Source organism: Emticicia sp. 21SJ11W-3 (assembly GCF_024138715.1).
GTDB lineage: Bacteria > Bacteroidota > Bacteroidia > Cytophagales > Spirosomataceae > Emticicia > Emticicia fluvialis.
Window position 1 is genome coordinate 2017720 of the sequence record NZ_CP092074.1, and the last position, 57671, is coordinate 2075390.

The window sequence follows — 57671 nt, forward strand, 5'->3', positions numbered from 1 at the left end:
TGTATCGCCTTTTCGTTCTGGAATCATCAGGATAAAATTGTAAAAGAAAGATTATATGGGCTTGCTGGTTCAGAGGGGAATCACGGAGAGGATGTTAAAGAACTCTATTACTACCTGGACAGCACCCCCACGCACTCATATATGAAGATGCTCTACAAGTATCCTCATAATGAGTTTCCATACAAACGCATTATTGAAGAAAACCAGCGCAGATCCAGAAAAGACCCTGAGTTTGAGATTTTAGAAACCGGTATTTTTGACAACGACGAGTACTTTGATATTTTTATTGAATACGCCAAAGCTGATGAAACCGATGTGCTGGTTAAATTAACAGCCCATAATCGTGGGGCAAAGGCGGCCAGGTTAACTATTCTGCCAACTATCTGGTTCAGAAATACATGGTCGTGGGGCTACGAGAATTTTAAGCAAAAGCCGATGCTTACCGGAATTGCCAATTCTCAGATAGAGGCCAATCACCACATGGTAGGTAAATACAAATTGTATCTGGACGAAGCCGACGAGCTGCTTTTCTGCGAAAACGAAACCAATATGGAACGTGTTTTCGGAAAGCCCAACAATACCATGTACGTAAAAGACGGAATCAGCAATTATGTCATTACCGGAAAAGATAAGTATGTTAATCCGAACAAGATAGGTTCTAAGGCAGCCGCCAGATATACCCGTACCATAGAAGGTGGCGACTCATTTACGGTCAGGCTAAGGTTCAGCCAGAACAAGCTGAATAAACCGTTTCAGGATTTTGATGATATTTTTGAGTCAAGAATCCAGGATGCAGAAGATTTTTATGCTGAGGTACAGAAAAACGTTAATTCAGAAGAACTGCGCCGAATCCAGCGGCAGGCATTTGCCGGTATGATGTGGAACAAGCAGTTTTATTACTATAATATAAACGAGTGGACCAACGGCGACCCTAAAATGCCGTTTGAGTTTAAAGGCAGGGCGTACCAGCGTAATCATACCTGGAAACACGCCTATATGGCAAATATATTGTCAATGCCTGATAAATGGGAGTATCCGTGGTTTGCAGCCTGGGACCTGGCCTTTCATACCCTTACACTAGCCCGAATTGACCCCGACTTTGCCAAACGGCAGCTGGCAGTTATCCTGCGCGAATACTACATGCACCCTAACGGGCAGCTACCTGCCTATGAATGGAACTTCTCTGACGTAAACCCTCCGGTACACGCCTGGGCAACCTGGAAAGTTTATGAAATTGACAAAAAAAATAATGGAAAAGGCGATATTTTGTTTCTTGAGAAAGTCTTTCACAAACTGTTAATGAACTTTACGTGGTGGGTAAACCAGAAAGACGAAGAGGGTAATAATATTTTTGGTGGTGGTTTTCTTGGGCTGGATAACATTGGTGTATTTGACCGCAACACCCAGATACCCGGCGTAAGGCTGGAGCAGGCCGATGCCACAGGCTGGATGGCCATGTATACCCTGAATATGCTTCGAATTGCCTGTGAAATTGCCCTTGAACGGCCCGTTTATCAGGATATGGCCTCTAAATTTTTTGAGCATTTTCTGCACATCGCCGGGGCCATTAACAGACCCATAAAAGGTAATGACCTGGGGCTGTGGGATGAAAGCGACCAGTTTTATTATGATAAACTGCATGCCCCGAATGGCGAAACGATATTTATGAAAATCCGCTCTTACGTAGGGCTAATTCCATTGTGTGCAGTAGAAGTTTTAGATGAAGATATGCTCGACAAGCTGCCAGACTTTAAACGCAGGGTAGAGTGGGTTTTAAATAACAGGCCAGACCTGGCTTCATTAATTTCGAGATGGCATGAACCGGGCAAGGGGGCAACCCATTTGCTTGCCTTGTTGCGCGGGCACCGGATGAAAATGGTAGTAAAACGGATGTTCGACGAAGCCGAGTTTCTGTCTGACTACGGCTTAAGGTCATTATCCAAATCGCATCACGAAAATCCATATAAATTTAATATGCATGGCGAGATTCTGAGTGTGCAGTACACACCGGCAGAATCTGATTTGAGTATTATGGGCGGAAATTCTAACTGGCGTGGACCTATCTGGTTTCCAATCAATTTCCTGATTATTGATTCAATGCTTAAATTTTATGAGTATTACGGAGATGATTTTGAGATTGAGTACCCAACCAATTCGGGCAATATTATGTCAATCAAAGAAGCTACCATGATGGTAGCCCAAAGGCTAATTAATATTTTTATGGCCGGAAAAGATAACAAGCGCCCGGCCATGAATGGACATAGCAAATTTGACGACGATGTTCATTTTAAAGATTTATATCTGTTCTACGAATATTTTAACGGCGATACCGGAGCTGGTCTGGGAGCTGCCCACCAATGTGGCTGGACAGGCCTGGTGGCAGATTTAATTGCTGCCGTAAGCGACAAAGAAGCTGCTAAAATCCAGTAAACGCTTATTTGACTGATATTTGAATTTTGTTCAGCCTCATTCCGTTAAAACGGGTGAGGCTGTTTTTTTAGACGTTACAAAAGATTTTAATTTAAAAAACGTTTCAAATATTAGTTCCGGGCCAATATTATTAAAATAAGCAATTTGTATATTTGCCGGCTAACTCAACAAACAAAACCTGCAATGAAAAAAGTCTTAAAAGCACTGGGTATAAAATCAGTAAATGAAGGCGTAAGCACCGGAGTTGCGTCGTGGGCCGGAGCCGGAAAGGTTCTCAGCTCGTTTTCGCCGGTTGAAGGCGCCCTTATAGGTAAGGTTCGTCAGGCAACACATGCCGATTATGAAAAAGTAATGATAAAGGCAGGAGAAGCCTTCAGTATCTGGCGGAATGTGCCGGCTCCGAAAAGAGGAGAAATAGTGAGGCAGATGGGAGATGCCCTGCGTGCAAATAAAGATAATCTGGGCAGGCTGGTAAGCTATGAAATGGGCAAAAGTTTGCAGGAAGGCTGGGGAGAAGTGCAGGAAATGATAGATATCTGTGATTTTGCAGTCGGGTTATCCAGACAATTGTATGGGCTAAGTATGCATTCAGAACGCCTGCAACACCGCATGTATGAGCAATGGCATCCGCTTGGGGTGGTTGGTATTATATCAGCCTTTAATTTTCCGGTGGCTGTCTGGTCATGGAATGCCATGCTGGCATGGGTTTGCGGCGACGTATGTGTATGGAAACCCTCTGAAAAAACACCGCTTTCGGCCATTGCCTGTCAGAATATAATTTGTGATGTATTGAAGAAAAATGATATTCCTGAGGGTGTTTCATGCCTCATTATAGGTGATAGAAAAGTAGGAGAGTGGCTGGCCACCGATACCCGGATTCCGTTGGTCTCTGCCACAGGGTCTACCCTGATGGGCAAGGCAGTGGGTAGCGCAGTGGCCAATCGACTGGGCAGGAGTTTGTTAGAACTAGGCGGCAATAATGCTATAATTGTAACTGAAAATGCCGATTTGAAACTGGTTATTCCGGCTGTTGTTTTCGGCGCTGTTGGTACAGCAGGCCAAAGATGCACCACCACCAGACGACTGATTTTGCACGAAAGTGTTTACGAAGAAGTAAAAAATAGTCTGGTGAAGGCCTATTCACAACTTCGGATAGGTGATCCGCTCGACATCAATAATCACGTCGGCCCTTTGATTGACACAGCTGCGGTAAAAAACTATTTGTCTGCCATAGAAACCGCACTGGAAGAGGGTGGCAAATTACTTACCGGCAGCGGAATTTTAACAGGAGCAGGCTATGAGTCGGGCTGTTATGTAAAGCCAGTTATTATTGAAGTTGAAGAGCAATCGCCTATGGTATGCCACGAAACTTTTGCTCCTATTTTATATGTAATCAAATACAGAACCATTGAACAGGCAATTGAGATTCAGAACGCCGTTCCTCAGGGTCTTTCTTCAGCCATTTTTACATTAAATGTGAGAGAGGCTGAGCGCTTTTTATCTGCCAATGGGTCAGACTGCGGAATCGCCAACGTAAATATTGGTACTTCGGGTGCCGAGATTGGTGGGGCTTTTGGTGGCGAAAAAGAAACAGGAGGTGGCCGGGAGAGTGGCTCTGATGCCTGGAAAAACTACATGCGCAGGCAGACAAACACTATTAATTATGGTACTCATTTGCCCTTGGCACAGGGTATAAAGTTTGATATTTAAAACGACCGTAAAATAAAATATTTGCCAAAATTGGTACCGTTTAATAATTTTAATTGTACAATTACCGCGTTTTGTTGACTTATTTATTGTTTCGGGAGTAGTTATTTTTGCCAGAAAACGCGTTTTCTGGCATTTTTTCGTCGGTTGAAAATAGTCGTTATACCCTTTTTTTCTTCCAATTATCGAAAAACCATTTATAGCTTTTTATTAATGTAAAAATTTGTGTCAACCAGTTTGCAATAAACTACCGAGACACAAATATCATTAATTTTTAAAGCAATGAAAAGAAGCCTTAGTTTCCTGACCATCGTTATCGCTGTGTTACTGAGTTCCTGTATGCCTCAGTTCGGAGAGGATACCCCAACTCCCACCACACCTGCCGATAACTCAACAGCCGCCATTGATAAACTCAATATCCCTGCCGGTTTTGAATTTAATACCACAGCAGATGTTAAGTTTGAGATTGGTACTTTTGATAACAACGACGGCCCAATCAGAGGAATAGTTGTTTCAGTTTACAGCTCTCCTGAAAACGAGCTTCTTTTCAAAGGTATTACAGGTACCAATGGGTTACTGACCATGACCCAGAAAATACCAACTTATGTAAAAAAGGTTTCATTGCAATTGAGTTTCATCGGTCTGCCTTCTGAAATTGTTACTGACGTTAAGAATAATACGGTTAATGTTACGTTTGGTGGTAAAAACCCTAAAACTTACGGCAGCATTGACCAAACCAACCAGGAGCCTTTTGTTGGCGCCAGAGTAAGTGCTCAGGATTACCCGCCTTTTGATTACCTGGGTACCTGGAACAACGCAGGTGTACCTAACTACCTTGACCCTCAAAAAGATATTGTAACTTCTGAGTTTCTTAAAACTGTTAATCAGACCCTGCCTGAAAGTAAATCTTATGCAGCCAAACACCCAGAAAACCTGGTTGGTAGCAACAGAAACTACTTGTATGTAAAAGAACTGGCAGATGTCTGGATTACTTTTGTACACGAAGGTGCAAGTTACCTGAACGCACTGGGTTATTATACTTTTGACCCGAACAACCCGCCTACAAAAATTAAAGATATCAGCAAGATTAATATCATTTTCCCGAATGTTTCTTATGCCGGAAGTGGCGGTGGACTTGCTTTGGGCGACAGGGTAAAAATCGGTAGATTCCCAGGCGGTACTGCCATTGGTTTTGTGCTATTGGCCAATGCTTTTGACGCCAACACTAAAACTGTAGGTAAAGGTTTGAATGCAATTTATGGCCATGATGATTTTAACGTTGAGTCTGACCCACTAAAAAGACGTCACTTTATTGTCTTGAACGACCCAGCCACCAATCGTTTCATTCTTTCTTTTGAAGACAGAAACCGTGAACAAAACAGTGATGAAGACTTCAACGATGCTATTTTCTATGCGATGTCGAATCCCGTTAAAGCATTTGATGCCAATGGTATTCCGCTTGTTGATAACGTTTCAGATAAAGACGGAGACGGCGTAAATGATTATGACGATGAGTATCCTGAGGATGCAACCAAAGCAATTAACAATTATACGCCAACTAAGAATACTTTCAGTACGCTGGCTTATGAAGACTTATGGCCATACAAGGGCGACTATGACATGAACGACCTTGTGGTTAACTATCAATTCAAAGAGGTGTTAAATGGCAGGAACCAGGTAGTTGAGATGGACCTTAAAGCTTATGTAAAAGCCATAGGGGCAACATTTGCCTGCGGCTGGGGATTCCAGATGCCTATTGCACCATCTGATGTTAAGTCTGTAACGGGTCATTCGCTTAAAGATGGTGTAGTGTCTCTTGCCGCAAATGGCCTTGAAGCCGGCCAGTCTTTAGCAACCGTAATAGCATTTGATAATTCATTTAAACAAATGAAGTCTGCCAGTGGTTTTGCAAATACGCTTCCCGGAAGCGCCTACATTGAGCCTACTGATACACTAAGAATGCATATAGCTTTTAATGCGCCGGTTGAAAAAAGTATACTTGGCTCGGCACCTTATAATGCCTTTATTTTCAAAACATCGGAAAGAGGAAAAGAAATTCACCTGATTAATCAGGCGCCTACAAGCAAGGCAAATCCGGCATTGCTGGGTACGGGCCATGACAAATCGTCGACAAGTGAAGGCAAATATTATAAAACTGCCAATGGTATGCCTTGGGCGTTGAATATCTACTCTGAATTCAGATATCCATTCGAAACCAAGCCTATTACAGATGCCTACAATTTCTTCTCAACATGGTCAGAAAGCGCAGGCGCTAATTATCCTGACTGGTATCTGAAAAAGGCCGGTTATACAAATGAAGACAAGATTTATAAACCGAATAGATAATTGACGATCAGATAATAATAAATGGGGCTGTTGATTTTCAGCCCCATTTTTTTTATTTTTTTGTATCAATTAAATCGGCAGGTCTTACCTGATTACTCAATAACCATCTGAACACTTCCCAACGTTTAGCCGGGTTATCGGCCGTGCCGCCTTTAGATTCAATATAGGTTTTAATAATATCTTGCCCGTAGTTATAGTTAATTACGTAACTTCTATACTTATTAATAAAGGCTACATCCTTTTTAGACAAGTTGTCTTCTCTTAATCCGTATGTTTTCAGCCATTTGGTTTGCTCTGCCGAGTTAAAAGTACCGTCAACAATACCACGTGCTACTTCATTACGTGCATAGGCCAACCGCGATTTCAGCGCCAGTGCCTCCATATACAAATCGGTATTTTCAGTTTTAAGGCCAGCCAGCGGTAATAGTACTTCTTTCAGAAACTTATTTTTTTCACTACCCGGAAAAGCCACCTCTATACCATAATTGGCGCTGCCTTCAGCAATTAATGATTGCGGGCTAAACAACGGATACAAAGCAATTTCTACCTGATGTTTATCTTTATACAAGCTCTTTTCAAGCAGCATATTATATACGTGGTGCCCCGGATACCCCTCATGGCAGGCAAGGTCTATGGCGCGTTCAATAAAAATAGGCATATCTATACTTATCTGAATTTTGCTCTGGTAATTACCCTGATACCAGTTATAGCCAGACCACGGTTTTCCGGTTACGTATTCAATCGTGAAATTCTCATTGGCAGGTAGCTCATAATGCGCCAGGGTGCGTTTGCGTGCCTCGGCAATGGCAGTTTTAAACACAGTATCTACTTTTACTTTCGGAATAACAAACTGGCTGGCAAGTTTTTCAAAGCGGCTCGTAACACTGCCAGACCCCGGTAAAAGACTGTCTAGCCTGGCCAATAACTGCTGGTAATGGCTTTCAGGATAAGTGGGCGCAACCACCCCAAACAAATCTTTCGATTCCTGATCAAAGCTCTGGTATTTTCCCGAGTAAATGTTAATTCTTCTTCCAAATGCTATCAGCTGGCTGTTCATCCATTTGGCCCGTTTGGCCAGGGTGTCATTTGTTACCGTTGAATTGAACTCAATTAATTGCCCGATAAGACCATTTACCTGACGCAAAAGGCTGTCTTTTGGAAATGCAGTTTTAGGTAACCCGGTAGGTTTAAGCGAATCTGGTCCGTAATAGGCGTCAACAAAGTCGGCATCGTATTGTCCGATTGTAAGGCCGAGCCTTATGTACTTTTCGGCAAGTAGATTTAGTCTTTGAGCCGAATTATCAGTATCAGGATGGTCTTTGCAGGCTATTGTGCAAATAATTAAGAAATGCAGGAATAATTTTTTCATGAAATAAAAGATTTTTCAAGCGATTACAGGTGTAGTTAAACTATCAGTAAATGGGTGCAAAGAAATGAAAAAATAAATAATTAGTATAGTTATTCATAATGGCCGCAAGCATATTACTATAAAAAGTAATATTTTGAGAATATACAGGCCATATTTAAGAACCAAATTTGCAAAAAACGAAATATTTCTTTATCTTTGCGTTAGAATTGTGAAAAAGGAGGAGCGAAGCCCTCCTTTTTTCGTTGGTTACAAGTAAGAACTATTTTGGCTGAAGAAGGGCGAAGAATTGAATAAATGAGCACAGATTATAAACAGAAAATAGAGGAGCTTCTGCAACCGTTACTAGAAAACGATAAGTTTTTTGTGGTGGATATCAAGGTTTCTATGTCCAGAATCAATAGTAAAGTGACAGTTTTGCTAGATTCTGATGAGGGAATTATGATTGACCAATGCAGCGAAATAAGCCGTAAACTGGGCAAAGACTTGGACGAAATTATGCCAGATAAATATACCCTTGAGGTGTCGTCGCCGGGCATTGATTTCCCCTTAAAAAGTGAAAGGATGTACCTTAAAAACGTAGGCCGCACATTAAAAGTTGTACTAAATGACGGAAAAGAAATGAAAGGTAAACTGGAGGGTCTTGCTAACCGGGAGATTACCATCATTGAAGATAAAAAGCGTACAGGCAAAGCTAAAAATGAACCTGTAGAACCAGTAATTATTTCATTAGATAATATCAAAGAAGCACAAGTAGTTATTTCCTTTAAATAAAAATAAAAAATTAAGAAATTTGATTTAATGAGTTTTGATGAATGAAGCGAATCATTCACTAAATCAACAAAATCGCTAACTCATGAACAGAATATGCACAGCGGAGAGTTAATTGCATCGTTTTCAGAATTTGCCCGTGAAAAAAACATTGACCGTCCAACCATGATTAAAGTTCTGGAGGATGTGTTCCGGACAATGATTCGTAAAAAATTCGGTACTGACCATAATTTTGATGTTATCATCAATGCCGACAGCGGCGACCTTGAAATGTGGCGGACACGTGAAATTGTGGATGACAACTCTGAAGATATCTGGGATCCTGACAAAATTATGTTGTCTGAAGCCCGCAAGATTCAGCCCGACTTTGAAATTGGTGAAGAAGTAGCTGATGAAGTAAAACTGGAAGATTTCGGGCGACGTGTAGTACAAACTGCACGCCAGACGTTAATCCAGAAAATTAAGGACCTTGAGAAAGAAATGCTTTATGCCAAATATAAAGATTTGGTTGGTGAGCTGATAATAGTTGAAGTTTATCAGATTCTTGGCAAAGAACTGGTTTGTTTAGATGCTGAAAGTAATGAACTGGTATTGCCGAAATCAGAGCAGATTCCGAAAGACCGCCCAAGAAAAGGAACCAGTATTAAGGCAGTTGTTCATAAAGTAGAAATGAATAACGGAACGCCCCGCATTACTTTGTCGCGCACGTCGCCGGTTTTCCTTGAGCGTTTATTCGAGCAGGAGATTCCTGAAATTCTTGATGGCCTTATATCAGTACGCAAAATTGTTCGCGAGCCGGGTGAAAGAGCCAAAGTGGCTGTGGAGTCTTATGACGACCGCATTGACCCCGTAGGTGCCTGTGTAGGTATGAAGGGTTCTCGTATTCACACAATTGTACGTGAACTCGAAAATGAGAATATTGATGTTATACAATGGACTGACAATCTGAATCTTTTGATTTCAAGAGCGCTTAGCCCGGCAAAAATCAGCAGTATTCAGGTAGATAATGAAAAGAAAAGAGTTGCTGTTTATCTGAAACCAGACCAGGTTTCTTTAGCCATCGGTAAAGGTGGTATGAATATCAAACTGGCAGGTAAACTTGTGAATATGGAGCTTGATGTATTCCGTGACCTTGAAGGAGAAGAAGAGGAAGAAGACGTTGACCTGTCTGAGTTCTCTGACGAGATTGAGGAGTGGATTCTTGATGAGTTCCGTAAGATTGGTCTCGACACAGCGAAATCAGTTCTGGCGCTTTCAAAAGAGGATATCGCTCGTCGTACCGAACTTGAAGAAGAAACAATTGCCGAAGTATTTGAAATTTTGAGTAGAGAATTTGAATAAGACTAAGGAACAGCAGACCATTAAATGGTGTTATCTGATTGGTATAGGTCTTTAAAATTCTTTCTTAGATAAATCCGGCAACTCAAAATAACTCAACAGATTTTAAATTTAATTTATGATAGAACAAAAAGAAATGCGAATAAGCCTTGCGGCCAAAAAACTTAACGTTGGTATTGCCACCATCGTAGAGAAACTGGCTAATAAGGGGCATCGTATTGATAACAATCCTAACGCCAAACTTAACTTTGAGCAATTGAATATCTTGTCGAAAGAATTCAGTAATTCTTCTTTGCTTGAAGAAAGTGTGGCTGCAAAACCTGTGGAGGATTCTAAACCTGCATCAGGCAATACGGATATTCTTTATTTTAGAGACCAACCAAAAGGTGACGAGAAAAAAGCAGATAATACCCCTGAACCTGCTCCTGTTAAAGAGGTGGAAACGATTCGTGCAGAACAAAAACTGCAGGGGCCGGTTATTTTAGGGAAAATTGATCTGGACAGAAAACCATCTGCACCAGTAACACCAGAACCTCAAAAGACTGAACCTGCCGCGGAAGAAAAACCCAAAGCAGAGGTAGTGCCTGTTGCAGAGACTAAAGAGGTTGCCGAAAAGCCTGCTGCTGCACCACCAAAAGTAGAGGATAAACCCGTGCAGGCGCCGGAAGCGAAGGAAGAATCGCCGAAGGCTGTTGAACTGCCAAAAGCCGAGGCCAGACCAGCCGAAGTAGCTAAAGAACCAACTCCTGCACCGCAAGATGTGCAGAACAAAGATAATCAGCCCAAAAGAGAATATCCTCAAGGCCGTAATAACCCTCAGGATAGAGATAACACTCATGGGCGTCCTAATCAGGACAGACCCGGTCAAGAACGACCCGGTCAGGACAGACCTGCTCAGGACCGTTCAGGTCAGGACAGACCAGGAAACTGGAACCAAAACAGACCCGGTCAGGAACGACCCGGTCAGGACAGACCCGGTCAGGATCGACCCGGTCAGGATCGACAAGGCCAGGGGAACAGAGACCAGAATCGTGGGCCAAGGCCTCAGCAGTCTGGTCAGGGCGGTTACCAACAAAACAGGCCTGCCGCTGAACAAAGACCGCAACAAGGCCAGCCGCTTAACAAGAAGCCTGCTGCTGCTCCAGCACCTAAGGAAGAGGAGGTTGAGCCAGAGTTAATTCAGGCAAGAGGAGAAAAACTTCAGGGGCTGAAAGTTTTAGGCAAAATTGAATTACCTGTTGAGAAAAAATCTACCCCGGGTTCGGCTGAAGACCGCGATGCCAAACGCAAACGTAAACGTAAACGCGTGAAGAGGGCAGAAAAAGTTGATAGTGCAGATTCTGCTGCCAGACCTAAAGTGCCGGGTGCACCGGTTGCTGCTGGCGCTGCTGCTGCTGCCAAAAAAGGTACTGACCCTAAGAAGAAAAAAGAACGCAGGGAAGAGGTGTCTCAAACCGAGGTAAAAGAGCAAATCAAGCAAACGATGGCTCGGATGCAAACCAAAGGCCCTGACTTTGGAGCAAAATACCGTAAGGATAAGCGGAAGATGCGTGCTGAACAGGAAGAGCAACGTATTGCACAAGAGCAAGAAGACAGCAACATCCTGAAAGTAACTGAATTTATATCGGCTTCAGAGCTGGCTTCTATGATGGATGTGTCTATTACAGAGGTTATTTCTGCAGCCATGAAAATGGGTATGTTTGTATCCATTAATCAACGTCTGGATGCAGAGGCAATTCAAATGCTTGCTTTGGATTTTGACTTCGACGTTCAGTTTATTTCAGCCGAAGAAGAGGTGCAGTCTGACGTAATTGATAAAGACGCGAACCTGCAAGATATAGACCCTCGGGCACCGATTGTTACCATTATGGGTCACGTTGACCACGGTAAAACTTCGTTACTTGATTATATCCGTCGTGCACGTGTGGCAGCCGGCGAAGCCGGGGGTATTACCCAGCACATTGGTGCCTATTCAGTAGAAATGAAAGACGGCCCGAATAAAGGCAAGAAGATTACGTTTCTTGATACGCCGGGTCACGAGGCCTTTACGGCCATGCGTGCCCGTGGTGCCAAAGTTACCGACGTTGTAATTGTGGTAGTTGCCGCTGACGACAGCGTGATGCCACAAACACGTGAGGCTATTAACCACGCACAAAATGCAGGTGTACCTATTGTTTTTGCTATCAATAAAATTGACAAACCTGGTGCAAACCCTGCTAAAATCAGAGAAGACCTTGCCAAAGAGAATATTCTGGTTGAAAGCTGGGGTGGTAAGTATCAGGAGCAGGAAGTATCTGCCAAACAAGGAACAGGTATCAGCGACCTGCTAGATAAGGTATTGCTTGAAGCCGAGTTGCTTGAACTGAAAGCGAATCAGGAAAGATCAGCTATTGGTACAGTAATTGAGGCTTCGCTGGATAAAGGACGTGGTTATGTGGCCACCATACTTGTGCAGAACGGTAAACTTAAAGTGGGCGACATTATTCTGGCAGGCCAATATTTTGGCCGTGTAAGAGCAATGGTTGACGACCTGGGTGTTAAAATAAAAGAGGCCGGGCCATCAACTCCTGTGCAGATTTTAGGCTTACCTGGTGCGCCACAAGCCGGTGATAAGTTTAATGTGATGGAGTCTGAACGCGAGGCGCGCGAAATTGCCAACAAGCGTGAGCAGATTATCCGTGAGCAAAGTTTAAGAGCAAGAAAACACATTACGCTTGAAGAGATTGGTCGTCGTAAGGCAATCGGTGCTTTCCATCAGTTGAACGTAATTGTAAAAGGTGACGTGGATGGTTCAGTAGAAGCCTTGTCAGACTCACTTTTGAAACTATCAACAGAAGAGGTACAGGTTAGTATTATCCATAAAGGGGTAGGGCAGATTTCTGAATCAGATGTAAACCTTGCTTCTACTGCTGACGCCATTATCATTGGTTTCCAGGTGCGTCCGTCAAATAATGCCAGAAAAATAGCTGATCAGGAAGAAATAGAAATCAGACTATATTCTATCATTTATGATGCCATCAACGAAATTAAAGATGCAATGGAGGGCTTGCTTGCACCTAAGGAAGAAGAAACCATTGTTGGTTCGGTTGAGGTAAGAGAAATCTTCAAGATTAGCAAAGTTGGTACTATTGCCGGTTGTTATGTTACAGATGGTAGCATTAAACGGAACAACAAAGTACGGGTTATCCGCGAGGGTATTGTTATTCACGAAGGTGAAATATCTCAGTTGAAACGTTTCAAAGATGATGTAAACGAAGTGAAAACCAATTTTGAGTGTGGTTTGAGCGTGAAAGGCTTCAATGATATTGAAGTAGGAGACACCATCGAGAGTTTCGAAATTAAAGAGGTAAAACGTACACTTTAAAAGTTTAAGTGTAAACCAAAATAAAACGAGGCAGTCTTTTCAGATTGCCTCGTTTCTTTTATACCGGTTAAACTTCAGGTATGGCTTCTATTATTAATTCATTACCCTTTTTATCAAAGTAAGTACAAGTAAGGTTTATTACATCTACCGCCCATTTTTCTATGCCGGTTTCAGCCGCGTGCCTGCAAAAAGTAAAATAGTCGCTTTCACCTTTTTGATGCGCTTTCAGATAGGCATTAAACAATTCTACATTACTTTCGTCAGCAATTGCCAGCGCTTCATATTTTGGCTCAGATATGGCTGTAATGGCATCTGCACCTACAAAATCGGTATGACCATCAATTATGTAAACGGTGTAATACAAAACACCAAGACCTGCTATTTCTTTAATATACATTGGGAAATCGGCCCCACTTTTTACTTTGGCCTGCGCTTTTTTTATCTGACCTAGTGTAAACATTTTATTGTTGTTTTAAAGTTTACACAAAGGTCAGCAACTAAGAGGTTCTGTAATTGTAAAAAAACGTTTACCTGCTTTGTTTAATAAAATTTTGGTGGCGGGTTCAGGGTCAGATTCTGGCGTTGGTGCCAATAAGGATAAACAGGCGCAATTTCGCTGGCTTTATCAAGCCTTTGAAGCTGCTCGGTGGTCAGGTTCCAACCAATTGCGCCAAAGTTTTGTTTAAGTTGCTCTTCATTGCGTGCCCCAACAATTATGCTCGACACCGTTGGCCTTTGTAAGACCCAGTTAATAGCTACCTGAGCCACTGTTTTTTCTGTTTCTGCGGCTATTTCTTCTAGTACGTCTACTACATTATACAATAGCTCATCATTCACTACTACCGATGGAATTGGGCTGCCACCTTGTGCCACGCGTGCATCGGCCGGTTTGGGTTGGTTCCTTTTATAGCGCCCACCTAACAAACCTGCCGCCAACGGCGACCAAACAATAGCGCCAATTTTCTGGTCTATGCCTAATGGCATTAGTTCCCACTCATAATCTCTGTTGGCCAGTGAATAATATACCTGATGAGCCACGTAGCGGTTCCACCCGTATTTTTCAGAAACCGCAAGCGATTTCATTAAATGCCAGCCAGAAAAATTAGAAGCCGCAATATATCTTATTTTGCCGCTTTGTATCAGGTCATCAAGGGTTCTCAAGGTTTCTTCTACGGGTGTATTACCATCAAAACCGTGCATGTGGAAAACATCAATGTAATCTGTTTTTAGGCGTTTCAGACTGCCTTCAACTTGTTTCAATAAATGAAAACGGCCTGAGCCCTGGTTGTTTGGCCCCTCACCAAAAGTAAATGTTGCCTTTGTAGAAATGAGTAGTTTGTCTCTTTTGCCTTCAATGGCTTTACCCAGAATCTCTTCTGATAGCCCTTGCGAGTAGATGTCGGCAGTATCAAAAAGATTAATACCTGCTTCCAGACACAAATCTACCAGTCTGGTTGCTTCTTCTGCCTGTGTGCTTCCCCAGGCTTTAAAAAACTCGGTTCCACCGCCAAATGTGGCAGTACCAAAACTTAATACCGATACCTGCAAGCCAGATGCCCCTAGTTGTCTGTATTCCATTTTATTATAATTTAGTGATTGAGTGAATGAGTGATTGAGTGATTTGTGATTGAGTGATTTGTGAATGAGTGATTTAGTGAATGAGTGGTTTAGTGTTTTTTCAGGTTTGACATAATTATTTTCATCTACATATTCGGTGGTATAGATTAGTTCTTTTATGGATTAATATTAAACTGATCCGATGATTTGCATTTTCAATAGTAAATAGAATACATTACTACTAACTAACTAAGTCGCTCAATAAAATCACTCCCAAATACCGTTCATTTCTGTCAGAATTACCGGTTTGTCTGCTGTTACCACAATTGTATGTTCGTGCTGTGCCACGTAGCCGCCTTTGTTGCCCAGGAGGGTCCATCCATCGGCTTGGGTATCTGCCATTGTAGAGTGGGTGGAAATAAAGGTTTCTACTGCTACAACCGAGTTTTTTCTGAATCTCTGAGTGTTGTAGCGGTCGTAATAATTGGCAATTTCGTGGGGCTCTTCATGCAGGCTTTTGCCTACACCGTGGCCTGTCAGATTTCTGATAACTTTAAAGCCAGCCTTTTTAGCTTCAGTTTCTATGAGCTTACCAATATCAGCAATTTTTACTCCACCTTTAATCTGGCTGATGGCTTTTTTTAAGATACTTTTTGATGCCTCCACCAGTTGTGTATGATGGTGGGTGTCGGCGCCCAAAACAAAAGAACCACCGTTATCAGACCAATACCCATCCAGTTCAGCAGATACATCTATATTGATTAAATCTCCTTCTTGTAATATTTTTTTCTCTGAAGGGATACCATGTGCCACCTCATTATTAACACTAATGCAGGTAGTACCCGGAAAACTGTAGGTAAGCAAAGGCGCAGATTTGGCACCTAATTTTGCTAATATTCCAGCACCATAATCATCTAGTTGTTTGGTTGTCATGCCGGGTTTGGCAAAATTACGCATTTCTCTAAGCGTAATGGCTACTGCCTCGCTCACATTTTTCATTCCTTCCAGTTCTGCTTCTTTTGTGATAGACATGATTTACAGAATTATGCTTTTTGTTTTTTAACAATTGTATCCTGGTTATGATTCATATTCCGGAACTTGTTTTTGCAAATAGGCTACCAACAAAAAAGGCGTTGATTCCAACGCCTTTTTTGTTACTGATAAAAATTATTTTGCATAAGCCACGCTTCGCATCTCTCGTATTACCGTTACCTTTATCTGGCCCGGATACTGCATTTCTTTTTCAATGCGTTGCGAAATATCAAACGATAGTTTGCTGGCTATTTCGTCGGTTACGTTTTCAGAGTCAACTATCACACGTAGTTCGCGGCCTGCCTGAATGGCGTAGCATTTTTCAACACCACTAAAAGATAGCGCCAGGTCTTCCAGGTCGCGCAAACGTTGTACGTAAGATTCCATCATCTCGCGTCTTGCACCAGGGCGAGAACCAGAGATGGCATCACAAACCTGAACAATTGGTGAAATCATTGAGGTCATCTCAATTTCGTCGTGGTGGGCACCAATGGCGTTTATTACCTCAGGGTGTTCTTTATATTTTTTGGCAAGCTCCATACCCAACAAGGCGTGTGGTAGTTCCTGCTCTTCGTGCCATACTTTGCCTATGTCGTGCAAAAGACCGGCACGCTTGGCAAGTTTGGCGTTTAAGCCCAGCTCAGCGGCCATGGTAGCACACATTTTGGCTACCTCTCGCGAGTGTTGCAGTAAATTTTGCCCGTAAGATGAACGGAAACGCATACGGCCGATCATTCTGATAAGTTCAGGATGCAGCCCGTGTATTCCTAAATCAATTACGGTACGCTCACCAATTTCAACGATTTCGTTTTCGATGTCTTTTTTAGTTTTACCTACTACCTCTTCAATACGGGCTGGGTGGATACGGCCATCCTGCACAAGACGGTGTAGCGACAAACGAGCAATTTCACGACGTACAGGATCGAAACTTGAAATCACAATGGCTTCCGGGGTATCATCAACAATTACCTCAACACCCGTGGCCGCTTCCAGGGCACGGATATTACGGCCTTCTCTACCAATAATTTTACCTTTTACCTCGTCGCTTTCAATATTGAATACCGACACACAGTTTTCAATGGCCTGTTCAGAGGCTGTACGTTGTATGGTTTCAATAATTATCTTTTTCGATTCCTTAGTGGCAGCCAGTTTAGCCTCTTCAATGGTTTGTTTGATGTAAGACGACGCCTTGGTTTCAGCCTCACCCTTCAGGGCATCAATCAATTGTTGTTTGGCCTGGTCTGCTGTCAGGTTAGCTATTTTTTCTAATTGTTCAACCTGTTGGTTCAACATTCTATCAGCCTCTTCCTTACGCTTGTTGGCAGCTTCAATCTGTTCATTCAGTTTGTGCTGCAGTGTATCCAGTTCGTTTTCTCTGCGTTTGTTTTGCTCTAGCATCTGAGCAGCCTGCTGTTGCATTTGCTTTACTTTCTGCTCATTCTGAATAATGATGTTCTTGCGTTTGTTGGCCTCTTCGTCAAACTCCGACTTTAATTTCAGGAAGTGTTCTTTGGCTTCCAGAATTTTGTCTCTTTTAATGTTTTCGGCTGTTTGCTGGGCATTTTTTAGTACTTCATTGGCACGTATTTCGGCATCTGCCTCTTTGCTTTGGAATGTTTTTTTAATAAATGCCCTGCCTACAAAGAAACCTATTACCAAAGCTAACAGGTCTGAGAAGAGCATAGTGATGATTTCTGACATCAAATTATATGTTTAAAAATTATGAATGTTACAAAAACCATTTTTGCAAATAAGGTTTTTACACCCGGCTACTGCGGGATTTGATAAAAACGCAACAAAAATGATTTGATGACAGGCTAGCAGGAAAGCGCGTTTGAAGAAATGAAGAATTTTTAGTTTAATGAAAGGCGATTGCTGAGTTCTTCCAGCCGTTTATCCAGTTCTTCTTGTAATAAAAGATATTTATCCTGGTTTTTTTGGTTTTCAACTATCCCCTCAATGGCTATGATAATCAGGAAATCAAGGAAATCCATCACAGCATCTTTATTATTATTAATATAAAAACTCAGGCGTTGATTGACAAGGGCATTGGCTTCGCGAAAATAAGGCTCTAACTCCGGCTGAACCTTAAGCGTAACAACCCTCCGAAGCACTGTCAGGTTGATTTCTATTTTTTCATTATCTGCCATTGTTTGCCTTTTCTCAGGGCCTGTTATATATTCTAATCCTCGTTCAACAACTCAACGCACACATCAATCTCTCTTATTAAATCTTCTATTGTTTTCTTCAATTGTGCTTTTTCTTCAGACTGTCGTACTTTATTTGCTACAATTTTAACACTTTCTTTTTTAATTTCTTTATTTTTTTCAATAAATTCTTGATTCCGTTGCTTTAATTTTAGTTTTTTTATCTCCTCGTCCTTCTGCCTGATTATTTTATGCAAATCTTTTAACTGAGAGTTAAGCAATTGAATACTGTCTTTTGATTGTTTATTTTCATAAATCAGTTTGTCGGTAAGTTGGCTGAAAATAGTAAATGCCTGAATGTTTTCTGCTTTTACTATTTCGGCTATATATTCTTGTTCGACACTCAGCTTCCTCATTGCATACTCTTTTTAGCTGCCTGTTTAAAATCTGCAATTAAGTCTGATATATCTTCCAGGCCAACCGAAACCCTTATCAATCCTTCTGTGATACCCAGTACTTCTTTATCTGCCTTGGGTAGTTTACTATGAGTGGTGGTATTCGGGTTGGTAATGATGGTTCGGGCATCACCCAGATTCGAAGATAAAGAAACTATCTTTAAAGCCTGTGTAAATCGGTTTACACGTTCAAAGCCTCCTTCCAGCTCAAATGTAACCATTGAGCCTCCGGCTTTCATTTGTTTTTTTGCCAGCGCATACTGCGGATGCGACGGCAGATGAGGATATTTTACATTGATTATACCCGTCATTTTCTCAAGCGCTTTAGCCAGTTTCAAGGCATTCTGGCAATGTCTTTCCATGCGTATCTCAAGTGTTTCAAGACTTTTTGATAATATCCAAGCATTAAAAGGCGACATTGACGGCCCCGTGTGGCGGCAGAAAAAACGAACAGGTGCGATGGTTTCTTTGGTGCCGGTTATAACTCCACCCAATACACGCCCCTGGCCGTCCATAAATTTGGTAGCAGAGTGTACAATCAGATTAGCACCGTAATCGGCCGGATTATGGATAATCGGGGTAGCAAAGCAGTTATCTACATAGTAAATCAGGTTATGCCGTTGCGCTATTTGCCCAATCATGGCCATGTCAACCAGTTCAAGACCCGGGTTTGAAGGGGTTTCCAGATAAATCATTCTGGTATTGGGTTGCACGGCTGCTTCCCACTCAGCCTCAGAGGCTGTGGCATCAAGGTAAGTATAAGTAACGCCCCATTTAGAGAGTATCTGCGTAAGAATCTGGTGCGCCGACCCAAAAAGCGCTCTTGAAGAAACCACGTGGTCGCCCGATTTAAGGTGTGCGGCGAATCCGGCAAAGACAGCGGCCATACCTGTTGCTGTAGCAATGCCGTCTTCACAGTTTTCGAGCATACAAACTTTATCTACAAACTCCTGAACCGAAGGGTTCGAAAAACGTGAGTAAATATTGCCTTCAAGGGTTTCGTCAAAAAGAGCTTTGCCTTGCTCGGCGTCTTCAAAACAGAAACTACTGGTCAGAAACAAAGGTGTAGAGTGCTCTCTGTATTGCGAGCGCTTGGTCTGTATCCGTATTGCTTTTGTTTGCTTTTTCATTATTCGCTGCTAATCCTCTAGTATATTTAATTAAAAATGCCTTTTTCGTAATTATCTATCCAGTCTTTTTTTTCTCCTTCAATCTGCTTAAAAAAAGGCACGAAAAAGGCTTTCATATCGGCCTCAAAATCGCCGCTGGTGTAAAATGGTTTTTCTAAAAAAACAGTTTTTCGGGGGTAGTCAAAACCTACCATAATGATGGGCACTCCTGCGGTATGCGCCATATAGTAAAACCCGGTTTTAAGCTTTTTTACGTTTTTTCTTGTGCCTTCGGGGGCAATGGCTACCAGCAAACTGGCATGCTGATTAAACGTTGCCGCTACCTGCTGCACAAAATTTGTACTTCTGGTACGCACTACAGGCGTACCGCCCAGGGCTTTAAATAACCACCCGTGAGGAGGGCGGAACAGCTCGGCCTTACCCAGATAGCCTATTGATATGCCAAGGTCTGCCCTGGCGCCAACGCCAATCAGGAAGTCGAGCCAGGTGGCATGTGGAGCAACTGCAAAAATCCCCTTTTTCAGGTCATCGGGTAGGTTATGTACGGTTTTCCAGCCTGCTAACCTGAAAACAGATTTTGACAGCCAACTAAACATTTTGTATTATAGTAAAAGGCTTTGGTGTAAAGCACAAAATAAAAATCAACAGGGCAATCCAACCAAGAATCTTCCTTCCGGGTGTCAGTGGCTGGTTATCATAGGTTCGGGGGTGATAGATTCCCAGAAAACGGCCAATCATTAAACCAAAAGCCAGAAAACCCGAGTACCCTTCAACCGTGGGGTAAAAATAAGTGATAATTAACTGAATCGCAATAACGCTTAGGGTTATGAGCCAATTTGTTACCAGTTTTTCAGAAATTCTTGAAAAACACAAGTAATTAAAAACGATATAAAGCACAAATTTCCATAGTAAATCAAGAAAAGCCTCAGAGTCTACCGTCTGAAACTCATGCGCATTGAAAGTACCTAAACCGGCATAAAACACAAAACCGGTGAATAATATTGGTGAAACAATATTAAAGGCTTTGTCGCCAATGAGCCCGTATAATATATGGCCGCCGTCTAACTGGCCTATCGGGAAAAGATTAAGCGCAGTAAAAAATAATGATAAATAGCCGGCAAATATGATTGGATAATTGGTATAAAGATAAGGGTGAGGCAAATCTCCTACGGCTACGTAATTCTCAAAAAAACTGAATAACAGGCTATCGCCGAGTTTAACTGAGAAATAGTCGGGGCTGGTTTCCAGAAAATGGCCGTATTCCATGCCATATTGTTTCAGAACAGGGAATAACTCAAATACGTAGTCGAGACTTGGTAAATGACTAAATCCGTACCAAAGTACAACCAGTGCGGCCACAAAACCCGCCAGCGGACCGGCAATGCCTATATCAAAGTACTTAACCCTTGAGTTGATACGTTCTTTTATACGAATAAATGCACCCATAGTGCCAAATGTAGAACTTAACCCGCCAAGCCACAATGGTATGTAATAGGGTAGGGTAACATCAGTTTTGTGTTTTTTGGCAACAAAATAATGCCCGAACTCATGTACTGTCAGAACACCAAGAAATGGTATAGAATATTGAAAGCCTGTCAGGAACTCTTCCCAACCCATTGGTTTGGAACTAAAAAAAAATGAATTTCCAAAAATCCATTCGGCACCTGTTAGTGTAGTGGTAATAATTGTGACAATAAATAGCGCAAGTTGTATGAGTAATGTTCGGTTTTGCTTCATTAGAGATAATTATTGAAACACAAAGAAACGACTTAAAAAATCGTTTTACAATATTCTATGATTGAAGTTGGGGGTTCAACCAATATTGTGTTCATACCCAAAGCCCTGGCTGATTGGATATTGTGGGCGTTGTCATCAAAGAAAAGTACCTCATTGGGTTTCAGATTGATGGTTTTAAGCACGTGATAATAAATATCTGCATCGGGTTTCCACATGCCTATTTCGTAGGATAAAAAAAGCTGGTCGAACAGCTCGTTCAGATGGCATACACCAAACGTCTTTTTCAGATAGTTGTTTGAAGCCTCAATGTGTATATTGTTGGTATTACTAAGTAAATAAACAGGGTATTTTTTTCTGATTTCGGCAAGCAATTGAATACGATCTTCAGGGATATCAAGCAGTAAGGAGTTCCAGGCGGTATCTACTTCTTGGTCGCTTAATGGAAACCCAACTGTTTGCCGGACAATTTCTCTGAACTCAATATCAGTAAACTGCCCGGTTTCGTAGCGCCTGAATAACTGATTCTCGGCCACCAGTTTTTCAATTACAGCCTGTTTTTTTCCGGTGAGTTTTGAAAATGCCTGAAAAGTGCGGGGTACGTCGATGTTAATGATTACGTTACCGAAGTCAAAAATAACGGCTTTAAATTTCATAAAGATGGATAGTAGAATTGGGGCAATAAAAAAAGTGTCAAACTGTTCTTAAACGTCTGACACTTCTGAAATATTTTGTAAGCTGAATGTTCGGAATTAAAAAAAATCAAAGGTTGACCACAAATCCTTATTTCTCGATAGTTATAGTCTTGTAACCTTTGTTTCTATCCCATACCTGGGTATCGTTTAGAAATATTTTGTCGGTATATGTATTTTGTTTTTCATGTTTTAGTTCAAACTTAAGTTTGTCAGTATTAGTATCTGTCCAGTAAATGGTTACAGTATGTTCTGCTCCGAGCGGCTCGAATGTTGTAGGGAAAATTCTTAGAGTAGACTTACCATTATTTTGAAAGAACAAAGGTTTGCTTATTGATATGGATGAGATACTCTGTTTTTGTTTGGGAGCAGTAGAGAACTCAAGCATTACCTTATTTATATCAATATGGTTAGGTTCACTCTGGTTCAGCAGGTCTTTACCGGTAGATTTCTCAATAACCGAAATATCTGCAAAGGCATCAATATTGATGCAGCATTCTCTTTGTTCACAGCTAATGAGGGCTAAAGTGACAGCGAGCGAGAAAAGGAAGTTTTTTATCATTTTACAGTTTTGTTTTGCTGTATTGACTATTAAAGATGGGTTGGGGTTGGAAACGATAACAAAAAAATTAAATAATTTTTTGCCTGTCATTTTCGACTGAATAATTAAATGCATAAAGCGGATAACAGCCACAGCCATTACCCGCTTTATCGTAAATAAATGTATTTTTACGCCTCCTCAAAATAACCCATGGCACAGAACTTATCTATGCGGGCATCAATTCTTTGTTGAGGAGTTTGTTTTTCAAGGAGCTCAATTTCAGAAAGAATACGGCTTTTCAAGCGATGCGACATATCTTCCCAGTCCAGATGTGCACCGCCCAGCGGCTCTTCAATAATACCATCAATCAACTTGTTTTCAAGCATATCGGTGGCGGTAGGTTTCAAGGCTTCGGCGGCTTGTTCCTTGTAGTCCCAGCTGCGCCATAATATGGTAGAGCAGTTTTCAGGAGATATAACAGAATACCAAGAGTTTTCCAACATCATTACTTTATCGCCAATAGCAATACCCAAGGCTCCTCCGGATGCACCTTCGCCGATAATAATGCAAATAACAGGTACTTTCAAAACACACATTTCGCGCAGGTTACGCGCAATGGCCTCTGCTTGTCCGCGTTCTTCTGCTTCAAGGCCAGGGAAAGCCCCTGGGGTGTCAATCAGAGTAACGATTGGTTTATTGAATTTCTCAGCCAGTTTCATCAGCCTTAATGCTTTTCTGTAGCCTTCAGGGTTAGGCATACCAAAATTACGGTATTGTCTTTCTTTGGTTTTGCGCCCTTTCTGCTGGCCTATCAGCATAATGGTTTTTCCGTCTATATTGGCAAAACCACCTACAATAGCCGGATCATCCCTCACTGTTCGGTCGCCGTGTAGTTCATGAAATTCCTGGCATATTTTTTCTATATAATCTAAAGTATAGGGTCTGTCCGGGTGGCGTGATAACTGTACCCTTTGCCAGCGAGTAAGATTTGAAAAAGTTTCTTTTTTCAAATTCAGAATATTATCTGTCAGGCTTCTTACGGCTTCGCTTACATCCACATTATTTTCATCTGCCAGACGTTTCATATCTTCAAGCTTGGCTTCAAGCTCAGCAATTGGTTTTTCAAAATCAAGAAGAGTTCTCATAAATGATTAACCTCTATGGGGTTTTATTAAATTTCAAAAGTTTGTCCTTTGTCGGGTATTTCAACTTGTGTATACCCTGATTGTTCAAGTGTAATTTTAAAGTTATTCATGGTTTGGTGTTCGCCGTGTACCAGAAACACCTTTTTTAGATGGCCGGCATCCTGCGAGGTTACGAAATTAGTCAAATCTTTGAAATCTCCATGCCCGCTAAAAACATCTATTCTCATAATGGTTGCGTTAACCGGAAGTTTCTGGCCTCTGATGCTGAGTTCTTTCCGTTCGCCGTTCAGTAATTTCCAGCCAAGCGTGCCTTCGCTGGCATAGCCCACCATCAGAATTGTGGCATAAGGATTACTAATGTTGGCTTCAATATGATGCTCAATTCTGCCACCCTGTACCATGCCTGATGCCGATATTATAATACATGGTTCGGCATGGTTAGAAACCGCCTTACTGGCCTGATTCGACTCCAAATATATCAGATTCTCAAAATCAAACAAAGACTCATTTTCTTCAAGGAAAGCCCTGGCCGGTTTGTTCAGCAGTTTAGCGCTCCTTTCATACACCCTCGAGCTGGCCTTGGCCAATGGGCTGTCGGTAAAAACTTTAATAGGTGTAAAGCCTTTTTCGGTGTATAGTTTATTTAAAGTGTAAAGCATGGCCTGGGTACGCCCCACGCTAAATGACGGGATAATCAAACGCCCGGGTACATCTATGCAGGCTTTCTGAATAATATCAGCCAGTAGCACTTCAGCTTCGCCCTGGTCAATATGAAGCCTGTCGCCGTAGGTGGTCTCAGTTATCAGGTAATCAACTGGCGGAAGTGGCTGAGGGTCAACCAGCAATGGATAATTTTTTCTGCCAATATCGCCCGAAAACCCTAAAGTTTTTTTCCGGCCGTCTTCCCAGAATTCAATATAAACGTGTGCTGCGCCCAATAAATGGCCAGCCGGTATAAAAGTAAGGTAACCGTTATCTTTAAACTTAAAGCGTTGGTCGAAGGCAATAGGTACAAAATTCTCAATGGCTTCTTTTACCTGCCTGTCAAGATACAACTCACGCGAATCTATATCTTTTTTCTTTTTAGACCTCTTTTTGCTGTCGTGAATCATCTTGAACTTTCGCTGATTCAGTGACGCCGAATCCAGCAGCAGTAATTCGCTTAAATCCATGGTTGCTTTTGTACAAAGCACCTGGCCTTCAAAGCCTTCTCTGTATAGATTAGGAATCTGACCTGAGTGGTCGATATGGGCGTGAGTAAGAATAACTAAATTGATAAGCGAAGGGTCAAACGGGAAAATTCCGTATTCATACCTTGTTTTTTCGGGGTTATTTTCTCTTTCTAAATCAGTACCACAATCAATCAGAACTCTGTATTCATCATCAAATTCAAGCAGGGTCATACTACCTGTAACCTGCTTTGCCGCTCCCCAAAAAGTTATTTTCATACGAAAATGTTATCAAATATTACAGAATATCAAACAAACTGGTTTTTGCTTCATATCCGGACACAAAAATAAGGAAAGAAATCTTTTTTTTGCTAAGCATTCTTTTTAAATTCGTTGTTATCAATTGCCTTGCCCAAAAACTTACAGTGTTTCAATGAAGCTATTTTTGTTTATTCTATTACAACTTGGTTCACCTCTCGAAAAGTTTCAGCAACTATTAGATACTATTCAGAACGACCGCGAAATCAGTACTGGCACGGTAGCGGCTTCTATCCGCTCTACTCAAAGCGGCCTGTATAAAATTCAATACAATGCCGGCAAATCGGTTAACTCAGCCTCAACGCTCAAACTTGTTTCAACAGCCACAGCGTTGTCGGTACTGGGGCCTGACTATAAATTCAAGACCTTTATTGAATACGACGGTACGCTGGCCGATAGTGTGCTGAAAGGAAATGTTTACATAAGAGGCACCGGCGACCCCTCCCTGGGTTCATCTAGAGTAGGGCCTGATTTTCAACAGCTGGTCAGTTTATTTGCCAGGCAAATCAAAGATTTTGGTATTAAACGAATTGAGGGCTATATACTGGGCGACGGCAGTGTTTTTCCGGAAAATACGCTGGCAGACTCATGGGTCTGGGGTGATATAGGTAATTATTACGGTGCAGGTGTAAGTGGCCTGAATGTGAACGAAAATTTATATGAGATTTATTTCAAACCGTCCAGAAGCCTGAACTCAGAAGCGCCAATAACCAGAATTTCTCCGGCAGTTCCTGATATCACGCTTATCAGCAAAGTAACCACCGGCGAGCGTGGCTCTGGCGATAATGTAATGGTATATAACACACCACTCAGTAATACTATTGTAGCAGAAGGTACCGTACCTATGGGCCCTGCCAGTTTTGTAGTGAAAGGTTCTTTGCCAGACCCCGCTTATTTGCTGGCTCATCATGTGTACTTAAAATTTCAGGAACTCCAAGGGCAGGTAAGCAACATGGCCTTAAGCTGGCAGCAGTATAAAACGAGGTTCAGACCTTCTGATAAGCCCAGAAGCCCGATTTTTACTTATGAGTCGCTTGGTTTGTCTATTCTGGCACAGCATTGCAATTTTCAGAGTATAAATCTGTATGCCGATGCCTTTTTAAAAACTGTAGGATATGCACTTAACAAAGACGCCGGTTTTGATGGAAGCGTGAAAGCCGTTAAAAAACTTTGGGCGCAAAGAGGCGTTGATTTGCAGGGATTTATGATGCGCGATGGCAGCGGGTTGTCTCCATCAGGTGTTTTGACAGCCAATAACCTGACAGATATTTTGTTTACCATGAGTACCGATGGCGCGTTCAAAGATTTTTATGCCGGGATTCCGACCGTGGGCGTTAACGGCACGGTTCAGGGGTTGGCGAAAGGCTCAAAAGCAGCCGGGAATGTACGGGCTAAAAGTGGTTCAATAGCCAATACCAGGGCTTTTTCTGGTTATTATACCGCTTCTAACGGCGAACTGATGGCTTTTACATTTATTATTAACCGTTATGCCGACGGCGCCGACAGAAAAGCAAGAAAGTATCTGGAAGATATGATTAAACTAATGGTAGAAATCTGATAATATTAGTTTGCTAAAAATGGGTGGTGGCTAGATAGCGCCACCCATTTTTGCGTTCATTATATGGCCTATTTCAAGCGCTTTCTTTTTTACAAATTCAGCTCGCGGCCCGGCAAACAGGGTGTCAGTTGAAATAAACCACAAAGCAAGCCATTTTTCGAACCGCTCGGTGGTTAGGCCATGTTTTTTGTGAGCCTCCATGTGTACCCACATCATACCGCCGTCATAGCTGCCTGTCTGAAACAACCAGTTCTCCCAAAAATTTACCACTCTTGTTAAATGTCTGTCCCATTCATTTTCTGGCATTTCAAAAACCGGGGCAAGGTCTGCATCTTTATGCACTTTATTGTAGAAACTTTTAACCAGATTCTCAATATCTGCTCTGTTCTGAATATCGTTCATCTCCCATTTTTTTTGCAAAACTAATGAAGTACTCATTTTAAAAACCTGATTAAAATCATATAGGTTCTAGGCGAGTAAATTTTTTAAAATAATGTTAAATATATTTGTCTAAATGTAAATTATACTTTACATTTGGTTCGTTAAACTTAACATTTATTAAAACACTACAAAATTATGGAAGCAAGGTTTTTATTTCCGCATCATTACAAATTAATCGGCTGGATTATAGCCATCCCATCTCTGGCATTGGGTTTATTTATTATGCTAGGCAATTATGAGCTTGACTGGCTCACTGTTAAACTTCCTTTCCATTACTACTTCACAGATACTTTTACGTTTGGAAGTAGCAAAGTAAGTACGGATGAAGAAATATCTGTATTGAACCTTACTGATGAGGTAGCATCCGTAGGTACCATCATTGGTTTATTGTTTGTAGCTTTTTCCAGAGTAAAGATTGAAGACGAATACGTTTCAAAAATCCGTCTGGAATCGTTGCAATGGGCCATTTATCTTAATTTCGGGCTATTAATACTGGCCACTATTTTTATTCATGGCAGTGCTTTTTTTAATGTCATCGTTTATAACATGTTCACACCACTGCTGTTTTTTATTATCAGGTTTCATTATATTCTGTTCATTAAGCCTTCTTTCGAGGCTTCAAAACAATTAAAGGCATGAGAAACAGAATCAGAATCGAAAGAGCTATCCTGAATATAACCCAGGCCGATTTAGCCGAGCGCATTCAGGTAAGCAGGCAAACCATCAATGCCATTGAAAGTAATAAATACGTACCCTCCGCTATATTGGCTATGAAAATAGCGCGGGTTTTCAGCAAGCCGGTAGAAGAAATTTTTGAATTAGATGAAAATGATTGATTGCCTTCGGGCGGATATAAATACCATAAATATTACGGAAACCTACCCGCAATGTTTATACACTTACAATAATTATGAAAAAGCAAACCGACCCTTGCCTTATGGCCGGGGTTCGGTGTTTTCAGGCACGAAGCACACCGTAAATATTATTAAACGGATATATTTAACCTGATTTGTACTTTTCTTCGACAGACTGGCAAAATACAAAGATTTAATAAGATTATTTAAGGATGCCTCCCGATTAACTGTCTTCAAAAATTAGTGCCTGATTAGAACACCGCTTTAAAAAATGTTTGAAAAATTATGTGTTTTATATAAATAGTTATAAGGTGTTGGGCCGAGGTACAATATTTTTAAACAATTGAGTATATAATTCTTTTCATCATTTTATGTTTTCAACTTAAGCCACTATTTTTAGGAATCATAATACCTGCAACTACCGGGGATACACCAATTTCAGATACTTATATCTGAATTGAAATCTTAATAGAATGACAGAATTCCTCAGACTTTCATTAAAGCGAATCTTATTCTTGCTGAATATGATAACTGCCCTGTATACCTTACTGGTATATCAGCTCAGTTATTCGGTAAGTGTTAAGCATTGGCTGGGGGGATTCATGACATTATCGCTCCCGATTGCCTGGTTTTTCAATATTTTTTTTATTTTAATCTGGGCCTTGAGAAGGTCAAAACGGGCACTAATTTCAGTTATTGTTCTGGCAATTGGTTTTCCGCTTATTTTAAGAACCTTTGTATGGCACCAACCCGTAGAGGCAGATAAAAGAAAAACACTGTCTGTTCTTACCTATAACCTGATGTGGTCTGATACCGAACGTTTTGACCCCAGCAGTGGTAAATCAGGTGCTGTAAATATTATGAATACAGCCTTAGACATTGACGCCGACATTAAATGTGTGCAGGAATTATACAATCTCGACAGCAGATGGCAATTTGCCCTGATTAAGCGATTCAGGGAAAAAAATAAACATTACACCTATGTGCATTCAACACCCGGCAACGACCAGGGGCAAGGCGCCATAGGGCTGGCTATTTTTTCAAGGTATCCAATCATCAAGAAAAAAGAAAAGCATTGGGCTATTAATCATAACGGTTTGCTGGCGGCCGATATCGTTGTAGGCCGCGATACCATTAGGGTAATGAACGTTCAGTTGAGGTCAATGGGTGTGCGTGTTACGAAAGTGCTGGAGGCCGGAGAAGATAAAGAAAGAGCTAAAAAAGAAGCCAAAACCATTTATCACCAATTACGTGATGGTTTTAAGGACAGAATCATCCAGATGATTGAACTGGAACGATGGATAAAAGCAAGCCCGTATCCGGTAATTATAGCCGGCGATTTCAACGAGGTGCCTTATGGCTATGCCTACGGTAGAACCAGAAAATACCTGAACAACGCTTTTGAGGCCAGGGGGCGCGGCTTTGGTTTTACGTATCATTATCCCCCGGGTTTTTTAAGAATAGATAATCAGTTCTTTGACGAAAATTACTTTGAAACCGTAAATTTCAGAACCTATTCAGATAAGCCGTATTCAGACCATTACCCGGTCTGGGCGCAGTATGCTTTCAAAAGATAACCCAATATAATACCTAAATAGCTGTACTAACAAAATCTAATGGAAAAACTATATCAGGTTGCATTAACCCTGGTTGAAGGCGTCGGGAGCATCATGTTCCGGCAATTGATAAGCCACTTCGGGTCGGCCGAAAATGTTTTCAAATCAAAAACAGACAAACTACTGAAAATTCCGGGCGTAGGTAAGCAGATAGTAGAGGGCCTAAAAGAAAATACACTCCTAAAAAAAGCAGAAAGCATACTGAATGAAGCTGAAAAAACTCAGGTAAAAATCTACTTTTCTACAGATAAAGATTACCCGCCCAGACTTAAAAATCTATATGATGCCCCCGCTATTTTGTATTTCAAAGGCAATGGCGACCTGAACACTTTGCGCACCATAGGCATTGTAGGTACCAGACAAGCCACTGAATACGGAAGAAAAGTAACTGAAGAAATAATTGAGCAATTAAGCCCTCTGCAGGTTTGTGTGGTAAGTGGCCTTGCCTATGGGATAGACATTGCAGCACATAAAGCTGCTCTGGATAACCAATTGCCTACTATTGGCGTAATGGCAAGCGGGTTAGACATCATGTATCCGGCCGCACATAAGAAATATGCCGAGCAGATGTTGATGAGTGGCGGAATCTTGTCTGAGAATCCGTTTGGAATGAAACCTATCCGAAACCTTTTTATTGCCAGAAATCGGATCATTGCCGGGCTTAGCGATGTAACTATCGTGGTTGAATCGGCTGATAAAGGCGGTGCCTTAGTTACTGCAGATTTTGCCAATAACTATAATCGCGAGGTATTTGCTGTGCCGGGTAGCCTGGCCAATAAATACGCTTCGGGTTGTCACAAGCTCATAAAAGACAACAAAGCCATTATTTTTACTGAAACAAATGACATTGTTGAGGCCCTTAACTGGGGCTCTGAAACCAAAGGAACACGTAAAAAGAAACCTGAAGAGGCAGAATTAGACCTGAGCCAGTTTACGCAAGAAGAAAGTCAGGTAATTGCCACACTCAGAACCCACGGCGAAATGCATATTGATAACCTGAGCTGGCAAACGCAGATACCAGTTAATAAGTTAGCTTCGCTTTTGTTAAATCTTGAGTTTCAGGGAATTATAAAAGCAATGGCCGGTAAAAAGTTTGGATTAAAATGATATGAAATTATTTACTTTTACAGCCTCTTCATAAACCATTAATAAGGTATTTTCGTTATTACCATAACCCTTGAAAACGTAAATATAGCAGCATTAAAGTGAACCTGATTAAAAAACTGAATGGCAAAACACAGAGATTTCTGATTTTTGCCATCCTTAGCATTACCCTTGGTTCGTGTTTCAGCAGATGGATAATGACAGAGTCTGAACTGAAACAGCACTACCAAGACAGGCTCTCAAAGCCTTTGTTCCACATGGTTGAAAACGATTCTCTGAAATTGCATTATGTAACCTTCGGAGCAGATACCGCCCAACCGGTATTGTTTATACATGGCGCGCCGGGCTCATGGGACGGCTACCTGAATATGCTGGACGACAGCGCATTGCAGCATAACTACCATTTGATTTCAGTAGACAGACCAGGATACGGGAAGTCACAGAAAAAACCCAAAAAGAGAGTTTATTCACTGGCTGAGCAGGCAAATGCCATTAGTCTGGCCTTAAGAAGTAACCATTCCGGAAAAAAAGCAATAGTTGTCGGCCGCTCTTATGGGGCACCGGTAGCAGCAGAACTGGCCGCCTTGTATCCCCAACTGGTTAAAAAAGTAATTTTGCTTTCGCCAGCTATTGACCCTGACACCGAGAAATTCTGGTGGTTTTCAAAGTTTGGTAAGTTGTTTTTAGTAAGATGGTTCTTGCCAGAGAGAATGAATACAGCCACCGATGAAAAATATGCTCATGTAGCAGAGCTAAAAAAACTAAAGAGTGATTGGGCCAAGATTCGGTCAGAAGTAACTGTAATGTGTGGAGGAAAAGACTGGATTGTGGACACGTCAAATTTTTCTTTTGCCAAAAAAGTGCTGGCAGGCAAAAATGCCAGGTTTATTTTTATTCCTGAATCAGGACATCTGATTTCTGCGTCGCATCCGGATTTGGTAAAAAAAGAAATTTACGGAATAGAAGAATTGAATGAGTCGCTGGGCAATTAATTGCCTGCTTATGAATCTTCAGTAAAATTGTGCAATTATACCCACCGGAATAGAATTGGAAATTGAAGCCGACTTAGCGTTTTCTGCGCAGTCGGCTTTTCTGTTTTAAAGACCTTTGATTTGCAGATATCGGATTCTTTCACAACCTGCATTGAAAAGCTGATTCTTTTTTATATTTCTTTGAAACTTTGTTCATTTCAATTTAACTTTAGAGCCTGCACTTAACATTAATTTATTCAATAAACATGAAAAACCTTACCTTGATTTTTGCTTTGCTGCCAGTGTGTATTGATGTATTTGCGCAAGAAAGTAAAAGCAAAATGCTTGATAACATTGCCAAAAAGGAGATGTATTATGGCTCTATTGCAAAAAAAATATGGAATTATGCTGAGGTGGGCTATCAGGAAACCAGAAGTTCGGCTCTTTTACAGGAAACATTATCTAAAGAAGGTTTTGCAATTCAGAAAGGAGTGGCTGGTATTCCAACCGCTTTTGTGGCCTCCTTTGGTGAGGGAAAACCCGTAATTGGTATTTTGGGTGAATACGATGCCTTGCCGGGGCTCTCACAAGACTCAACTACTGACCAGAAATCAACAGGAGGTGCAGCCGGCCATGCCTGTGGGCATCATTTATTTGGTACGGCATCAGCCGCTGCGGCAATTGCCGTAAAAGAATACATGAAAGCCAATCACATAAAAGGCACCATTCGCTTCTATGGTTGCCCGGCCGAAGAGGGTGGGTCTGGCAAAGTTTATATGGTGCGCGAAGGTTTGTTTAATGATGTAGATGCCGTAATACACTGGCACCCTAATTCAATCAATACCGCTAGTTTTGGAAATTCTTTAGCCAATAAGTCTGGTAAGTTCAGGTTCTATGGGGTTTCTGCTCATGCCTCTATGGCGCCTGAGAAAGGTCGCTCTGCTTTAGACGGGGTAGAAGCCATGAACAACATGGTAAATATGCTCAGAGAACACGTGCCGTCAGACTCACGCATTCATTATGTAATAACCAACGGTGGCAAAGCCCCAAACGTAGTGCCAGACTTTGCCGAAGTTTATTATTATGCCCGTAACCCTCGCCGAGATTTGGTGATGGACGTGTGGTCAAGAATTGAAAAGGCCGCAAAGGGAGCAGCCTTAGGTACTGATACCCGTGTAGAATGGGAATTAACCGGCGGTACCTACGAATTGCTTTATAATGAAACGCTGGCACAGGTAATGCAAAACAACCTTACCCAAATTGGGGGGCTTAGTTACACCGCAGAAGAAAAGAAATTTGCTGAACAACTTGCCAAAAGCCTGGGCGCAGACCGCCTGAAATATGAAGATGCAACCGATATTAAGCCGCTTGTTAACGAAAAAGGTGGTTCTGGTGGCTCAACAGATGTAGGCGACGTAAGCTGGACAGTACCAACCGTCGGGCTGAGCGTGGCAACATGGGTACCCGGCACACCCGCTCATAGCTGGCAGGCCGTAGCAGCAGGAGGCATGAGCATTGGTCGGAAAGGGATGACCATAGCCGCTAAAACTATGGCGCTTACGGCCACTCAATTATTTGAAAGCCCTGAAATTATCAGAAAAGCCAAAGAGGAATTTGCAAAAGCCAGAGGCGAAGGTTTTAAATATATTTCTTTATTAGGAGACAGAAAACCTGCTTTGGATTATAGGAAATAAAGATAAATCAGATTTATTTCAATACTAAGCGTGCCACACTAAGCGTGCCACGGCTTTTCTTTAATGAATAAGGCCGTGGCACGCTTGTTAATATCATTTCCCTTTATCTAAAATCCAGTTTTATTAAACCTCAAACTTCGTTTCGTTCTTAATTTCACTCATTACAAAAATGCTGTGGGTACTGCCTATGTTCTCTAGCGATGCCAGCTTGTTCATCAAAAAGCTCTGGTATTCGCGCATGTCATCAACCACCACTTTTATCATAAAATCATATTCGCCAGAAATATTGTGGCATTCAATCACCTCATTTAGTTTTACAATCTGCTCTACAAACTTTTTACCTGCCTCCTGTGCATGTTCTTTTAACCTGATATTACAAAATACCATCAGGTCTTTGCCTATTTTTTCACGGTCTATCACGGCAACATATTTCTTGATAACCCCATCGTTTTCCAGTCGCCTTACTCGCTCATAAACAGGCGTTGGCGATAGATTCAAACGAGACGCCAGCTCCTTCGTTGTCAAGTGAGCGTTCTCTTGCAGGTACTTCAAAATTTCGCGGTCAGTGGTATCCAGTTTTTGCATAGATAAATTGTCGTTGTAAGCAAATGATTACATCAAAATTAAAAATAATTCTGGTAAGTATTATACCCTGTTTAGATATTTTATCTATTTTATTAAATTTTTTCAAAAAATCAATCTTTAAATAGTATTTTTGTAGGATAAATTATGTTGTTCAGTCATAAGGTAATTAAGGTTTTATGACTAAACTTAAATGACATTAAAAGTGACCGACATTCGCGAAATTCTAAAAAGCAGAATTCTGGTTCTTGACGGAGCCATGGGTTCTTTGATTCAACAATACAAACTGGGCGATGAAGATTATCGCGGAGAGAAATTCCGTGATTTTCCGCATGAGGTGAAGGGTAACAATGATATGCTTTCTATCACCAGACCAGACGTTATCAAAGAAATCCATGCCAAGTATTTTGAGGCAGGGGCAGACATAGCAGAGACGAATACTTTTTCTGCCACTTCAGTTGCAATGGCCGACTACCACATGGTAGATTATGTGTATGAGCTGAATTATAAGTCGGCAAGAATTGCCCGTGAAGTAGCAGACGAATTTACGGCTCGTAACCCCGGCAAGCCACGTTTTGTAGCGGGTTCTATCGGGCCAACAAACCGTACGTTGTCGCTCTCGCCTGACGTAAATGACCCCGGTTACCGTGCCATTACCTTTGATGAACTCGTTGATGCCTATTACGAGCAGATACAAGGTCTGGTAGATGGCGGCGCCGATGTGCTGCTGGTTGAAACCATCTTTGACACGCTCAATGCCAAGGCAGCATTGTTTGCCATAGATTTATACGATTCTGATAAAAGAAGGGGAACCATCCGGCCACTGAATAGCCATTCAATACCAAAACAGGACAACACAAATGCCCCTTTGGCAAGAAAAGAAGTGAGGATTCCGGTAATGGTTTCAGGCACAATTACTGATGCCTCTGGCAGAACGCTTTCCGGCCAGACCACCGAAGCATTTCTGACCTCTGTGTCTCATATCGATTTATTGTCAATTGGATTAAACTGCGCTTTGGGTGCCGACTTAATGCGCCCCTATGTTCAGATTTTAGCCAAAGAAGCTCCTTTTCTGGTTTCTGCCCACCCCAATGCGGGCTTACCCAACGAAATGGGCGAATACGACCAGTCGCCGGAAGAAATGGCCGACATAGTAGAGGATTTCCTACAGAACGGATTCATGAATATCATCGGTGGCTGTTGCGGCACTACACCTGCCCATATCAGGGCTATTGCCGAAGTAGCACAAAAATATAAGCCTAGGGAGATACCTGAATCCGAACCGGTACAGAAACTGTCGGGTCTTGAGCCGTTGAGAATAAGCAAAGAATCAAACTTTATTAACATCGGTGAGCGCTGTAATGTAACTGGCTCTAAGAAATTTGCGCGTTTGATTCGTGAAAATAAATACGATGAGGCTATATCAGTAGCCCGCGAGCAGGTAGAAGGTGGCGCACAGGTGATTGATGTGAATCTGGACGAGGGAATGATTGATGGGGTAGAAGCCATGAAAACCTTCCTGAATCTGTTGATGGCAGAACCTGACATTGCCCGATTGCCGATTATGATTGACTCCTCCAAATGGGAAGTAATAGAAGCCGGGCTGAAGTGTGTCCAGGGTAAATCAATTGTTAACTCGATATCTCTGAAAGAAGGAGAAGAGAAATTTAAGGAGTCGGCAGAAAAGATAAAACGTTACGGCGCATCGGCAGTTGTTATGGCATTTGACGAGCAGGGCCAGGCCGATTCTTATGAACGCCGCGTTGAAATATGTAAACGTGCATACGATATTCTGGTTAATGAGGTAAACTTCCCTGCGCAGGATATCATTTTCGACCCAAATATCCTTACCGTGGCCACAGGTATTGAAGAACATAACAACTATGCAGTTGATTTCATTAACGCTACCCGCTGGATAAAAGAAAACCTGCCTTATGCCAAAGTATCTGGCGGGGTATCTAATATATCGTTCAGTTTCAGGGGTAATGAACCTGTTCGCGAAGCCATGCATACTGTTTTTCTTTATTATGCTATTAAGGCAGGCATGGATATGGGCATTGTAAATGCCGGGCAGCTGGGTGTTTATGACGACATACCCAAAGATATGCTTGAACTTTGTGAAGATGTGCTTTTGAACCGCAGGCCTGATGCCACCGAAAGGCTGGTAACGTTTGCCGAAACTGTGAAATCGAAAGGAAAAGAGCAGGTGATTGATAATGCCTGGAGAGAATTACCGGTTGGGAAACGATTGGAACACGCTCTGGTTAAAGGCCTGGCAGAATATATTGACCAGGACGTAGAAGAGGCACGGCAGCAATTTGAGCGGCCTTTGCAGGTGATTGAAGGCCCGCTGATGGATGGCATGAATGTAGTAGGTGATTTGTTTGGTGCCGGTAAAATGTTTCTGCCTCAGGTAGTGAAATCGGCCCGTGTAATGAAAAAGGCGGTAGCCTATCTTTTGCCTTTTATTGAAGAAGAAAAGGCGGGAGGAGAAAGCTCAAGTGCAGGCAGAATATTGATGGCTACTGTAAAAGGTGACGTGCATGACATAGGCAAAAACATTGTTGGCGTGGTATTGGGTTGTAATAATTACGAAGTGATTGACTTGGGAGTAATGGTGCCAACCGACAAAATTCTGGCTGAGGCGAAGAAACATAATGTGGATATTATTGGCTTATCTGGTCTGATAACGCCCAGCCTGGATGAAATGGTGGGTGTGGCTAAAGAAATGGAGCGTCAGGGCTTTACCATGCCTTTACTGATTGGCGGAGCCACTACATCTCGTATCCATACAGCAGTAAAGATAGACCCGCATTATTCAGGGCCTGTTATTCACGTGTTGGATGCGTCTAAGAGTGTACCTGTGGCAGGCAGGCTTATGCAGAATGCACAGACCCATCAGGAGATTTTTGATGAGATAAAAACCCAATATGCCAACCTGCGCACCGAACACGCCAGCAGGCAGAAAGATAAAAACTTTGTAAGTATTGATAAAGCGCGTGATAACCGCGTGCCTATTGATTGGGCGAATTTCCAGGCAACTAAGCCAAAGTTTTTAGGGACCAGAATTTTTGAAAATTATGACCTTGCCGAAATTGCAAAATATATCGACTGGACACCATTTTTCCAGACCTGGCAGTTGCATGGCAAATATCCAAAGATTTTTGATGATGAAATAGTAGGTGCGGAGGCCAAAAAACTGTTTAACGATGCTCAGAAAATGTTGAAGAAAGTAATTACTGAAAAATCATTAAGAGCAAGTGCAGTTATTGGTTTTTATCCGGCTAATTCAGAGGGCGACGATATAGTACTTCATAACTTTGAAGAATTTACTTATGACCTTGCCGGACAAGGGAGTCTGAAAGGAACAGGCTACAGAATACTAAGCAATACTGCCGTATCTGAAGAGGGTGAATTGATTGAGAATAATACTTCTCTGGCTACTTTGCATCATTTACGCCAGCAAAACCTGAAGGCCCAAAACTTACCAAACCTTTGCTTGTCAGACTTCATTGCACCATCAGCCTCGCATAAGGAAGATTACCTGGGCGCCTTTGCTGTTACAGCAGGCCTGGGCATAGAGGCCCTATTGGAGCAATACGAAAAAGACCATGACGATTATAATTCAATTATGCTTAAAGCCATTGCAGACCGTTTGGCAGAGGCGTTTGCAGAGTTGATGCACGAAAAAGTTCGTAAGGATTTCTGGGGGTATGCTACCCATGAAGAGCTTAGTAATGATGACTTGATTTCAGAGAAATATCAGGGTATTCGTCCGGCACCGGGTTATCCGGCATGCCCAGACCACACAGAAAAACGTACCTTGTTTGATTTATTACAGGCTGAAAAAATTGGTATTGAACTCACCGAAAGTTTTGCCATGTATCCGGCCAGCTCAGTAAGCGGATGGTATTTTGCTAACCCTGAAAGTAAATACTTTACCATTGGCAAAATCAGTAAGGATCAGGTGATAGATTACGCTCAACGCAAAAATATGAATATTGAAGAGGCTGAAAAATGGCTGAGTCCGGTTTTGAACTATGATTAAGAGCCGATGTAATAACATCAGGAAGGCAACTCGAAAGGGTTGTCTTTTTTGTTAGAGGTTTTTGACCTAATTTTGTGTATTAAACTACGACAGCATTTTACTATGTTCACCTACCAAATCAAAAATCCGGCTGAGGCGTTTATCAATATTGAAATAGAGCAAGGAGCGTTTGCCGGTAAAACTTTGAAATCAACAGAACTGCAACCCTGCATGGATATGACCTGCCCCTGCGGAAACATCTATTTTGCAGATGACACCGAAAATGTGTTCGCATTGGATGTATCTACAAGCCATATTCTTAAATATACCGATAAGGATACTTTAGATGGAAGTAAAGATGCTACTCTGAAGGCATTTGAAGATGAGATTACGCCTGCTCAATGGAAAGAACTGAATACTTTTTACAGAGACCTGAAAGGTATGGCGTCTGAAATGGCCGAAACCGGTAAAATTGAAGCCCAATTTGCCAATTATAAAAGAGTATTGCAGGAGTCGCAGATGGTTTCTTATTATGAAATACTGCCTTGGTCTTATGACCTGCATCTGGAAATTGACGGTACAAAGTATTGGATGAGCGATTTTTATTGCGTACAGCCGTCTTGCCAGTGTACCAGCGTAATGCTTTTGTTTTCGTTGAGTTATGATGAGCAGCCCAATCTTGAACTCTGGTTTGATTATGCCAAGCAGGAAGTATCTATGGGCCAGCTGGACGACAAGACATTGCCGGTTACCAAAATTATCAGAGAAATTAAATACACACAAGCTGATAGATTCAGAAAAACCTTGAGCAACAGGCACAAACGGATGAACGATTTTTTTGTTGATTTTTTAAAAAGAAACAACATTACGCCCAGCATGAAGTCGCCGGTGATTGCAGGTGATAATTTAGGCAGAAATGATCTGTGTGGTTGTGGAAGCGGCAAGAAATATAAAAAATGCTGTGGGGTGTAAACCAATTTTGACTAGTCCTAAAATAACGATACAGGATTAATAATAGTAAAAATACATTTTTTAGACAGAAGTAGCCTTCGTGTTGCTTCTGTTTTTTGTTTTATAGGTTTTCATTTTGACACTGTTTTGCAGGTGCATCAGATTAGGAGTTAGCATATAATTAGACCAGTGTGGCCTGATTTGATTGTACTTGTTTATAATTTCCGCTACCAGCTTTTTCATTAATGATAATTCAAGATGGTAAGTATCAACGATAAATTCCTGTTTTAATATTCCGTTTATCCTTTCTGCCACTGCATTTTCATAAGGATCTGAGTTTTGGGTCATGCTACACTTTAGGCTGTACTTCTTTAATAAGTATTGATATTCATCCGAACAATATTGTATCCCCCTGTCTGAGTGGTGTATCAATGCATCAGACTTAAACATCCTGTTCCTATGAGCCATTTTTAAAGCATTAATACAGCCTTGTGTACTTAGGGAGTCAGACACATCATATCCCATTATCTTTTTAGAATAGGCATCTGTTATTAAGCTTAAATAACAAGGCTTATCACGTTTGCCGATGTATGTAATGTCGGATACCCACACCTGCTCCGGTTTAGTAATATCAAGTTCTTTTATCAGGTTAGGGTGCTTCCTAAAGCGATGGTGTGACCATGTAGTAACATGATAACTCCTTTTTGGTTTTATCAATAAATGATTCGCTTTTAGGATATTGAAGAACTTATCCCTGCCTACTTTTAACGCTCTAAGCTTATTATTAAGTATGTAATACAGTTTTCGTGTACCAAGCCTGGGCTGGATTATACGTTGCTCCCTCACAAGTGCCACAACCTGTTCTGCCAAGGTTCTCCTGAGCTTGGTGCGCTTAATGCTCCGATAATAAACCTGCCTGTTTATCCCGAACAAACCACAGCTAAAGCTTATGCTTTCCTGCCTTTTTTCACTAAAGGACTGGATTGTCCGGGGGGTAAGTTTTTTCGGATATCAATATTATATTCTTTTTCGGCAAGGTCTATCATCATATCGAAAATAATGGCCTTAGAATCAGAAATATGATTCTGATTCTCAAGCTGAGCTTTCTGCTTTTCCAAAAGTTTCACTTTGGCTTCAAGCTCCATAATGCGTTGTTCAGGTGTCTTTGGCATATTTGATGGCGTTTGATTCTCCCAATCAAAGTTACCATATTTTCGAAGCCAATTTATAACACTCTTTCTACATTGTATGCCATATTGTTTGGTAGCCTCGCTAGCTGTAATTTTACCCCGCTCAATTTCCTGAACTATCTGTAACTTAAAAGATAATGAATAGTCTTTTTGGGTACGTTTGACATAACTGTTTTGTCCTTCCATTTTTGATACTTTTTTGTGTATCGCTATTTCAGGACGGGACATTTAGAAAACAAAAAACCCTTCTATTTAGAAGAGTTTTTGTTGAGCTTTATTCAAAACTTTCAATTATATTTTATTTCATCACAAGCGTTGTATTGTCTGCTTCTATGGCTTTTGTGATAAACGTCTTGAACCCTGAGAAGTCTTCTGGTTTGATGTTTTCAGCTTCAGCAGTATATGTTCTTCTGATTTTTAACTGTTTATCATTAATCTTTGTAAAACTTAAATCATATATATTGCCTTTAAAAGTCAGATGAACATTTTCCGGCATTTCAAGTAATTTAATTCCTCCATCAAAGTTTATTATGAGAGTTTCATCATAATAATCAACTCGTTCATAAAAGTTATAATCGAAGTCAAAAACCCGTTCGCTGTCATCAAATATATCCAGTTTAGCAATATAGTCGGTAAAAGGAAGCTTTAATGTTCTGAAAGAGCCTGCTTTTTTGATTTCATTTTCTACGGTATATTCATAACTGAATATAGCTGTGTCTTTTCTTGGCTCAAGCTTTTCGAATTTTAGCCAATTAAGTTTTGTGGGAGACTCAGCACCTTCTGTTATTGATTTCTTAAATTCTTCCTTGCGCTTATCTTCATCCAGATAGTAGTAAATATCACACATGTTACTTGCCTGATTTCCCGTTTTCACTACAGTCTTTTTAAAAGTGACATTATTAGAAACGGTCAGCGAGAAAGTACCGTTTCTGATTATTTTATTGTCATAACCTTTATTCAATTTCAATGAACCTAAAGATATATTGTTACTTACATTCTTAACGGGTATCTCCAAAATAGAAGCGCCTTTATGTGAGAAATAAAGATATCCAAAAGGTAAGTTTGTATCTGTTAGCTCAAGATACTTGCTACCACTTTTCAAATTGACTTTTACAATGCAATGATTGAAATTCAATGATGGCAGAACTACATTTTTCTTCCCATTATCGCGGGTATTAATTAAAACAAGATTCACATCAAGGCCTGCAGCTCTTGCAATAGATGCATATAGGGTTGAAACATCTTTACAATCACCAAGCCTGGTGTGGTAAATAGTAGAGGCTTTCTGCGGAATATAGCTACCCTGTCTGAAATCTATTGAACTGTACTGTATGTTTTTACAAACAAAATCATAAATAATGCGTGCTTTTTCTTCATCAGTATATTTCTTATTGTCGAACAGGCTTTTTACTATTGAATGAATTGTGAAGTCGGGCTGGGCCTGCTTTTCAGACAAATCACTATACCAGCCTGCTATATCTGCCCATGTGTTGCCCAAACTGATTTGGACGGTTGTTCCAACATCACTGAACGGAGGCGTATAGTTTTCATCTTTCAGGTTTTCTGGTGATACTGATTTCCAGTTATAAATATCAAAACCTTCAAGTTTGCTTTTTTGTGGTTTTATATTGGCATTTATTACAGTGTCTTTTATGCTTAAGCCTTCTTGAGCAAACACTGTGTATTCCCTTTTATAGACGGGGCGAAATGAATTGAGTGCAAAAGAATCATAAATAAAAGAAGATGAACTGCTGCCATTAGTCTGCTTGAAGAGGTAGTCAACATATATATAATCTCCTACTTCCAGATTAGTAAATACCCACTCATCTCCATTTCTTTCTGCATCTAACTTGCTTCCGTTCTTCTTGATGGTTTTTACTTCATTAACCTGAATTAAATCGTTTGCATCACCTGATAGCTGAATCTTCTGCCATTCTTCAATCGCTCTTTCCTGATTAATCTTTATAATATAAGAGTTTCTACTGGCTGTGGCTCTCGTTTTGAAAACAATAAATGATTTTTTCTCATTGACTATATCATAAGGTGCTTTGATTTTAGGTGAAAAATTCTTTTCATAATCTTTAATTGCTTCAACTGCATTAATTCCTATCACAACATCAAATGTAGGTTTTTCACCTTTCAGCTCTCTTATTTTTTCGTTGTATTCAAATGAAAACGGAAAAAACTTCAAGGCTTGTTCATAATAGGCAACGGCGTTTTTTTTGTCATTAATCATATTATGAAGCGCAGCCAGATCTTGCAGCGTTTCGTAATCTGACGGTCTCATTTTCAGTATGTCAAGACATACCTTGATAGCTCCTTCATAATCTCTTTTACGCGATAACAGGTTTACTATTTTTCTATCTAAAAGAGGGTCTAAAACCAGTTTTTTCTCTTCTTGCAATTTTTTTATTGCGTCTTCAATTCTTCCCTGGTCTACATAGTCGGCTTTTAATATATCACTTAGTTGGAAATTGAAATTATTCTTCAGGTATTTTTCAATTATTTCATTTGTCTTCTTTGGGTCAGGGGCTACCGACTTCTGAATCTTATATTTTAGCTCTACAATTTCATGATCTTCAGGATATTTAGCGTAAACCTCATCTACTTTCAATACTAAATTATTTACGTCTTCATTTATACCTAATAGAATAATATCAGAAAGCATTATTTTCTTTTCAGCATAAGGGAATTTCTCTTTTATCAGTGCTGCGTATTCTTTTATTTTACTTTTATCTCTCTGGTCTACGGCTTCTTTTAAATCATTAGCCACAATGTCATAGTCTTCAGGATATAGTTCTTTATAACTCTCGTAAGTCTTGTTCTGCTCAGTTGTGTTGTCAGAAGATCGATAGAAATTTATCAATTCTCTTAATATTAAGTAATTGTCGGGATGCGTCTCATAGAGCTTATATAATACTTCTTCGGCAGCATTTATATCCAGTGCTCTTAAATAGGTTTTTGCCAACAAAAGTTCGTAGAGCAAATCTTCGCCTTTAGATTTCTTTTTCAGTTCTTCTACTGCAAAGAAAGGTATAGCTGTAATAGTGCCTTTGTATTTTTGATAAGCCTGATAGTCAGGCTTGGCATTCAGATAAATAGACTGATTATTAAGGTCTGTAAATCTCACATGAAAATAAGCGAAGGATTCTTCGTAATCGCCAACTTGAACAAGAATCCTGTTGAAGCCTTTGTTGAGATGGCATTTTACCTGATAATAGTCAGCTTCTGTATGCCTTCTTTCAGGTTCTGAATGAACCAGTGAATCGTTCAACCATATTTTAAGCGAACCCGCATTTCCGAATTTCATCAATACATCTTGCTCATTAGGCGATTCTATGAACGACTGCCCGTAAATGATTGAATTATCGCTTGAGAAGTAATACTTTTTTATGGCAAAGCCATTTGTAGTACTTATAGGAGGTGTAAACCACGTGACTTCAGTATTGTATTTTGCTTGAAACTTTTGCCCTTCTTTGGGTTTATATACGGCACCAACATCTTTATTAAAGCCGCTGTTCATCAGGTTGTCAAATGGACCCAGAAACGACCATTTGCCTATTGAGTTCATACTCAACTGATATTCGTTTAATTTCTCAACGTTGTTTGAGTATATATAATGATTTGTAAAAGCTGACTTGACAATTTCATCAAACTTAGATTTTAACCTCTTGTCGGTCTCTACTTTTTTCAATAGTGCAAGCTGATAAGGAGTATGTTTACTGGATGAACCAATCACACCTTCTTCACCCCACATAGCAAAAAGTTCAGCAGAAGGGTCGACAGAATTGTCGTAAAAATCCTTAAACAATTCGGATGCTTTATCAGGCCTACCTATAACAGTGTAGATTAAATTCAGCGTTAGTTGAGCTTTTTCTTTGGTCTGCTTGTCTTTCAGTGCTTTCTCAAAAGAATTGATAGCATTCTTAATATCTGCATTGTCGAGATATTTCCAGCCTTCCTGATAATGATTTTGAGCAATAAGGTTGAAAGAAAGCGAAATGAAAAAAGAGAGTGATAAAAGAAAAGTTTTTTTCACGGGTTAGTCACGTTTAGGATACTTGATATCAATACAGCAATTTAAAAAATTAGTGCAGGTCTTTTAATAAAAAACCTGCACTAGTAGATATATTATGCAATTAAGCCATTCTCAATACTGCAAAGCGTCTTTGTAGCAGATAGAATCCACCGAATAACACTCCTGAATAGAACAAGTCTCCGAGAATCTGATTTTGATAAAACTCAAGACCTGCATTATAAGAAGCTAAAATGCCTGTCCAATTATGAGGGTAATTCCCTAAAATAGGGTTTGGCACGGGCGCTTCAGGGTATAAAAAGGCAAAGTTTGTTATCAGATAAAAAATTGTTGAACTCGCTAAAGAAGCACCGGTTACTCTTAAAACAGAAACTTTATTCAGAAAAAATATACCAATTAGGGTTACCAGCAAAAATGAGCCATAAGTTACCGGCATACCCGAGTGGAAACCCCAACCGGTTAGCAATTCATACATGGTGTCGCTCAGAAGCATAGCCGCCATTGGTATGGCAATTGCCACCCAACGATTTGTAAAATAAGCGCCTCCAAACAAAGCTAATGCTGCCATGGGTGTAAAATTAAACGGATGCGGCAGTATTCTTACAATGGCTGCAAGAACAATAATGGCAACAATAGTAGAAAAACGTGTAATATTCATAAATATTAATTGTTCTGTATCAGGATTTTACTGATTATTCAGTATTAAGGATTGCAAAATTACAAAGCAAATGTAACAAACAAAAATTAATAGGTCGTTTACATTACAATCATTAATCAGTAAAGCACCCAGGTATCCTTACTTCCGCCCCCCTGAGAAGAGTTAACAACCAACGAGCCTTTGCGCAAGGCCACCCTGGTAAGTCCGCCCGGTGTAACATGAATACCATTGCCATACAAAATATAAGGTCGTAAGTCTACATGGCGGCCTTCCAGTCCATCTTCAAGCACACAGGGGCTGCGCGATAGTGATATGGTTGGTTGTGCAATATAGTTTCTTGGGTTTTCTTTGATTCTTTTTCTAAAAAGGTCATGTTCTTTTTTAGTTGCTTTCGGCCCAATAAGCATTCCGTAGCCGCCCGCTTCGTTGGCTTCTTTTACTACTAGGTCGGCTATGTTTTCCAATACGTATTTCAATGCTTCTTCTTCGCCGCATATATAAGTATCCACATTAGGTATTATGGCTTCCTCACCCAGATAATATTTGATAATTCTTGGTACGTAGGCATATACTACTTTATCATCAGCTACGCCGGTGCCGGGTGCATTGGCTAGTGCAATGTTTCCTTTTTTATAAACATCAAAAATGCCCGGTATACCAATTAACGAATGCGGATTAAAGGTAAGCGGATCAAGAAAAGTATCATCTATTCTTCTATACACAACGTCTACCGTTTTAAAACCTTTCGTTGTACGCATTTTTACATAATCGCCAGATACCACCAGATCTCTGTAATCTACCAGTTCAACACCCATTTGCTGGGCAAGGTAAGAGTGTTCAAAATAGGCTGAGTTGTAAATACCCGGCGTAAGTACCACCACAGTGGGGTCGGGGCGGCCTGAAATGTAACGGAGTACTTCCAGTAGTTTGGCCGGGTACTCTGAAATAGATCGTACACTTGACTGCGACAGCACATCAGGGAAGGTCTGTTTTGATAACTCACGGTTTTCCAGCATATAAGAAACTCCGGAAGGGCAACGGAGGTTATCTTCCAGCACCCTGAAAACACCGTCGTTTCCACGAATCAGATCAGTTCCGGTTATATGTATCCATATTTTTTTAGGTGGTGTTAGCCCTTTACATTCTTTCAGAAACCCTTTGCTTGATTCAATAATTTCTCGCGGAATGATTTTGTCTTTAATTATTTTCTGTTGATTGTAAATATCCTGCAGAAACAAATTGAGTGCAGTAATTCGCTGGATAAGCCCTTTTTCTAGCCGGTTCCACTCAGAAGAATCAATTACTCTCGGTATAATATCCACCGGAATGATGCGCTCTGTGCCTCCCTCTTCCGAGTAAACGTTAAACGTTATCCCTGCCGATATCATGGCACGTTCGGCGGCATGTTGTTTGGTTTGTAGTTCACCAATGGTTAGTTTTTCAATACGCTCTTTCAAAAAATGATTTCCTACCCGGGCAGTGGCATCAGCAGTAAGCATTTCGTCAAAGAAATTTTCGGTCTGGTAGTTTTTGAAGTCGTAGGTCATAAAGTTTCTTTGGTTTTTAGGATAAACTATTTTACTAAAATATTACAACTGTTTATTAATTCAAAATCTAATATCGGTTTTTGTCAATAATTAATTAGTTTTGTTCTTTAGTTAGGCAAAAACTTATAATTTAACCTATAATCAAGGGAGTATATTCCTTATATAGATGCGGCTGGTCTTTTGTTTTATTCTTCTTTTTGTACAATTTCATGTGTTTTCTCAGCAATGGCTGGGTATCTCATCCAGTAATTATTCGGGTACCCATGGTATCTATGCCAATCCGGCTAACGTGGCCGATACACGCTATAAGGTTTACCTCAATCTGGCTGGAGCCAATGTTGATTTCGCCAATAATTATGTTAAATGGGGAGCGCCATATTCACTTTTCGGCTTTGTTACTAACACGGTTCCTGGCAAGCACAGGGCACCGAACGGACTAATTCGCTACTCCAATACGTATCTGGAAGAGGCCCAGGGTAAAAAAAATGTAACTGCTTTTTTAGGGGCTGATGTAAGGGGGCCTTCATTAATGTTTACGTTCGACAAAGCAAAAATGGCTGTGGGTTTAACAACAAGAGGCAGGCTGATAACGAACCTGAACAATACTAACATAACTGCAGCAAAAATAATTATGTTTGGCACCAAGCAGCCTTCTATTTTTAATTTGTCATTGACTGATAACCATTTTAATGCCAATATTAACAGCTATGTAGAAATGGGGCTTACCGTGGGCAAGGTAATAATTGAAGATGCCGACCATTTTATGAAGTTAGGGCTGACCATGAAGCGGGTAAATGCTTTATTGAATGTGCATTATCTGGTAAATCAAGTGGATTTTAAAATTAATCCTCAGGCTAACCCTAATAAGCAGGACCTTTTTTTGGAAAAAGCTGTGGCTACTTACGGATTAACAAAAACCGGCGCTTCGGCCGCAGCCGGTTTAAATCCGAACTGGCTGTTTGGTAATACTCCTGCCGGGTTTGGATATGGTTTAGATATAGGCTTTGTTTATGAATACAGACCCGATTTTAAGGAATATGATGTAAGATTGAAAGACAGAATGACAACTGACCCTACCCAGAATAAATATAAGTATAAATTTGGTCTGGCATTGCTTGATTTGGGTCAGATGAGATTCAATAATAATGAACTGGTTTTTCAGACCAGCATCAGTAAGACCAACGTTAATATTCCACAAGGAACGTTTAACAAGATTGATTCGCAGGATAAATTGTACAGCCAAATGAATAATGCATTTGGTTTATCAGATGCCGACTACCGGCATGCTTTCAATGTTCCGCTTCCGGCAGTGGTGTCAGCTACTTTTGATTACTCGTTTTCTGATAAACTATATGCCAGCGCTACGCTGATTCAGAACATCAGAAGCAATAATTCATTAAGCATGATACAGCCTTCTTTATTTGCCATAACACCACGCTGGGAAACCAAATGGCTCGAGGTGTCGGCACCGGTTTCATTATATAATGGTTATAAAACACCGGCCATTGGGCTGGCTGGCAGGGCAGGGGCACTTTTTTTAGGTACTGATAATATGGTTGCTTTGCTAAACATAGGTAATCCTAAAAGTGTAAACTTTTATTTTGGTTTATATGCCCCCTTGTTCAGGAAATTGCCTGAGGGCCCCACTAATTGTTATTACGAACCCCGGTTTACGCTTTTTCAGGACATCAAGGATTTTTTTAATAAAAGCAAGAAAAGAAGAAAATGGCGGAGTATCCGGTAAAAAAGCAAAAACCTTTTGCTTGCAAAAGGTTTTTGCTTTAAGATTAAGCCTATATTTTTATGCCATAAGGCGAGCGCAATTTTCTGGTTAGCTTCTTGTTCGCTAAGCGGTCATCGAACCGTTCTGTGATTGGGTTCCATTTTAAAGGGCGGCGAATTTCATACCCGATGTTGGCAATATTGCAGACAGTGCAGGTTCGGTGTCCAATTTCTACATCACATAGGGGTTTCTGGCGGGTTCTCATTGAGTTGAGGAAATCTTTGTAGTGATTGCCCCCGACAGGAGCCGCCAGTTTAATATCATTGGCTTTTAATTGCACATCTTTCAGGTTGTCTGGCACAATCAGAAAAGAGCGGCTAACCTCAATAATACCGTCTTTGCCTCTGAACTGCACGGCATTCCCTTTGCCAAAATCGTGGTGAATCATATTTACCCCATTGGCATATTTAAATACCATACCCTGTTGCGCATTTGGGTCAGTTGGTGGATACAGTTCCACAGGCCCGCTTTCATCCATGCCCAGTGCCCATTGGGCAATATCAAACATGTGGGCTCCCCAGTCGGTTACATCACCCCCGCCAAATCCTTTGTAATAGCGCCATTTAGCCCAGAAATTATCTTCAAGGCGCGGTGCGAGAAAATGATGATAGGGGTGAGGTTGGTTTGGCCCCAGCCACATATCCCAATTCATACCGGCAGGTACAGTCTCCGGCTGAAAATCTACTTCTCTCGGCGGGCCTCCTATGGTAACGCGCACCTCGGTAATCTCGCCTATGTATCCGTTTCTTACCAGTTCACAAGCTCTTCTGAAATTATCGCCAGAGCGCTGCATGCTTCCGGTTTGCAGCACACGGTTGTTTTTACGAACAGCATTAACCAATGCGCGGCCTTCTGCAACTGTAAAAGTAAGTGGTTTTTCAAGATAAATGTCTTTGCCTTTTTCTGCGGCTCTTATGGCAATAGAAGCATGCCAGTGGTCTGGTGTAGCAATTACAACGCCGTCAATATCTTTTCTGTCAAGCAGCTCCAGGTAGTTTTCATACACTTGCGGCGCTGTTTTTACTTCGCCAAAATACTGCTTGCTGTTTTTTGTAAACTGCTCTTTTATGAAGTTTTCCGACTTCGTTTTGTCAACATCACAGGCAGCTAAAAGATTTATTTCTTTGGTTTCAAGAAACCGGGCCTGTAAGCCACGTGCTTGCCGGCCCAGGCCGATAAATCCAACGTTTATTACGTCGCTGGGTGCCATAAAACCCCGGCCTAAAACATTTCTTGGCACTATCGAGAAAGCAGCCAGTGTTCCGGTTGTTTTAAGGAAATCTCTACGGGTTGTCATAAAATTAAGGGTTGAATATTAATTTGGTATCAAATTGAATAGATGTTGGGGTACTATAGAACAGAAGCAACACAAGTGCTAGAGGATACTCATATTTGATAAGAAAAATTTACACCAGATCATCCGGATTATCTAAAGTATAGGCATGGGTATGGTGTGTCATGCCAATGCGGGGGTAATAATTGATGGCTTTGGGCGCCGAAAGCAGAATCAGTTTGGCATCGGGGCTTGCCAGCTTGGTGTGCCGTATCAGTTCACGGCCAATGCCATGTTTCTGATAGGCTTCATCAACAAATAAATCAGACAGGTAAGTGCAAAACGCCCAGTCGGTAACAGAGCGGGCTACACCAACCAGCTTGTTATTGATTCGCGCCGTTATGAGCAGATTAGCGTTTTCAACCATTGCTTTAATTCTTGGCAGGTCGTCAACAGGGCGTCTTTCACCTAAAGTTGAGGCTATAAGTGTATTTCTGAATTCCTGCCAGTCAAGGTCTTTTTCGTGTGCATATTGTACTGTATTTTCCATAGTTTTGGTTTGGTTGTCTACACTACAAATGTATTGAAATGCGCAAAATAAACAAACCCAGGCTGTTTTCAGAGTGGTCATAAAACGGTTTCTTCATCTATAAATGCCGGCAATAAGATTTGTATACCGGCGCGGCTCTTACAATTTTACTTTGAAGCGGTTATTGCGCTCAATTACTTCAGCGAATCTGCAATAAAAAAAGCATTTGCCTCGTTCTCAATTTGTTTGTTTTTCTGCATTAAGTAATAATATTAGCAAAGAAATTTCTACATTTGGAACAAGAAACGGGTATAATGAGAAAAATACTACTATACACTTTATTGTTGGGGCTGGCAGCCTGCACTACCAGCAAGAAAAATACCAGGGAGCCAAGAGAAACCAAGGCGGCAACGGCATATCCGGATGCCACAGTGAAACCTGTGGTGGTGGCTATTAAAAGCCGGTATATAGTGAAGGATTCTTCGTTAGCCAGGGTTTTTTTGGAAATGGAGGTGGAGAATCTTTCAAAAGTTAATGCTTTGCAGCAACTGAAAGAGACTTTCAGGATGAGCTGGCTGTTGCAGTCTGACTACGGGGTAAGAGACCGTCTGGCATATAACCGGGTTGATTTTACTGAGCAGAATGTACTGTTGAGAGATAATAAGGTTGAGGTGTCTTTTGAAATTCAACGGCCGAAGAACATTACCCGTGCCTTGTTACTTACTGAGATTTTTGAGGTGCTTACCAGTAAAAAATCAAATAACGATTTAGTGGTTGATTTCTCTGCCACCCGCCTCAGCGACAGATACGGGCTTTTTGTGAACGATTACACTAGACCAATTTTCAGAAACTATATCAACAAAAAAGATACCTTTCAAATAAGAAGTTTAGATAATCATATAAATGAGCTGTTTCTGATTAGATATACCAATGAGTTTGACCCCGCTCAGTCGCCAATGGCAACGTCGCTGAGGCCTCCTTTCAGGTCGTTGAAAATTGAAGAGATTCTGAAGGTTAAATCGGGTACGCCGCTCCATCTTGAAAACGAAGGTCTTTATTTTGCAGTCGAAGACACCATGAATACCAGAAATGGCTTTGGATTTCTGATTGTAGATAACAGATACCCGCGGTATACCATGCCTGAGAAACTGGTAAAGCCGCTGATTTACATGAGTACGAGCCAGGAGACCAGAAGCGTAAGCGAGAATGCAGATTCCAAACAGGCAATGGATAGGTATTTTTTGGGAATAACTGGTGGAAACCAGGCATTGGCTAAGAAAATAATAAGAACCTACTACAGAAGAATTGAAGAGGCAAACCAGTTGTTTACCTCATTTAAAGAAGGCTGGAAAACCGACAAGGGCATGGTTTATATTGTACTGGGCCCGCCTAACAAAGTTCAACGCAGCCGCGACCGTGAAGTGTGGATGTATGCACAAACACAGAATTTTTCAGAAATTATATTTACTTTTAATAAGAAACCAAATCAGTTTACAGATAACTATTATGAGCTTGTCCGGTATCCCGAGTATCAGGCCTATTGGTATCCGTTTGTAGAAGCATGGAGAACAGGAAACGTAGCGGAGTAAGATCCGAGTCCGGTGGTCGTCCGGAGTATAACAAAAAACCAAAGTTTTTTGCCCGACCAAATTTTGAAAAACCATCGAAACCAGATATAGTTTTTGGTGTGCAATCTGTATTGGAGACGCTGAGAAGCACCAAAGAAATTGAAAAGATATTAATTCAAAGAGAGTTTGGCCATGCAGAAGTAGAGAAGCTGGCCAAAGAACGAGACCTACCCGTGCAGCGTGTACCGATTGAAAAACTCAATCGGATTACAATGAAAAACCACCAGGGTGTAATTGCATTTGTTTCGGCGGTTAATTACGCCAGAACATCAAACGTGGTAGCTGATGTTTTTGAAAAAGGTGAAGTGCCTTTGCTACTTATTTTAGACAGAATAACAGACGTACGTAATTTTGGTGCCATAGCCCGCACGGCCGAATGCTCTGGTGTGCATGCCATTATTGTGGCATCAAGAGGGGCGGCGCAAATCAATGCCGACGCCATGAAGACCTCATCAGGCGCTTTGAATTTCCTGCCGGTGTGCCGCGAAAACAGCCTTGCGCAAGTAGTTGAAGAATTGCAGCAGTCTGGCATACAGATAGTGGCCTGTACAGAAAAAGCTAGCGAAGAGTTGTATCATGTAGATTTTACCGTGCCTACGGCCATATTGATGGGCTCAGAAGAAGACGGTATATCTGATAACCTTTTAGAACAAGCCGACCACTCAACTAAAATACCTATGTTGGGCAAGATTGGGTCATTGAATGTGTCAGTTGCTACAGGAGTTATTTTGTACGAGGCCGTAAGGCAAAGACTTTAACTGCAGGCACTTGCCACAGATAGCCTTTCAGGCCATTTCGTCAAGTGTTTCCTGTAAAAATGCTCTGATGGTCAGTAGTCTGGCTTTCAGAGCATTTTTATTTTTATTCAGGTCAGTTTTCTTATTTATTGTTCTTTCGGCGCCTTTCAGGGTTAATGTACCCTTGCTTTTTACATCAATTATTTCACGGAGTTTGTCAAGGTCTTTTTGGGTTAGTTTACGGTCGCGGCCAATACGCTCAAATTTCAGATTAAACTGTTTTTCATAGAACCGAATCTTAGAGGCCGCCACCCCCAGTATCTCTGCTGCCTCGTTGGTTGTATAGAATAGTTTCATTAACGTACCAGAATATCTTTTTTCTCTAAATCGGTCACTAATTTACTCAAATCTTCCTTTTTAGCATCAATTTTTACAAAATCATTTCCTTCAATAAACACCTGTTTTAATTTACCGAACTTTCTTAGCTGGTTTGGTACTTCTTTAATCTGATTATGGGTAATATCAAATTCAACCAGGTTTGTAAGCTGATACACCTGCTCCGGAAAAACTTTAAACAGGTTATGCCCAATATTCAGCAGTTTTAAATCTGGCAGTGCCGGTAATTCAGTCAGGCGATTATGATGTGCATACAACGTTTCCAATGTTTTTAAGGAGGCAAGGTTTGCAGGCAGCGCCCATAGCTCATTGTTAGACACCGCCAGGGTTTTCAAGCCGGGCATATCGCAAATGGCATCAGGTAGTTTTTTTAAATTGTTATAGTACAAATCCAGCTCTTCCAGCTTTTTCAGTTTTATAATATTCAATGGTACCTCATTCAGGCCTGCATTGTATAAGTTAAGTGCTTTCAGGCTATCCATTTTTCTGAAGTCGCGCTTTCTGAATTTTTCAAACCGGTTATTACCAAGAAACAAAATTTCAAGTTTAAGGTTTCTGGCCAGTGTGCGCGGTATCATGCGCATGCCCGTGTATTGCAGATTAAGGTCTTTCAGATGCGTATTCTTTTTAAATCTGATTTTATGGGCATTTACCGGGTTATTGCTAATGCTCAGAAATTTAAGATGCGGCATAGCAGAAATCTTCTTAGGTATTTTTTCAATATAGTTGTTGGAAATATCCAGCTTTGTCAGATTTTTAAACCTGAAAACCACCTTTGGGAACGAGGTCAGATTTAAATTATTAAGCATTAACGTTTTTACGGTATCCGGTTTGTCGCAGTCTTCTGCCATTTGTATATTCCAGATATAGGTTTTACTTGGTTTTTTCGGCTGCGAGCCGATGCTCAGCATTATATTGACACTAAAATTAGTTTTGCTAGGGTTTGCAGGTAGTTTATAATTCAGGCAGAAATTTTCTGCCAAAGCAACAAATTTTGCTGTGTTTTCTGTGTTTAATGAGTCATTAAAAAACGGGCTATTGCCTTTAACCCTACCCACAATTTCGCCCTGAAAACCATATTTAAAATAATCAATAGTGCCATTAGGTTGCACAAATAACTCAACCGGGATACTCTTTATTTCGCTATACTGATACAGTGGGCTACCCGTCTTGATGGCCATCAGGTTAAAATCATTAATTATTTTTTTTACTGTGGCATCCATTATAATAGCCTTACTTTTATCGGTATTTAGATCGATAATTGTTGAAGAAGGATACTTTTTACGGCCCTCCTGTAGGGTCATTACTTTCTTCTCAAAAACACTGGCGCGATAAACTTTTTGTTGCGCCATAGCGCTAAATGAAACAAGCAAAAGAAGGTATAATAGATTTTTCATGTAGTTTTTGTTTAGTGCACAAATATATAACTAAAAACATAGTTATATATTTTTTTTCTGTTTTTTTCACTGAATCTATCTAAATGCAGGTTGCTTCCATGCCATTTAATGCAAGCGCTTAATTTTAAAATAATTTGAAAAAACATATAGAAATGTATATTTGTATTGTGCTTTAGAAAAATACCTATCAAAAATTTGGTAGTTTTATCAGGAAATCTTTTGGAACTATGGTATTACTGTGCCAAAGCCAGTAATTAAATAAGCGTCAGTGTTCCGGAAAACGTGTTAAAAGAAAGTCATGAAGCTGTTTTATTAAATCAGATGAAACCAACTTTATCGGGCAAGGCTCCCTGCAATAACATTGAAATTTATTTTGAGGCGTTCGGAGAAAAAGAAAATCCTGCCATTGTTTTGATTATGGGTCTTGATTCCCAGAGCATCTTGTTTTCTTTCGATTTCATGAGGCCTCTGGTGGAAGCAGGCTATTATGTTATCAGGTTCGATAACAGAGATATCGGGCTGTCGACCTGGATGAACGATCAATGGCACCCAAAAAGGCCCTACACGCTTGAAGATATGGCCAAAGATACAATTAGCCTGATGGATTTTTTGATTATAGATAAGGCGCATATCATCGGGGTTTCTATGGGGGGTATGATAGCGCAGCGCATAGCTATTTCGTATAAGCCAAGAGTGCTTAGCCTTACCTCAATTATGTCGTCAGGCTTTGCACTTGACCCCGCAGCCGTATCTTTTTTCAAGGGTCGTCTGTTTTATTATCTGGTTCCCTTTTTTGTCAGAAATTTCCGTTTAAATACACGCTATTTCACCAGACGCGTTTCGGTAGCAGGTTATGTGAAAACTTTTACCAAACTGAACGGAAAAGGTTTTCCGGTCAACAGAGAGCATCTGCTTAATGTTTTTACCGAGGCAATCGAAATCAGAAAAGGGCAGAATCCGCGTGCCAGATTCCAGCAGTTTTGTGGTATTGTGGCTTCGGGGTCACGCCTGAACGAACTTCCATCAATCAGGGCTCGAACGCTGGTTATTCATGGCACCGCCGACCCGCTGATTCCGCCAATTCATGCGCGCATTTATGCTCCAAAAATACCCGGAGCAACCATGCTGTGGGTAGAGGGTATGGGTCACCAATTTTCAAAACCGGTAATTGATAAGATAATGCCCGTCATTTTAACGCATCTGAAACCGCTCTGATGGTTTCTATTGCAAGCGTTAATGTGTAGTTGGGCAGCAAAATTTTATTATAAGCGATATACGCTTTGGATTGAATAAAGTAGTAACCTCTGTTTTTATCAGATAACACTTCAAATAGTCTGTAATTTAGTCTAAATTTGCAGCCAGTTTAATACAACAAAACATTAGTAATAAAACTTTGGTCAGAAGTTAATTAAACTGCTTCTGATTCAGCGTGAATGTTTATCTGAAAAGCACTTTTGGGCTAGTCAGGATAAGCAGTCAATCGTACATTCATAAATTTACCCGACGCAGATATGACCTCGCACGAAATTCGTAAGGCTTTTTTAGATTTTTTCCGCAGTAAAGGACACCTCATCGTTCCATCGGCACCGCTTGTGGCCAAGAATGACCCAACCCTGATGTTCAATAACTCAGGTATGGCACAGTTTAAAGATTTTTTTCTGGGCAACGGAACGCCCCCGTCTAAACGCATTGCGGATACTCAGAAGTGCCTTCGTGTAAGCGGAAAGCATAACGACCTGGAAGATGTAGGCTTTGACACCTACCACCATACCATGTTTGAGATGCTGGGTAACTGGTCGTTTGGTGATTATTTCAAGAAAGAAGCGCTGGAATGGTCGTGGGAGTTGCTCACAGAAGTTTATAAATTACCCAAAGACAGAATTTACGTGTCGGTTTTTGAAGGCAACCCTGACGAGGGGGTACCTTTTGACCAGGAAGCATTTGATATCTGGAAAGGTTTGATAGGCGACGAAAACCGGATTATTTTAGGTAATAAGAAAGATAATTTCTGGGAAATGGGCGACACCGGCCCGTGTGGCCCCTGCTCTGAAATTCATATAGATTTAAGAAGCCAGGAAGAGGTAGATAAAATAGGCGGAAAAGAGCTGGTAAATAACGACCATCCGCAGGTAATTGAAATCTGGAACAACGTATTTATGCAGTTTGAGCGCAAGGCAGATAAATCTTTGGTGCTTTTACCAGCCAGACACGTGGATACCGGTATGGGCTTTGAGCGCCTTTGTATGGCCATTCAGGGCAAGCAATCAAACTATGATACCGATATTTTCCAGAATACAATAACTGTATTAGAGGGGATGTCGGGCAAGAAATACGGCGAAAACGGCACGCTGTCATCAAATAGTTATGTTGATGTAGCCATGCGTGTAATTGCTGACCATATACGCGCCGTTGCCTTTACCATTGCCGACGGCCAGTTACCTTCAAATGCCAAGGCAGGGTATGTTATCCGCCGTATTTTACGTCGTGCCGTTCGTTATGGTTATTCATATTTAGGGTTCAGCGAACCATTTATGACCAGGCTGGTGCCTGTATTGGCCGACCAGTTTGCGGATGTTTTCCCTGAACTAAAATCTCAGCAGGATTTTGTGGCTAAGGTGATTGAAGAAGAAGAAAAAACGTTTCTGCGCACACTTGAAACCGGTTTGAAACGCCTGGATGCCATTATCGGAGCTACAGAAGGAAAAATGATTGCCGGTGACCAGGTATTTGAGTTGAGCGATACCTACGGTTTCCCTTCTGATTTAACCGCTCTTATTGCGCGCGAAAAAGGGTATCAAATAGATGAAGACGGATTTCTGAAAGCGTTACAAGTGCAGAAAGAGCGCTCGCGCAAAGATTCTGCCAAAGAGGCTACCGACTGGGTTGAACTGAACGAAGGAGAAGACTTTGAGTTTGTGGGTTATGACCAGCTTTCTTCTGAAGCGCAGATTGAAAAATACCGTAAAGTTAAAACAAAGGGTGGTGAAGAATACCATATTGTGCTAGACCGCACGCCATTTTATGCCGAAATGGGTGGCCAGGTAGGGGATACCGGAACCATTGTGGTGGGTAACCATGTAATTAATATTGCCGATACCAAAAAGGAAAACGATTTGTTTATTCATATTTCGAGAGACAAAAATCTGGAGGAAGTATTGAATACCGCTACCGCCGTGCTGGCACGTGTAGATGAGGCCCGACATCAGAAAATAATGGCTAACCATACCGCTACACACTTAATGCTGGCTGCCATGCGTAAAGTGTTGGGCAACCACATAGTGCAGAAAGGTTCATATCAGGACGACAACGTTACCCGCTTTGACTTCTCGCACTTTGCTAAAGTAACGGACGAAGAACTGGCCAGTATTGAAGACATTGTGAATGAGAAAATCCGTGAGAATATTGCACTTGAAACTAAAGTGAATATGCCAATTAATGAGGCTATTGCCTTGGGAGC

General features: G+C 41.1%; 45 protein-coding genes (2 of these 45 only partly in view). 20 read left to right on the forward strand and 25 right to left on the reverse strand.

The window, feature by feature from the left end; translation table 11 throughout:
* The 3 genes from MB380_RS08530 to MB380_RS08540 form a co-directional block, all read left to right on the forward strand.
* Window positions 1–2430, forward strand: partial view of an MGH1-like glycoside hydrolase domain-containing protein gene (locus tag MB380_RS08530; protein ID WP_253534570.1) — the 3' portion only. 225 nt of this gene lie to the left of the window's left edge; 2430 of the gene's 2655 nt are visible here — the last part of the coding sequence; its start codon lies off the left edge, out of view; the stop codon is at window positions 2428–2430.
* A 183-nt stretch (window positions 2431–2613) separates the two neighbouring features.
* Entirely contained in the window at window positions 2614–4140 is a 1527-nt protein-coding gene (locus tag MB380_RS08535) for an aldehyde dehydrogenase family protein (RefSeq protein WP_253534572.1), read from the forward strand.
* 279 nt (window positions 4141–4419) lie between these two features.
* A complete protein-coding gene (locus tag MB380_RS08540) occupies window positions 4420–6483 on the forward strand; it encodes an LruC domain-containing protein (protein ID WP_253534574.1) in 2064 nt (687 codons plus the stop codon).
* A gap of 52 nt (window positions 6484–6535) precedes the next feature.
* Here MB380_RS08540 and MB380_RS08545 read toward each other — a convergent pair whose 3' ends face one another.
* Window positions 6536–7852 carry a hypothetical protein gene (locus MB380_RS08545; RefSeq protein ID WP_253534576.1) on the reverse strand — a complete coding sequence of 439 codons (1317 nt, stop codon included), beginning with the start codon at window positions 7850–7852 and terminating at the stop codon, window positions 6536–6538.
* A gap of 294 nt (window positions 7853–8146) precedes the next feature.
* On the opposite strand from MB380_RS08545, the gene rimP reads away from it, so the two are divergent.
* The 3 genes from rimP (at window position 8147) to infB (ending at window position 13322) form a co-directional block, all read left to right on the forward strand.
* Window positions 8147–8623 (forward strand): ribosome maturation factor RimP, encoded by a 477-nt coding sequence (gene rimP, locus MB380_RS08550; protein ID WP_101728545.1) that lies wholly within the window; start codon window positions 8147–8149, stop codon window positions 8621–8623.
* A gap of 93 nt (window positions 8624–8716) precedes the next feature.
* Window positions 8717–9961 (forward strand): transcription termination factor NusA, encoded by a 1245-nt coding sequence (gene nusA / locus MB380_RS08555; RefSeq protein WP_101728546.1) that lies wholly within the window; start codon window positions 8717–8719, stop codon window positions 9959–9961.
* A gap of 115 nt (window positions 9962–10076) precedes the next feature.
* Window positions 10077–13322 (forward strand): translation initiation factor IF-2, encoded by a 3246-nt coding sequence (gene infB, locus MB380_RS08560; RefSeq protein ID WP_253534578.1) that lies wholly within the window; start codon window positions 10077–10079, stop codon window positions 13320–13322.
* A 67-nt stretch (window positions 13323–13389) separates the two neighbouring features.
* On the opposite strand, the gene MB380_RS08565 is transcribed toward infB, so the two are convergent.
* The 13 genes from MB380_RS08565 to MB380_RS08625 form a co-directional block, all read right to left on the reverse strand.
* Complete coding sequence (locus MB380_RS08565) at window positions 13390–13782, reverse strand: DUF1398 domain-containing protein (protein WP_253534586.1); 393 nt, start codon at window positions 13780–13782, stop codon at window positions 13390–13392.
* Window positions 13783–13862: 80 nt separating this feature from the next.
* Window positions 13863–14900 carry an aldo/keto reductase gene (locus tag MB380_RS08570; protein WP_253534588.1) on the reverse strand — a complete coding sequence of 346 codons (1038 nt, stop codon included), beginning with the start codon at window positions 14898–14900 and terminating at the stop codon, window positions 13863–13865.
* Window positions 14901–15146: 246 nt separating this feature from the next.
* Window positions 15147–15911 (reverse strand): type I methionyl aminopeptidase, encoded by a 765-nt coding sequence (gene map / locus MB380_RS08575; RefSeq protein ID WP_253534589.1) that lies wholly within the window; start codon window positions 15909–15911, stop codon window positions 15147–15149.
* A gap of 135 nt (window positions 15912–16046) precedes the next feature.
* Window positions 16047–17612 (reverse strand): ribonuclease Y, encoded by a 1566-nt coding sequence (gene rny, locus MB380_RS08580; RefSeq protein WP_253534591.1) that lies wholly within the window; start codon window positions 17610–17612, stop codon window positions 16047–16049.
* 152 nt (window positions 17613–17764) lie between these two features.
* The gene (locus tag MB380_RS08585; protein ID WP_253534593.1) at window positions 17765–18061 is read right to left on the reverse strand and encodes a cell division protein ZapA; all 297 of its coding nucleotides are present in this window, start codon (window positions 18059–18061) and stop codon (window positions 17765–17767) included.
* A 32-nt stretch (window positions 18062–18093) separates the two neighbouring features.
* Window positions 18094–18474 carry a hypothetical protein gene (locus tag MB380_RS08590; protein WP_253534595.1) on the reverse strand — a complete coding sequence of 127 codons (381 nt, stop codon included), beginning with the start codon at window positions 18472–18474 and terminating at the stop codon, window positions 18094–18096.
* Window positions 18471–19643 carry a PLP-dependent aspartate aminotransferase family protein gene (locus MB380_RS08595; protein ID WP_253534597.1) on the reverse strand — a complete coding sequence of 391 codons (1173 nt, stop codon included), beginning with the start codon at window positions 19641–19643 and terminating at the stop codon, window positions 18471–18473. Before MB380_RS08595 ends, MB380_RS08590 begins: the two co-directional genes overlap by 4 nt.
* Window positions 19644–19669: 26 nt before the next feature.
* Entirely contained in the window at window positions 19670–20239 is a 570-nt protein-coding gene (locus MB380_RS08600; RefSeq protein WP_253534599.1) for a 1-acyl-sn-glycerol-3-phosphate acyltransferase, read from the reverse strand.
* Complete coding sequence (locus MB380_RS08605; protein WP_253534600.1) at window positions 20232–21380, reverse strand: site-2 protease family protein; 1149 nt, start codon at window positions 21378–21380, stop codon at window positions 20232–20234. The genes MB380_RS08600 and MB380_RS08605 overlap by 8 nt, the downstream gene beginning before the upstream one ends.
* A 32-nt stretch (window positions 21381–21412) precedes the next feature.
* Window positions 21413–22033: an HAD family phosphatase gene (locus MB380_RS08610; RefSeq protein ID WP_253534602.1), complete on the reverse strand. Its 621-nt coding sequence runs from the start codon at window positions 22031–22033 to the stop codon at window positions 21413–21415.
* A 127-nt stretch (window positions 22034–22160) separates the two neighbouring features.
* Entirely contained in the window at window positions 22161–22631 is a 471-nt protein-coding gene (locus tag MB380_RS08615; RefSeq protein ID WP_253534604.1) for a hypothetical protein, read from the reverse strand.
* Between the two features lie 167 nt (window positions 22632–22798).
* Window positions 22799–23755, reverse strand: a complete 957-nt coding sequence (locus MB380_RS08620) for an acetyl-CoA carboxylase carboxyltransferase subunit alpha (RefSeq protein ID WP_253534606.1) — start codon at window positions 23753–23755, stop codon at window positions 22799–22801.
* Window positions 23756–23781: 26 nt separating this feature from the next.
* Window positions 23782–25203: an MBL fold metallo-hydrolase RNA specificity domain-containing protein gene (locus MB380_RS08625; RefSeq protein WP_253534608.1), complete on the reverse strand. Its 1422-nt coding sequence runs from the start codon at window positions 25201–25203 to the stop codon at window positions 23782–23784.
* 154 nt (window positions 25204–25357) lie between these two features.
* Here MB380_RS08625 and dacB point away from each other — a divergent pair, with 154 nt between their 5' ends.
* On the forward strand, window positions 25358–26800 hold the full coding sequence (gene dacB / locus MB380_RS08630) for a D-alanyl-D-alanine carboxypeptidase/D-alanyl-D-alanine-endopeptidase (protein WP_253534609.1): 1443 nt from the start codon (window positions 25358–25360) through the stop codon (window positions 26798–26800).
* Between the two features lie 30 nt (window positions 26801–26830).
* On the opposite strand, the gene MB380_RS08635 is transcribed toward dacB, so the two are convergent.
* Window positions 26831–27238, reverse strand: coding sequence for a group III truncated hemoglobin (locus tag MB380_RS08635; protein ID WP_253534611.1), 408 nt, complete (start codon window positions 27236–27238; stop codon window positions 26831–26833).
* 138 nt (window positions 27239–27376) lie between these two features.
* Here MB380_RS08635 and MB380_RS08640 point away from each other — a divergent pair, with 138 nt between their 5' ends.
* From MB380_RS08640 to MB380_RS08665, 6 genes are all read left to right on the forward strand, one after another.
* The gene (locus MB380_RS08640) at window positions 27377–27880 is read left to right on the forward strand and encodes a hypothetical protein (RefSeq protein ID WP_253534613.1); all 504 of its coding nucleotides are present in this window, start codon (window positions 27377–27379) and stop codon (window positions 27878–27880) included.
* Complete coding sequence (locus MB380_RS08645; RefSeq protein ID WP_253534615.1) at window positions 27877–28077, forward strand: helix-turn-helix transcriptional regulator; 201 nt, start codon at window positions 27877–27879, stop codon at window positions 28075–28077. The genes MB380_RS08640 and MB380_RS08645 overlap by 4 nt, the downstream gene beginning before the upstream one ends.
* A 491-nt stretch (window positions 28078–28568) precedes the next feature.
* Window positions 28569–29672, forward strand: coding sequence for an endonuclease/exonuclease/phosphatase family protein (locus MB380_RS08650; RefSeq protein ID WP_253534617.1), 1104 nt, complete (start codon window positions 28569–28571; stop codon window positions 29670–29672).
* 39 nt (window positions 29673–29711) lie between these two features.
* Window positions 29712–30818, forward strand: a complete 1107-nt coding sequence (gene dprA, locus MB380_RS08655; RefSeq protein ID WP_253534618.1) for a DNA-processing protein DprA — start codon at window positions 29712–29714, stop codon at window positions 30816–30818.
* 98 nt (window positions 30819–30916) lie between these two features.
* The gene (locus MB380_RS08660; RefSeq protein WP_253534619.1) at window positions 30917–31807 is read left to right on the forward strand and encodes an alpha/beta fold hydrolase; all 891 of its coding nucleotides are present in this window, start codon (window positions 30917–30919) and stop codon (window positions 31805–31807) included.
* 245 nt (window positions 31808–32052) lie between these two features.
* A complete protein-coding gene (locus MB380_RS08665) occupies window positions 32053–33480 on the forward strand; it encodes an amidohydrolase (protein WP_253534620.1) in 1428 nt (475 codons plus the stop codon).
* 123 nt (window positions 33481–33603) lie between these two features.
* Here the strand turns inward: MB380_RS08665 and MB380_RS08670 are convergent, their stop codons facing one another.
* A complete protein-coding gene (locus MB380_RS08670; protein WP_253534621.1) occupies window positions 33604–34065 on the reverse strand; it encodes an Lrp/AsnC family transcriptional regulator in 462 nt (153 codons plus the stop codon).
* 190 nt (window positions 34066–34255) lie between these two features.
* Between MB380_RS08670 and metH the strand changes: the two genes are divergently transcribed.
* The gene (metH, locus tag MB380_RS08675; protein WP_253534622.1) at window positions 34256–38110 is read left to right on the forward strand and encodes a methionine synthase; all 3855 of its coding nucleotides are present in this window, start codon (window positions 34256–34258) and stop codon (window positions 38108–38110) included.
* A 102-nt stretch (window positions 38111–38212) separates the two neighbouring features.
* Window positions 38213–39061 (forward strand): SEC-C metal-binding domain-containing protein, encoded by an 849-nt coding sequence (locus MB380_RS08680; protein ID WP_253534623.1) that lies wholly within the window; start codon window positions 38213–38215, stop codon window positions 39059–39061.
* Window positions 39062–39121: 60 nt separating this feature from the next.
* On the opposite strand, the gene MB380_RS08685 is transcribed toward MB380_RS08680, so the two are convergent.
* From MB380_RS08685 to MB380_RS08705, 5 genes are all read right to left on the reverse strand, one after another.
* Window positions 39122–39973: an IS3 family transposase gene (locus MB380_RS08685; protein ID WP_253534624.1), complete on the reverse strand. Its 852-nt coding sequence runs from the start codon at window positions 39971–39973 to the stop codon at window positions 39122–39124.
* Window positions 39974–39987: 14 nt separating this feature from the next.
* Window positions 39988–40416 (reverse strand): helix-turn-helix domain-containing protein, encoded by a 429-nt coding sequence (locus MB380_RS08690; protein WP_253534625.1) that lies wholly within the window; start codon window positions 40414–40416, stop codon window positions 39988–39990.
* A gap of 112 nt (window positions 40417–40528) precedes the next feature.
* Window positions 40529–44269 (reverse strand): transglutaminase domain-containing protein, encoded by a 3741-nt coding sequence (locus MB380_RS08695; RefSeq protein WP_253534626.1) that lies wholly within the window; start codon window positions 44267–44269, stop codon window positions 40529–40531.
* A 100-nt stretch (window positions 44270–44369) separates the two neighbouring features.
* Window positions 44370–44924: a DUF6580 family putative transport protein gene (locus MB380_RS08700; RefSeq protein ID WP_253534627.1), complete on the reverse strand. Its 555-nt coding sequence runs from the start codon at window positions 44922–44924 to the stop codon at window positions 44370–44372.
* Window positions 44925–45040: 116 nt separating this feature from the next.
* Window positions 45041–46471, reverse strand: a complete 1431-nt coding sequence (locus MB380_RS08705; protein WP_253534629.1) for a circularly permuted type 2 ATP-grasp protein — start codon at window positions 46469–46471, stop codon at window positions 45041–45043.
* A gap of 166 nt (window positions 46472–46637) precedes the next feature.
* On the opposite strand from MB380_RS08705, the gene MB380_RS08710 reads away from it, so the two are divergent.
* A complete protein-coding gene (locus tag MB380_RS08710; RefSeq protein ID WP_253534631.1) occupies window positions 46638–48215 on the forward strand; it encodes a DUF5723 family protein in 1578 nt (525 codons plus the stop codon).
* Between the two features lie 49 nt (window positions 48216–48264).
* On the opposite strand, the gene MB380_RS08715 is transcribed toward MB380_RS08710, so the two are convergent.
* Window positions 48265–49551: a Gfo/Idh/MocA family protein gene (locus tag MB380_RS08715; RefSeq protein ID WP_253534632.1), complete on the reverse strand. Its 1287-nt coding sequence runs from the start codon at window positions 49549–49551 to the stop codon at window positions 48265–48267.
* A 109-nt stretch (window positions 49552–49660) separates the two neighbouring features.
* Window positions 49661–50077, reverse strand: a complete 417-nt coding sequence (locus MB380_RS08720; RefSeq protein ID WP_253534634.1) for a GNAT family N-acetyltransferase — start codon at window positions 50075–50077, stop codon at window positions 49661–49663.
* Between the two features lie 293 nt (window positions 50078–50370).
* Between MB380_RS08720 and MB380_RS08725 the strand changes: the two genes are divergently transcribed.
* Window positions 50371–51645 carry a GWxTD domain-containing protein gene (locus tag MB380_RS08725; protein WP_253534636.1) on the forward strand — a complete coding sequence of 425 codons (1275 nt, stop codon included), beginning with the start codon at window positions 50371–50373 and terminating at the stop codon, window positions 51643–51645.
* Window positions 51618–52442, forward strand: coding sequence for a 23S rRNA (guanosine(2251)-2'-O)-methyltransferase RlmB (gene rlmB / locus MB380_RS08730; RefSeq protein ID WP_253534638.1), 825 nt, complete (start codon window positions 51618–51620; stop codon window positions 52440–52442). The genes MB380_RS08725 and rlmB overlap by 28 nt, the downstream gene beginning before the upstream one ends.
* A gap of 27 nt (window positions 52443–52469) precedes the next feature.
* On the opposite strand, the gene MB380_RS08735 is transcribed toward rlmB, so the two are convergent.
* A complete protein-coding gene (locus MB380_RS08735; protein WP_253534640.1) occupies window positions 52470–52778 on the reverse strand; it encodes a helix-turn-helix domain-containing protein in 309 nt (102 codons plus the stop codon).
* A complete protein-coding gene (locus MB380_RS08740; protein ID WP_253534642.1) occupies window positions 52778–54214 on the reverse strand; it encodes a leucine-rich repeat domain-containing protein in 1437 nt (478 codons plus the stop codon). Before MB380_RS08740 ends, MB380_RS08735 begins: the two co-directional genes overlap by 1 nt.
* 321 nt (window positions 54215–54535) lie before the next feature.
* Here MB380_RS08740 and MB380_RS08745 point away from each other — a divergent pair, with 321 nt between their 5' ends.
* Together MB380_RS08745 and alaS are read left to right on the forward strand one after the other, a co-directional pair.
* The gene (locus MB380_RS08745) at window positions 54536–55429 is read left to right on the forward strand and encodes an alpha/beta fold hydrolase (RefSeq protein WP_253534643.1); all 894 of its coding nucleotides are present in this window, start codon (window positions 54536–54538) and stop codon (window positions 55427–55429) included.
* Between the two features lie 296 nt (window positions 55430–55725).
* On the forward strand, window positions 55726–57671 hold the 5' portion of the coding sequence (gene alaS, locus MB380_RS08750; protein ID WP_253534645.1) for an alanine--tRNA ligase. Its footprint extends 700 nt past the window's final position; only the first 1946 of its 2646 coding nucleotides appear in the window; it begins with the start codon at window positions 55726–55728; its stop codon lies beyond the right edge, outside the window.

What these genes read in the sequence shown, in the direction of transcription:
- nusA (WP_101728546.1), top strand. Translation starts at nt 8,717, where the DNA reads ATGCACAGCGGAGAGTTAATTGCATCGTTTTCAGAATTTGCCCGTGAA.
- map (WP_253534589.1), bottom strand. Translation starts at nt 15,911, where the DNA reads ATGTCTATCACAAAAGAAGCAGAACTGGAAGGAATGAAAAATGTGAGC.
- MB380_RS08620 (WP_253534606.1), bottom strand. Translation starts at nt 23,755, where the DNA reads ATGAGAACTCTTCTTGATTTTGAAAAACCAATTGCTGAGCTTGAAGCC.
- rny (WP_253534591.1), bottom strand. Translation starts at nt 17,612, where the DNA reads ATGTCAGAAATCATCACTATGCTCTTCTCAGACCTGTTAGCTTTGGTA.
- MB380_RS08720 (WP_253534634.1), bottom strand. Translation starts at nt 50,077, where the DNA reads ATGGAAAATACAGTACAATATGCACACGAAAAAGACCTTGACTGGCAG.
- rimP (WP_101728545.1), top strand. Translation starts at nt 8,147, where the DNA reads ATGAGCACAGATTATAAACAGAAAATAGAGGAGCTTCTGCAACCGTTA.
- MB380_RS08565 (WP_253534586.1), bottom strand. Translation starts at nt 13,782, where the DNA reads ATGTTTACACTAGGTCAGATAAAAAAAGCGCAGGCCAAAGTAAAAAGT.
- dacB (WP_253534609.1), top strand. Translation starts at nt 25,358, where the DNA reads ATGAAGCTATTTTTGTTTATTCTATTACAACTTGGTTCACCTCTCGAA.
- MB380_RS08545 (WP_253534576.1), bottom strand. Translation starts at nt 7,852, where the DNA reads ATGAAAAAATTATTCCTGCATTTCTTAATTATTTGCACAATAGCCTGC.
- MB380_RS08740 (WP_253534642.1), bottom strand. Translation starts at nt 54,214, where the DNA reads ATGAAAAATCTATTATACCTTCTTTTGCTTGTTTCATTTAGCGCTATG.
- MB380_RS08710 (WP_253534631.1), top strand. Translation starts at nt 46,638, where the DNA reads ATGCGGCTGGTCTTTTGTTTTATTCTTCTTTTTGTACAATTTCATGTG.
- MB380_RS08715 (WP_253534632.1), bottom strand. Translation starts at nt 49,551, where the DNA reads ATGACAACCCGTAGAGATTTCCTTAAAACAACCGGAACACTGGCTGCT.
- metH (WP_253534622.1), top strand. Translation starts at nt 34,256, where the DNA reads ATGACATTAAAAGTGACCGACATTCGCGAAATTCTAAAAAGCAGAATT.
- MB380_RS08745 (WP_253534643.1), top strand. Translation starts at nt 54,536, where the DNA reads ATGAAACCAACTTTATCGGGCAAGGCTCCCTGCAATAACATTGAAATT.
- MB380_RS08590 (WP_253534595.1), bottom strand. Translation starts at nt 18,474, where the DNA reads ATGAGGAAGCTGAGTGTCGAACAAGAATATATAGCCGAAATAGTAAAA.
- MB380_RS08735 (WP_253534640.1), bottom strand. Translation starts at nt 52,778, where the DNA reads ATGAAACTATTCTATACAACCAACGAGGCAGCAGAGATACTGGGGGTG.
- MB380_RS08635 (WP_253534611.1), bottom strand. Translation starts at nt 27,238, where the DNA reads ATGAGTACTTCATTAGTTTTGCAAAAAAAATGGGAGATGAACGATATT.
- MB380_RS08665 (WP_253534620.1), top strand. Translation starts at nt 32,053, where the DNA reads ATGAAAAACCTTACCTTGATTTTTGCTTTGCTGCCAGTGTGTATTGAT.
- MB380_RS08690 (WP_253534625.1), bottom strand. Translation starts at nt 40,416, where the DNA reads ATGGAAGGACAAAACAGTTATGTCAAACGTACCCAAAAAGACTATTCA.
- MB380_RS08535 (WP_253534572.1), top strand. Translation starts at nt 2,614, where the DNA reads ATGAAAAAAGTCTTAAAAGCACTGGGTATAAAATCAGTAAATGAAGGC.
- MB380_RS08705 (WP_253534629.1), bottom strand. Translation starts at nt 46,471, where the DNA reads ATGACCTACGACTTCAAAAACTACCAGACCGAAAATTTCTTTGACGAA.
- infB (WP_253534578.1), top strand. Translation starts at nt 10,077, where the DNA reads ATGATAGAACAAAAAGAAATGCGAATAAGCCTTGCGGCCAAAAAACTT.
- MB380_RS08640 (WP_253534613.1), top strand. Translation starts at nt 27,377, where the DNA reads ATGGAAGCAAGGTTTTTATTTCCGCATCATTACAAATTAATCGGCTGG.
- MB380_RS08595 (WP_253534597.1), bottom strand. Translation starts at nt 19,643, where the DNA reads ATGAAAAAGCAAACAAAAGCAATACGGATACAGACCAAGCGCTCGCAA.
- MB380_RS08600 (WP_253534599.1), bottom strand. Translation starts at nt 20,239, where the DNA reads ATGTTTAGTTGGCTGTCAAAATCTGTTTTCAGGTTAGCAGGCTGGAAA.
- rlmB (WP_253534638.1), top strand. Translation starts at nt 51,618, where the DNA reads ATGGAGAACAGGAAACGTAGCGGAGTAAGATCCGAGTCCGGTGGTCGT.
- MB380_RS08725 (WP_253534636.1), top strand. Translation starts at nt 50,371, where the DNA reads ATGAGAAAAATACTACTATACACTTTATTGTTGGGGCTGGCAGCCTGC.
- MB380_RS08645 (WP_253534615.1), top strand. Translation starts at nt 27,877, where the DNA reads ATGAGAAACAGAATCAGAATCGAAAGAGCTATCCTGAATATAACCCAG.
- MB380_RS08605 (WP_253534600.1), bottom strand. Translation starts at nt 21,380, where the DNA reads ATGAAGCAAAACCGAACATTACTCATACAACTTGCGCTATTTATTGTC.
- MB380_RS08610 (WP_253534602.1), bottom strand. Translation starts at nt 22,033, where the DNA reads ATGAAATTTAAAGCCGTTATTTTTGACTTCGGTAACGTAATCATTAAC.
- MB380_RS08650 (WP_253534617.1), top strand. Translation starts at nt 28,569, where the DNA reads ATGACAGAATTCCTCAGACTTTCATTAAAGCGAATCTTATTCTTGCTG.
- dprA (WP_253534618.1), top strand. Translation starts at nt 29,712, where the DNA reads ATGGAAAAACTATATCAGGTTGCATTAACCCTGGTTGAAGGCGTCGGG.
- MB380_RS08670 (WP_253534621.1), bottom strand. Translation starts at nt 34,065, where the DNA reads ATGCAAAAACTGGATACCACTGACCGCGAAATTTTGAAGTACCTGCAA.
- MB380_RS08680 (WP_253534623.1), top strand. Translation starts at nt 38,213, where the DNA reads ATGTTCACCTACCAAATCAAAAATCCGGCTGAGGCGTTTATCAATATT.
- MB380_RS08585 (WP_253534593.1), bottom strand. Translation starts at nt 18,061, where the DNA reads ATGGCAGATAATGAAAAAATAGAAATCAACCTGACAGTGCTTCGGAGG.
- MB380_RS08540 (WP_253534574.1), top strand. Translation starts at nt 4,420, where the DNA reads ATGAAAAGAAGCCTTAGTTTCCTGACCATCGTTATCGCTGTGTTACTG.
- MB380_RS08700 (WP_253534627.1), bottom strand. Translation starts at nt 44,924, where the DNA reads ATGAATATTACACGTTTTTCTACTATTGTTGCCATTATTGTTCTTGCA.
- MB380_RS08625 (WP_253534608.1), bottom strand. Translation starts at nt 25,203, where the DNA reads ATGAAAATAACTTTTTGGGGAGCGGCAAAGCAGGTTACAGGTAGTATG.
- MB380_RS08615 (WP_253534604.1), bottom strand. Translation starts at nt 22,631, where the DNA reads ATGATAAAAAACTTCCTTTTCTCGCTCGCTGTCACTTTAGCCCTCATT.
- MB380_RS08570 (WP_253534588.1), bottom strand. Translation starts at nt 14,900, where the DNA reads ATGGAATACAGACAACTAGGGGCATCTGGCTTGCAGGTATCGGTATTA.